The sequence below is a fragment of the Tannerella serpentiformis genome, from assembly GCF_003033925.1.
GTDB classification, from domain to species: domain Bacteria; phylum Bacteroidota; class Bacteroidia; order Bacteroidales; family Tannerellaceae; genus Tannerella; species Tannerella serpentiformis.
This window is the reverse complement of the sequence record NZ_CP028365.1, coordinates 2,537,543-2,595,213: the sequence shown is the minus strand read 5'-3', so window position 1 is coordinate 2,595,213 and position 57,671 is coordinate 2,537,543. Positions and strand designations below refer to the sequence as shown.

Sequence of the window (57,671 nt, the reverse complement as noted above, 5' to 3'; positions counted from 1 at the left end):
GACCACCGTCCCGCCTTCTATCACATGCAGGTCGTTCATCTCGCGCCCTCGCTTACCCGCGAAGCCGCTGCATGTCACCACCTGCGATGCGTTCTTAATAATCAGGTTCTTCATTTGATCTTCTTGAATGTATGTACTGTTTGTCCCTCCACGAAGGGCACGAAGGCTCCGATCCGAAACGACCGCCCGTCGGCGCTCAGCTTGAAAGCATAGGTTTCGGCCATCGCGCTCGACAACCACCAATGCACTTGGATACTGTCGCCTTTGACCTCATACCAATAGGGGCCAGCCTTTGGACTTCCCGGTTTCCGCTTCAACTCAAACGCGTTTTTATCGGAGCGTGCATGCGCGTCGAAATCGATCGTGTCGGTTCCAGTCGTTTCGTGCACCCAGACGCCGGTCAGTCGGCCGTCCGAAGGCAGCGGGTCCGTCTTTCCGCAAGCGGATGCCATCAGTATCAGTGGGAGGACCATCCCCGTCATAAACTGCTTCATATCTATCAAGTTTTAAGTGTGAAATCTATCGGTGAAAAGCCCGGAGAGGCAGAGCTCCGACGGTCGTCGAAGAGGTAGACCCTCAGGGTTCAGGGCTCCGACAGTCGTCGAAGGGGTAAACCCTCAGGGTTCAGAGCTCCGACGGTCGTCGAAGGGGTAAACCCTCAGGGTTCAGGGCTCCGACGGTCGTCGAAGGGGTAAACCCTCAGGGTTCAGAGCTCCGACGGTCGTCGAAGGGGTAAACCCTCAGGGTTCAGAGCTCCGACGGTCGTCGAAGGGGTAAACCCTCAGGGTTCAGAGCTCCGACGGTCGTCGGAGACTTGCCCTTGATACGGTTGTACCCTTCAAAACAGCCGCTTCAGGGAGGGACAATGATTTACTCCATGATGCGCGACTCGAGCACCTGATCCATCGAGAAGTTTTCGATGCCGAGGTAATACTCCGCACAGTCGATGAGCGCCTTCATGGGCACGAGGCCGATCACCTCGGCGCCGACCACGCTCACGCCGTAGCGCTGGGCCTCCATGCGCACCATCTCGTGGGCACGGTAGACGGCTGTCCGCGTGAAGTCGGTCAGGTTCATCGACACCTGCACGATGCCACGGTCTTTCAGCTCCACGCCCATGGCCTTACAGAAGCGCAGACCGCCGCCGAGGAAGCGCACCTTCTTGGCGATAGCGTCGGCGATGGAGAGGTTGGCCGTGTTGAGGTTCACGTTGTAAGCCACGAGCGGCATACGTGCGCCGATGGCCACGGTGCCGGCCGTCGGGTGACGCTCAGCGGGGCCGAAGTCGGGCTTCCACTCGGGCTGCTTGATCTTCTCGGCCATGCCTTCGAACTCGCCTTTGCGGATGGCAGCGAGGTTCTCGCGGTGCGGTGCGGTGGCCGACTTCTCATACAGGAAGACGGGCACTCCGTAGCGCTCAGCCACCTGTGCGGCCACTTCTTTGGAGAGGGCGACGGCCTCTTCGGTCGTCGCGTTCTTGATCGGAATGAACGGCACCACGTCGACAGCGCCCATGCGCGGGTGCTGCCCCGAGTGCTTGTTCAGGTCGATCAGCTGGACGGCCTTGCCGATAGCCTCGAGCACCGCGTCACGTAGCGGCTTCGGCTCTCCGACCACGGTCACGACGAGGCGGTTATGATCCTCATCATTGCTGTAGTCCAGCAGTTTCACATTGTCCTTACCGCGGAAGCAATCCACGATTTTCTCGATTTTCTCTTTGTCGCGTCCCTCGCTAAAGTTGGGGACGCACTCCATGATTTTGTTCATTTCAAATGGGTGTAAATAAGTAGTTATGGGTAGTTTAAGTAGTTAGAGGTAGTCACATATAGGGGCTGGTGGCATGTACCCGGCCAAGTTGGCCGGCGCCCCTGGCGCCTTGATCTTCTTTTGGTTCCTTTTCTTCCCTTGATGGAAGAAAAGGAAGTCGAGGTTCAAGGGTAACGCCCCCTGCGTTGTATTGGTTGAGGAAGTTCATGTGGGAGGAGCTTCAGACTTTGCTCGTTTTGATGTGCAACTTGATCTTCTTCATCGCCCAATCGTAGTGGCTCGAAGTGGCCGAAATACAATAGGCGCCGAGTGTAGACGAGCCCGTCCAATCGAACGTGCCCTTTGCAAAGAGTTCGTCGTTGGTGAAAGCCTCGATCAGCGTCATGACCTCCCGATGGCTTTCTTTCAACCATGCCTTTGCATCCGCCAGCGGTGTCTGCTGGTGCATCTTCCAAAACTCCACATTCATCGCCGGGTACGTCTTCCAGTTGTACGGCGCGGGTAGGAACGATCGACGTTCGCCGCTACGGTTCGCGTTGATCCAATCGACCAACAATCGATGCCATTCATAAAGATGAACGAGCACGTCGCGCAGATTCTTATCCCTGCCCCAATGAGCCTCCTTGCCTGCCGTAGCCATTTCGTCAGCAAACGTGGCCTGCTGTTGGTCGTCGCTCATCCTGTCGATGAGTTTCCACATCTTCTCAAACTGTCCGTTGGCAGCAAGGATTAAATCTGTTTTTGTTGTTGGCCGTGCCATGATGCGGTGGTTTATACATGAAACTTCCTCCGATGCAGCGAGGCACCGGAGGAAATCTCTTCGAAGATTTACGCCTTCATCGCCTGTTCTATGATCTGATCATCGGCCACGAAGGGCTCGGTGATTTGGTAGCCATCGGCGTGGGCGTGGTTGAACTCGCGGACGGTGCTCATCGCGTTCGGATTGCGGGACCACGAACGACGTGCTACGCCGCCCATCACGTCCCACAACATGGCCGAACGCAAGATGCGATCAACGCGCTCGCTGCCGTCGCAGACCATGCCGAAGCCACCATTGATAGCCTTACCGATGCCCACGCCGCCGCCGTTATGCAGCGCCACGAGGCTCATGCCGCGGGCACAGTTGCCGGCGAAGCATTGCACGGCCATGTCGGCCATCACGTTGCTGCCGTCCTTGATGTTCGAAGTCTCGCGGAAGGGCGAGTCCGTGCCACTAACGTCGTGGTGGTCGCGGCCGAGCATGATCGGGCCGACCTCGCCGTTGCGCACCATCTCGTTGAATCGGAGCGCGATGTTCATCCGGCCTTCGGCGTCTTGATAGAGGATGCGCGCTTGGGTACCGACCACGAGCTGGTTCTTCTCTGCGTCTCGGATCCAGTTGTAGTTGTCCATGTCCTGCCCGCGGCGGGTCGGGTCGATGCATTCCATCGCCGCGTGATCCGTCTTGATCAGATCCTCGTGTTTGCCGCTCAGGCAGACCCAACGGAAGGGTCCGTAACCATAGTCGAACAGCTCGGGGCCCATGATGTCCTCCACGTAGCTGGGCCAGATGAAGCCATCTTTTTCGTCCACCCCATTACGCGAAATCTCCTTCACGCCGGCATCGTAGATGGCCTTCATGAAGGAGTTTCCGTAATCGAAGAAGTAGGAGCCGCGAGCCACGAGCTTACGGATCACCTCGAAATGTCGGCGCAGCGACTTATCGACAAGTTCGCGGAAGGCTTCCGGCTCTTCGCGCAGCATGCGGGTACGCTCCTCGAAGCTGATACCAACGGGGCAGTAGCCGCCCTCGTAAACGGCATGGCAGGAGGTCTGGTCGGAGAGCAACTCGATAAGGATGTTCTCACGCTCGGCATACTCGAGTAGGTCGACCACATTGCCGTGATAGGCGATCGAGCAGGGCTCCCGCCGATCCATCGCCTCGCGGGCCATACGGAAGGCTTCGGCGACGCTCTCGGCCACGTGCCCCACCCAACCCTGACTGTGGCGCGTCTCAATACGTGAGGCGTCTACCTCGGCGATGATGGCCGTAGCACCGGCTATCTCGGCTGCCTTGGGCTGTGCGCCACTCATACCGCCGAGGCCGGAGGAGACGAAGAGATGGCCGCGTAGGTCGCCGTCTTGCGGCACACCGAGTTTCATACGGCCGGCGTTGAGGAGCGTGTTGAACGTGCCGTGCACGATGCCCTGCGGCCCGATGTACATCCATCCGCCGGCCGTCATCTGTCCGTAGTTAGCCACGCCCATTTGCATGGCGATGTGCCAGTCGTGCAGGTTGTCAAACTGCCCAATCATCATGGCGTTGGTGATGATCACGCGCGGTGCTTCGGGGTGCGAACGAAAGAGGCCGAGCGGGTGGCCAGACTCGATGACGAGCGTCTGATCTTGGGTCAGCTCTTCTAAGTAGCGCTTGATGAGGTTATACTGCATCCAGTTCTGGCACACCTGCCCCGTCTCGCCGTACGTCACTAATTCATACGGGTAGAGCGCGATGTCAAAGCAGAGGTTGTTGTCGATCATCACCTGGAAGGCTTTCCCCTCGATGCATTTGCCCTTGTAGGCGTCGATGGGCTTGGCCTTCAGGTCGCCCGCCGGACGGAAACGATAGCCATAGATGCGTCCGCGCGTGCGGAGTTCTTCCATGAATTCGGGGGCCAGCTGGGCGTGAAATTCGGTGGGGATGTAGCGCAAGGCGTTCTTCAGCGCGGTGGCTGTTTGCGCCGGGGTAAGCGTGTACCCGCGGTCTGGAGCGCGGCGGATTCCCTCCACGAAGGCGGGGTAATCCGGCAGCGTGTTTCCAAGGAAAGTGTTCATAAATCGTTCGTGTTATGATGTATATATTCTGTTTGGGGGCGCAAGGTAGGGCAAAAAAGCACGGCCCAACGGGGCGCCCATGTCCGTCCACGCGCCGTCGTCCTCATCGACAACGCATCGGCGCGCCTCGAAGCCCCACCGTCTCGGCCGACACCTCATCGACCGACCGCAAAGCCCCCACTTTTTCATCGGTGGCCCATCGACCCGCGTCGGAGCCCTCATTTTTTCACTGAGTCCGCATCGCCTCGATTATAGCTTTAGATGCTGCATGTCGCCCTGCTTATACGATATGTATGATCCTACACTCCGATAGATAGATCGCTTATACATGCTGTATGACTATAAAATCCATCGGATAAATGGCTTATACACTATGTAGTCCCATTCTTTCCGTCGTAAACGAGACTGATACACACTGTCTATGTATAAAATCCTATGGATTTACTTTATATACACCATGTATAAGTATACATTCCGCTGTCGTTTTAACTCATACACTATGTATAAGTCAGAATGACGATAGAAAGAATCGCCTTACAGCATGTATAAATCCCATTTCTTGCAGCTATTTCAGCCCTACATGCGGCCTATATCTATAAGCCCTCCGAAAGAAGGTGCAAGCACTATGCGGATGTCATCCAGCCAATAGCACGTAAATTCATACTCCAGTGGATGTCATCTCAGGGGAAATGAGAGAGCCTCGACGCGAAGCAATGTCTTTTCAGTGGAGAAAATGAGACCCCGACCCGTACGGATGGCTCATCAAGGGACAGGACGAGACCTCGACGCACACGGATGCCCCATTAAGGGACAGGACGAGACCTCGACGCACACGGATGACTCATCAAGGGACAGGACGAGACCTCAACACACTCGGATGACTCGCCGGGGAACGGGATGAGAACTAAATCGAAGGGGGAGATAAAAAGAACGCTCCGAATGATCCGGCTCGAGGGGGACTCAAGCGATGTGGATCATCTGGAGACGTTCGCCTCGGATGGGGGGAGGGAGGGATCCGAGGTTCTCACTCCAAAAAGGAAGTGAGGGGAGTTATTGTTGTCTCAAGAGGATTCGAACCTCTACAAACAGAACCAAAACCTGTTGTGCTACCATTACACCATGAGACAAGCGCCGTGGTCATTTTTTTGACGCCGCAAAAGTATACACGCGGCGCATTTTTGCAAGTCCTCGGGCTGCTATTTTGCAATCAGGAGGTAGTAATTCTTCTTACCGCGCTGCACAAGGAGGTATTTTCCGGCGACTAAGGCGTCGGTCTGGACTACGCTTTCGGGGTCGGTGAGCTTCTCTTTGTTGAGGCTCACACCACCGTTCTGGACCAGCTTGCGCATCTCGCCTTTGGAGGCGAAAACGGCGGCGTGCGACGTGCAGAGGTCGACGGCTTTGATGCCGCCCGAGAGGGCGTCGCGGGCGATCTCGAACTGCGGAACGCCTTCGAAGACGGCCAGCAGCATGGCCTCGTCGAGGCGGCGGAGGGCGTCGGAGGTGGCGCCGCCGAAGAGGATGTTGGAGGCCTCGACGGCCGTCTCGTATTCGGCAGCGGAGTGCACCATCGTGGTGATCTCGCGGGCCAGGCGCTTCTGAAGCGGGCGCAGGTGGGGGGCGTCGGCCTGCTCGCGCTCGAGGGCGTCGATCTCGTCGCGGGTGAGGGAGGTGAAGATTTTGATGTACTTGGCGGCGTCGGCGTCGCTGACGTTGAGCCAGAACTGGTAGAAGGCGTAGGGCGAGGTATAGCGCGGGTCGAGCCAGACGTTGCCGGACTCGGTCTTACCGAACTTACCGCCGTCGGCCTTGGTGATCAGGGGACAAGTCAAGGCGTAGGCCTCGCCGCCGAGTTCGCGTCGGATCAGCTCTGTGCCGGTGGTGATGTTGCCCCACTGATCGCTGCCACCCATCTGCAGGCGGCAGTTTTCGTGCTGATAGAGGAACATGAAGTCGTAACCCTGGAGCAGCTGGTAGGAGAACTCGGTGAACGACATGCCTACGTTCGAATCGGCGCTGAGGCGCTTCTTGACGGAGTCTTTGGCCATCATATAGTTCACGGTGATGTGCTTGCCGATGTCGCGGATGAAGTTGAGGAAGGTGTAATCCTTCATCCAGTCGTAGTTATTGACCAGCTTGGCGGCGTTGGGTGCATCGGAGTCGAAGTCAAGGAACTTGGCCAGCTGACGCTTGATGCACTCTTGGTTGTGTCGGAGGGTGGGTTCGTCGAGGAGGTTGCGCTCGGCGGACTTCATCGAGGGGTCGCCGATCATACCGGTGGCACCGCCGACAAGGGCGATGGGCCGATGTCCAGCGCGTTGGAAGTGACGGAGCATCATCACGCCGACCAGGTGTCCGATATGCAGCGAGTCGGCTGTGGGATCAATGCCGACGTAGGCCGAGGTCATGCCTTGTTGCAAACATTCTTCCGTTCCGGGCATCATGTCGTGGATCATGCCCCTCCATCTCAGTTCTTCTATAAAGTTCATCGTGTATGGTTTATGTGTTATGATTCAAAACGGCGCCAAAAGTAGAGATTAGAGGGTAGAGGGTAGAGGGTAGAGCGTCCCCTATACCTTTTTATATATAGCGCTCAGCAGGGCGTGGTTTTCATTCCGAGATACCCCGTCCAATCCATGTCCTCCTTACGCAGGATCTGCACGCGATGTCGTACAGGATCTCTTTCATGGCTCAGCGCTTCTTCATCACGCTGTTGACCACGCGGACGGAGGAGACGAGCTTGTCGGTAGAGGTGTAGATGTTCACGTCCCAGACGTGCGACGAGCGACCTTGATGAATCACCGTGGCCACGGCGCGCACCGTATCGCCCTCGTGTGCCGAGGAGACGTGATTGCCGCTCACCTGCATGCCGACCATCATCTCGTCCGGCTGACAGAGGATCATCGACCCGAGGCCGGCCACCGTCTCGGCGAGTGCCAAGGAGGCGCCGCCGTGCAGGATGCCGAACGGTTGCCGTGTGCGCTCATCGACGGGCATAGTGGCTTCCACGCGACCCTTTGCGGCGTAGGTGTATTGGATGCCGAGGTTGCCCATCAGCGCATGCCGACCCGATTCGTTGAGCTTATCGAGTGGGATGGCCGTATCGCGGATCTCGGCCAGGATGGCCTTTTCGAGCGCCACCGCCACACCGTCCTCGGCGTTCGTCAGCGTCACCACGTCGGCGCAGGCCTTGACTGAATCCTGCGCGTTGCCCATCGCCACGCCCAGGCCCGCCAGCTGGAGCATCGGCACGTCACGGACACCGTCGCCGATGGCCACCACGTCCGTCGGGTCGATCCCCTCCTTCTCCAGCAGCACCGTGAGCGTGTTCGACTTGTCGACCGACTCGGACACCACCTCCAGGTAATAATCCTCCGACCGCAACACGTCCAGCACGCCCGCCAGCCGTCGCCGCCAATGCTCCTCGAGGCCCACGAGCGCCGCCTCATCATCGCTAACCAGCATCACCTTACACGGCGAAAAGTCCACCGCCTCGGCCCAGTTCGCCGCCTCTTCCACACGCATCCCACTCAGCCTGGCCTCATGCTGCACATGCGCGTTCCCAGCGTTGCTCGTCACGATCCGATCCTCGCGATAAGTGAAGATGGTGAAGCCACGCTTCCGCGCTCCACGCTCCAAGTAGGCCATGAATTGCGGATCGATCCGCCGTTCGAACACGCGCTCGCCGGTCGGCACATGAATGATCTGCGCGCCATTGTACGACAGCACAAAACCGCCGTTTTTATCCAGTTCTAACGCCCTCGCCAACGGCATCACGCCGTGCGTTGGCCGCCCCGAGGCCAGCACCACGCGCACGCCCATCTGTTGCACCTTGAGCAGCGTGGCGCGGGTGCGTGCGCTGATCGTTTGTTCATCCGTAAGCAGTGTGCCGTCCACATCGAGCACAATCATCTTATACTTCATTGTCGTCTGAGTTTTATATGTGTATGCCGTATTCCCTTTTCACCTCGTCCATCACGAAAATGCTGTGGATCGAACCGATATAATCGATCGTCCCAAGCACGTTCAGGAGGAACGTCTGATAGTACTTCATGTCCGGAGCATGGATCTTGAGCAGATAGTCATAGTCGCCGGCGATGTTGTAGCACTCGGTCACCTCGGGGATGGCCCGGATCCTGCGCGTAAAATCGGACGCAATCTCCCGATTGATGCGGCTCATCTTCACGGTGCAAAAGACACGGAAGCCCTGATTGAGCTTCTCAGCGTCAAGCACGGCCACATACTTTTTGATGTATCCCTTCTTCTCGAGGCGTTTGAGTCGCTCAAAAACGGGCGTGGAGGAGAGGTTGACGCATTGGGCCAGCTCTTTGGTGGTCCGTTGCGAATTTTCCTGCAGAGCACGCAGGATCTGCAGGTCTGTACTGTCTAACGTATCCATAAAATGAAAATATTCTACCGGTGAAGCCTTTCGACCGCCATCGCAGCCCATTTTTTCCATAAGGGCATGCGAAAATAGTAGGATTTTCTTTGTTGCTCTCCTATTTCATGCAATACGTAGGCGAAAAATGCTTTTGCTGGAATGGATATGGCGCCAAGGATATGCCCCCAAGGCTTGCAAGCGCCCTGTATGCTCCCGCCGACTTCCTCGTGGCCCTCTCTCCTTCCTTCTAAGCGTATAAGGGGTATTTTTCCACCCATTCGGGAGTTTCCGAGAAGATACCCAAGTATGTATCAATTGTTCGGGAATTCCCGAGAGTATGGTCAAGTATGTATCACTCGATCGGAAATCCCCGAGAGTATATTCAAGTATGTATCAATAGTTCGGAATCTCCCGAGAAGTCTATTCTATTTATAAATAGTCTTCGGAAAGTTCCGAAACGCTTATTCTGACTTTATAATCCCTTCGGGAATATCCAAATGATTTAATTTGATATGTATATCTATTTCGGGTACATCCGAAACGATTTATATGATAGGTATCTACTTTTCGGAAATATCCGAGAGCTTTATTCAAGTTGTATAGTACTTTCGGAAGTTCCCGAGCTAATGTATCAAACTGTATATATCTATCGGGGACTTCCGATCAGATTATACATCTTATATAGTATATTCGGGAATCCCCGAATAAATGAAACGTAAAGAAAATCACTCCCGGGAAGTTCCGAAGCTAATAAACACAAACAAATAGTCCCTGATCGACGCTTTTCTGGGTCCAAACTCATGTCCGTAAGGTCTTCGCAAGGCTTAGCAAGGGCCGAACGGAGGTCCGCAGACGGATATCCTGCCCGAAAAGGCATGAAAAGGGGACGTTTCATCATTTAACGAGCTTGAAAAAGGCCCATACGAGCCTCGTTGAAGGATCCAATGGGCAGAAATAGGGCCCGAATCACTCCGAAACTCGAAAGGGGAAATGAGGAAGATCCGCCTAAGCGACTCCTTCAAACAATCACTCAATAAATTCCAAGCGGCTTCTGAAGTTTTCACCCGCGGCCTCTACCTTTGGCAACTCAAAAAAGGGCCTCCCAGTCCCTCCGATTTGCGAGGGGGGCGGAAGGCCATTGCTTTGTGATCTTCTATGGATAGTTTATTAGAAACATATACGAATGGGCACGCCTTTCTGAAGATGCTACACGCCTCGGATGAGCAGGTGGCGCTCTTTGACGAACTGGCCGCGGCTGTGCCTCCACACCCGGATGCGGACTTTATGCCGATGCTGAATGCCAGCTCTGTCTCGTGGATCTTCCCCTTCATGAAGGCGCTGGACAATGCCTGCGAGACCTATCAGGGTGGCTGGGATCGGGCTATTTTGGGGCTTGGGCTGTATATACGCATCGAGGAGTTCCTGTTGGAGGATTTGCGCTTCCTGACCTATTTCCCCGAAAGCCGACACGCCCTTATCCGGTCGCGCGCGGAGCAGAAGCTACGCCGGGCACAGGTGCGACGCGAGGCACTGCGAATGCTCCGATCCGGCCTGGCGGAGGCCTTCACGACCGACTTGGCTGAGAAGGTCGAAACGCCCGGCATCCTGCTTTATCAGCCGGAGGAGAAGGCGGATCTGACTACGGCCCTCTTGCTGCATGACCCGGAGGCGTTGACCGTGGGCATCACAAATTACCTGCGCCTCATCCGCTATTTCGTGGAGCAGGAGACCGGGCTTTGCCCACCCGAATACTGGATCGAGACGTGCGAGGCCCTGATCGCTCGGGAGTGTGAGGCGATGGATGAGACGCTGCTCACGGGGCTAATCACGCCTGAAGTCCGGCAACGCGCCGAGGGGCTGGTGCGTACGGCGGGCGCACTCTTCCTGCTCTGCAAGGCGGCCGATCGGGAGATCGACATGGTGCGCCGACTGATGTTCTACCGCTACCTCTGTGTGCTGGACGAGCGCCATCTGCCGCCGCTGAAAAACCTTATGCTAAGCACCTTCCTCAAGCATAACTGCCGCCCGCCGGAGTACACGTGGGAGGAGCTGATTGGCTTCTCGCTGCCGTCGTTCGTGGGGAAGATTGCCTACTTCACGGAGAACATCCCCGAAGACCGTCGGCCGTACACGCTGGAGGGCAAAGGCCTCTTCACGCTGGCCGAACGACGCATCACGCTGGCCCCATTCGACAATCCGCTGGCGGGCCGTCGCATGCACAAGCTGCTCACGCTCTGGGACGGCAGTCTGCGCATCAACTCCTTTCAAAAGCCGACCGCGGACCTATCGGCCGTGGCGGCAGACAATGAGCTACCGGCCAAGATATGGGCGGACGCTGCGGCGGACTTTAAGCGAAAGAAGACCGTCTTCGAACGCCACGAGACGAAGGAGCTGCCCCCCGTCAATGCGTTGCTAAAGATCCGCATCACGGCCCTCCACCCGGCCTATCCCTCGCTGGCCTTCGCCACCGTCGAGGACGACATGTACGAGGGCAACGGGGCCATACACCTCAGCCAAGTCACACGCATCAAGCAACTCACCTCGCTAAGCGGCATCTTCGCTGTCGGCGATCTGGTCACGGCGCGCGTGATCGAGGTGAGCGAAAACAAACGCCTGAGATTCTCCATCCTCGACGAGATCAGTAAATCCATCGCCACGCGTTTCCATCCGGGCGAGTACACCTACGCCCGACTCATCTCCAAAAACGAGAACTCCTATCGCTGGATATCGGAAAAGGGCTATCCGCTCTATACCGTGCCCTCGCCCCTCGACGAAGTGGAGCCGGAGCTGGATGACCTCTATATGCTCCGCCTGACCCACGTCAATCGCACGGGTTACGTCCGTGCCGAGATCGAAGAAATGGCTCCGGAAGACATGGAGATCGACCCCCAGAAGGCCATCGCCGATCTGGTGGGCTATTACGTGGACGAGCGCCTGGCCGACTACACCGAGGAGGGGGTGGCGGACGAGCTGCACGAGTCGCACGCCGAAGCGCCGGGCAGACTCAGCCCGGACTACGTACGCCAGCTGATCTATTTGATCGATCTCTACACCGAATCGACCGACGACCACGTCCTGCGCTTCAATCTCTGCCAAACGGCCCGCCTGCTGGCCGACATGATTGAGGAGGCGAACATCGTGGCCTACTACGACCGACGCATTCTCTACCTCACCGAGCTGCATCACTTCATCAACCGGCAGGCGGTGACAGTCTCCGTGATCGACGCCGAGGCTATCCAGCGCTTTCCGCGATTGGCCCACGCCCGGACGGTCCTCTCCTTGTTGGCGCTGGATAAGGACGACCCCACGGCTATCGATACCCTGCGCCAAGGCATGCAGTCGGAGCGGAAGCTCACGGCCGACTTGGCGCGGCTGCTACTCATCCGGCTGCTGGCTGGCCAGACTTACCCCGATCTCTATGCCGAGGCCGACGCCGAAGTGCGCTCCCTCCTGGCCGTCGAAGAGGAGGAGGACCCGGATGGCGAAGCCGAAGAGATTGACTTTGGCCGCGAGACGAACACCCGAGAATTTAAGTCCACCATCGTGTTCCCCCCCAACAGCAATGGCATGGCCGACATTGATCGGCAGATGGAGCGCATCCTCTGGGCCATCTGCGGCTTTCTCAACGCAGAGGGCGGCGTGCTCTTCATCGGCGTGAACGATATTGGCTATCCCAAAGGCATCGAGCCCGATCTCAGCTATCTGCATGCCAATGTGGACAAGTATCAGCTCATCATCCGTAACTATATCGTCAAAGAGCTGGGCAAGGACATCAACGGACTCATCCGGTTTGACTTTCACGTCTTCAGCGGCAAGACCGTCTGCGCCATTTCTGTCCCGGCCTACCACGAGGTGGTTTTCTTCCGCGACGTGGTTTGGCAGCGCCAGGGCAACTCCACTCGTCCGCTCGACCTGCCCGACATTCGTCTGCTCAAGGAGCGTCGGAAAAACCTCCGGCCTGCCCTGCGCATCACCACACCGGCCTTTGGCGAGGCCAAGGAGGAGGCAGAGCGCGAGGTGGAGAAAGTCTTCCCCGTCAGCATCCCGACCTATACGCCCACTGCGGTCGCCAAGCCGCGGCCGACGGCTAAGCCGGAGCGACCCGCATCCCCCGCCGACGACGAGCCGGACCGCATCGCCACCTCCGCCCTCGCGCCTCGACGCGAGCAGGAGCCCACGGCCTATTTCTCCATCCTCCGCAGCGGCCATTTCGTGATCACCCACGAGGAGCCTCACCGCAGTGACGCGCGTCTGACCCTACCCATCTACGACGACGATAGCGACGGCTATCTCATCTATGTCTACGAGAACGGCTATGCCAACCGCGTCGCCGTTTCGACACTCCTCTCCAAGAAGCCCGACTACGAATACGCGAACGCCATGTTCGGCCAGTCGTCCCTCCTTTTCGCCGCCCTGGCGCGCCCGGACGACACGCTCTACCTCAAAGTCTCCTCCAAGAGCGGCGAGTACCTCCGCACCCTCTCCCTGAAAACGATCAAGCTCAACACAGACCTCTCCCTCCGCGGTACCGCCCTTTACACCGTGCCCTTTGGCCGCATCGTGCAGATCGACCTCCTCAACAAGGAGCAGGCGCGCGAGGTGGAGAACATTCGCAGCGAAACGCCGACCACACTCGGCATCCCCGCGCAATCCTTCTCCGTGATCCGTACCGCGATGTACCTGAGCGAACTCTTGAACGGCGAACGATGAAAAGCATGCTCCCCGCCACCATCCTTGTCGTCGACGACAATCGCGGCATACTCTCGGCCGCCGAGCTTCTCCTCCGCGCCCATTTTCGCCGAGTCGTGACCACCCACAATCCCGAACGCATCCGCGCGCTCATTCGTGACGAGTCGCCGGATGTCGTCCTCCTCGATATGAACTTTCACGCCGGCATCAACAGTGGAAACGAGGGTCTGTTTTGGTTGGCTGAGATCCGGAAGCTACGCCCCGCACCCACGGTGGTGCTGTTCACCGCCTACGCGGATATCGACCTCGCCGTGCGTGGCATAAAGGAGGGCGCGGCGGATTTCATCGTCAAGCCGTGGGACAATGAGCGCCTCGTCCACACCCTCACCGAGGCCTATCGCGCCCATGTCGCCGCCTCCAAGCAGGGCGCCCCACCCGCGCCCGCCATGCAGGACGCCATCTGCTGGGGCACATCGCCCGCCATGCAGCAGCTCCGCGCCCTCGTCGAGCGTGTCGCCCCCACGGATGCCAATGTGCTCATCACGGGCGAGAACGGCACCGGCAAGGGCATGCTGGCCCGCGAGCTGCACCGCCTCTCCGCACGCAGCAGGCGGCCGCTCGTGACGGTCGACATGGGCGCCGTCGTCGAGACGCTCTTTGAGAGCGAGCTCTTCGGTCACGTCCGCGGCGCGTTCACCGATGCGCGCACCGATCGCCCAGGCAAATTTGAAGCCGCCGACGGGGGCACGCTCTTCCTCGACGAGATCGGCAACCTGCCGCCCTATCTCCAGGCCAAGCTCTTAGCCGCCCTGCAAAGTCGCACCGTGACCCGCCTCGGCAGCAATCGCGCCCTCCCCGTGGATATCCGACTCCTGACCGCCACCAATCGCCCCCTCGACGAGATGGTGGCTCGCGGCGACTTCCGCCAAGACCTCCTCTACCGGATCAACACCATCCGCCTCTCCCTCCCCCCTTTACGCGAACGGCCGGACGATATCCTCCCCCTCGCCCAACGTTTCCTCCGTCGGTGGGCCGATGCCGCCGGTCGACCCATCCCCACCCTCACCGAGGCGGCCCTGCGTAAGCTCCGCGCCTACTCCTGGCCCGGCAATGTTCGCGAGCTGGAGCACGCGCTCGAGAAAGCCACCATCCTGAGTGACAGTCCCGAGATCTCCCCGGATGCTTTCGACTTCACGTCCGCCATAGTCCGCCCCACCCCCACTCCACCGACCACCCTCGAAGAGATGGAGGCCGACCTGATCCGTCGCACCATCGACAGTCACGCCGGCAATCTCTCCCACGCCGCCACCGCCTTGGGCATCTCTCGGCAGACCCTCTACAACAAGATCAAACGCTACGGCATTTGACCCATCGCCGTCCCCACACGCTATTCAATCCGGACGATTTTCTGTGTACCGGTGTAGGGGCGTATGGCATACGCCCCACAAATGCCCATGACAATGGGCAAATAATTCGTCCGCTGGATACGTATCTATTAAATACGTATTGATTGAATCCTATACCCGATAAAAATTTGATTCACCGTCTCTCATTGAATCCTATTCCCGTCAAGGATTGGATTCACCTTCTCTCATCGAATCCTATACCCGGAAAGAATTGGCTTCCCCATTAAAACGACCTACCCATAACGACCCATTTTTCGGTGTACCGGTGTAGGGGCGTATTGCATACGCCCCACAAACGGCCCAGTCAGAGGACGAATGAATCTATTTGCCATCCATTTTTTGAATACACGTAATCCATTGAACCAAAAACCCGGTACATTCTGGGGCGTATGCAATACGCCCTTACCCTAACGGATCAAAAATTCGATTTCCTTTTATCTATTGAATCACCCGCCCGGTACGTTCTGGGGCGTATGCCATATGACCCTACCCTAACGGATCAAAAAATCGATTCTCTTTTATCCATTGAATCGTCCGCCCGATACGTACTAGGGCATATGCAATACGCCCCTACCCTGACGGATCAAAAAATCAATTCTCTTTTATCTATTGAATCACCCGCCCGATACGTGCTAGGGCGTATGCAATACATCCCTACCCATACGGATCAAAAATTGGATTCTCCTTTATCCATCGAATCGAAAACCCGGTACGTTTGGGGTTGCATACCTTTACGGTCTATCCATTCCCGGCGAGAAATCATTAAAATTTGTATGAACGCGTCCAAAACCCGCCGAGGATTCGATGAATATGGCCATATTCATGCAAAACCCGTCGAGGATCGGACGAATATGGCCATATTCACACAAAACTCGTCGAGGATTGGACAGATATGGCCATTTTCACGTAAAACCCGCCGAGGATCGGATAAATATGGCCATATTCACGCAAAACTCGCCGAGGATTGGACAGATATGGCCATATTCACGCAAAACCCGCCGGGGATGGGATGAATATGGCCATATTCACGCAAAACTCGCCGAGGATCGGACGAATATGGTCATATCTATGCGAAACCCGCCGAGGATGGGATGAATATGGCCACAGCTATCGGATCCTCGCCGGGGTTAGGATAAAGTACGTATCGAGCTTTGTCATCTTTGGCGAGGATGAGAATGTCTGCGTGATGGTCTTTCTTAAACTGGGTAAGAAAAGGAAAGTGGGCGGGGAGATCTACCCTATTCGTGGCAAGAAAAAGAAGGTATGAGCGTGGATTTTTCTCCTCCTCGGCAAAAAAAGCGAGCCACGTGTATGGTGGTTAGAAAAAACGACGTATGTTTGCAGGCGTATATAAAACACATCTATGAAAAAGACGGTTATTATCAGAAAGCCCGGAATGAAGAAGTTAGACAACTCCTTGCATTCGAAGTTCCACAGCTCCGCGTACGACCTCGTTACCGCGGCAGACATTACAAAGCTCGGCATCCCCTCTGAACTGATGACGGAATGGGATGGCAACAACGCGCTCGAGACGGACATTACCAAGGTGTCGCAAGCCAGCGACGAGACGCGCCTGATGAAGGAAAAGAATAAGGAACGCGACCGGCTGGTGACTTACATCATGGGCACAATTCGCAATGCACAGTTCCTCCCGGATCAAGACATGATCGAGGCGTCCATGCGTCTGACGGCAGTGGTCAAGCCCTACGTGGGTGTACAAAACGAGTCGTTCGACCGCGAGACAGCCGACATCAAGGGACTATTGGCCGACCTGAGGAAGATGGAAAACTCGGCCGACGTCACGAAGCTGGGGCTATCGCCTATCCTCACCAAGTTAGAATCGGCTAATAAGGCCTTCGATGCCTTGTTTACCAAGCGAATGACGGCTAATACCGGCACTAAGCTACCGCCCGCCAGCAAGGTGCGACTGGAATCGGACGCTATCTACGATCGCGTGATCTTGATGCTCCAGTGGAACTACCTCTTTGGCGCAACCCCGATCGATCCGAAGGTCATCGAGACACTGGCAGAGAATCTTTGCCGGCTGGCCGACCGCATTGACAAGGGCTATAACCAAAGCGTCGCGCAAAGGAGGGCCGCGGCCGAGAAGAAGAAAAAGCCGACCGATCCTAAGGATCCCCATGTGCCCAAGGATCCCAAACCGGGTGAGCCGAAGGATCCCGAGACGCCCAAGGATCCCAAACCGAAGAAGCCGAAGGATGACGGGAAGCCCGACATTCATCTTCCCGAAGAGGATCCGTCGAAGCAGCCCGGAGGCAACGGTGGCTCGGGCAAGCAACCCGAAGGCGGTGGTGGCAAGCAGCCTGAAGGTGGCGGCGGCGCGGGTAGCGGTGACACGGGTGGTTCGGGTAATCCCGACATTCACCTGCCGACAGAGTAAGACAAGCGAACTAAAAGCAAGGTCCCCAGAGGCCGTTTGTGGGCGTATGGCATACGTCCCACGAACGGTTCCGTCAGGGGTCGAACGAATTCTGTCCCAACCCATTTTTAGGATATTGGTGTGGAGGCGTATTGCATACGCCCCACGAATTCCTATGACAATGGGCAAATGATTCGTCCGCCCGGTACATTTTGGGGCGTATTCAATACGCCCCTACCATGATGGATCAAAAATTGGATTCTTCTCTATTCATTGAATCAAAAACCCGGTACGTGCGGGGGCGTATTCAATACGCCCCTACCCTTACGGATCAAAAATTGGATTCTTCTCTATTCATTGAATCAAAAACCCGGTACGTGCGGAGGCGTATTCAATACGCCCCAACCCTTACGGTTCAAAAAATCGATTCCTCTTTATCCATTGATTCGCCCGCCCGGTACGCGCGGGTACATATATAATAGGTACATACCCTTACGGATCAAAAATTGGATTCCTCTTTATCCATTGATTCGCCCGCCAGATACGTGCAGGGGCGTATGCTGTTGCGCCCTACCCATACGGGCAAAAAATTGGATGGCCTCTTGGCTGATGATTCACAAACCCGGTACGTGCGAGGGCGTATGCAATACGCCCCTACACATACAGATCAAAAATTGGGTGGTTCCTCGGCTGATAATTCGCAAACCCGGTACGTGCAGGGGCGTATGCTATTGCGCCCTACCCATACGGATCAAAAATTGGATGCCTCTTTATCCATTGATTTGCCCGCCCGGTACGCGTGGGGGCGTATGCTGTTGCGCCCTACCCTGACGGACAAAAAAATCGATTCCTTTTTGTCCATTGAATCGCCTGCCGGGTACGTGCGAGGGCGTATGCAATACGCCCCTACACATACGGATCAAAAATTGGATTCCTTTTTATCCATTGAATTACCCACCCGGTACGTGCGGGGGCGTATTTAATAGGTACATACCGAAACGCGATACGTATCTATGGGATACGTATTTATCGATTCCTATTCTTGGCGAGGATAGGGTAGCCCGAAAACCATCGAATCGCCCGCCCGGTACGCGCTGGGGCGTATTCAATACGCCCCTACCCTTACGGATCAAAAATTCAATTCCCTTCTATTCATCGAATCATCCGCCCGATACGCGCGAGGGCGTATGCAATACGCCCCTACACATACGGGCAAAAAATTGGACGGCCTCTTGGCTAATGATTCACAAACCCGGTACGTGCGGGGGCGTATTTAATAGGTACATACCGGAAATGACCTGGATCGGGTAGGCGGGGTGCTTCGTTTTTCTTTTTTCGTTTTTCGATTCCACGCTCCGCTTGGAGTGCATTGCAAAATCACTACATGTAGTGATTGCCGCGGAGGGGAGGTTTGCCGTCCTTTGCGGCTACGAAAAGGAACGAATGGCGGGCTATGCGTCTCACGCCGTGCTTACGCTGCATTTACTCATGACGAAGAAAATTCACCGATTGGCGCTCATGCTATGCGCCCTCTGCCTAACCGAAATGGGCTGGGCAAGCGATGGCCGCCCCCAAACGGATGGTGACACGATCAAGACGTACGATATCGACGAGATCGTGATCACTTCCTCGCGCAAAGAAACGAATCGCACCGAGCAATTGCCCGGCGCGCTGACCGTCCTTTCGCCGCGGCAGGCCGACCTCCGACAGATCGGCTCCGTGAAGCGCCTGAGCGCCTTCATCCCGAATCTCTACATCCCCGATTATGGGTCGCGCGGCACCTCGGCCATCTATATCCGTGGCGTGGGAGCCAGAAGCAGCGGCCAGACGGTAGGCCTTTACGTCGATGATGTGCCGTACCCCGACAAGGGCTCTTTCGATTTTGAACTGCCTGACATTCGCCGCATCGAGGTCTTACGCGGACCGCAAGGGACGCTCTATGGCCGTAATGCGATGGGTGGTATCATTCACGTGCATACCTTCTCCCCCCTCGAGCACCAAGGCACACGCGTCGGGGTGACGTATGGCAACTACGGCAACCTCGGCCTCCGCGCCTCGCACGCCATGCGTCTCGGCGACCGCACCGGCCTACAGGTTGGGGGATACTATCGGCGGCACACGGGCTTCTTCGAAAACGTCTTTGATGGCACAAGGGCCGACGGCGAGCAGACCATCGGCGGCAATGTGAAGGTGGTGCGCCGCTTCTCGAATGCCTTCACCGCCACGTTGGCCATAGTCGGGAGCTACACGAATCAAGGCGCCTTCCCGTACGGCCTGCGCAACGACAGCACGGGTCACATCGATCCCGTGAATCTGAATGACCCCTCGTCGTACCGCCGCACCACGACCAATAGCAGCCTAACGCTCAAGTACGTGACTCCGCAATTTGTCGCCACATACACCACCGGATGGCAGTTCCTACACGACCGCATGGAGATGGATCAGGACTTTATGCCCCTCTCTCTCTTTACGCTCGATCAGCGCCGTCGCCACCACGCCTTCAATCAAGAACTTTCCGTCACGGGCACAGTCGGGCGCTACCGCTGGACCGTCGGCGCCTGTGGTTTCTATGACCATCTGCGGACGAATGCCAACGTGACCTTCAAAGAGGAAGGCATCCGCGCTGCCATGCAAAAAGCCTTCGACGGAATGCGGGCCAAGAACCCGCGCATGCCTCGCCTGCGTGTGACGGACAATCGTCTGGAGCTGCCCTCTGCCTTCGACGAATCGTCGCTCGGAATGGCCATCTACCACCAGTCTACACTCGACAATTTTCTCCTGCCCGGCCTCTCGCTCACCGCCGGACTGCGTATGGATATCGAGCGCCGGCGGCTGTACTACGAAGCCAGTGGCAAGATGAACCTGGCTATCCTCATGCCTCCCGTATACCCGAAGGAGACGGATATCAGCGCGCTCTACCCCGCCTCATCCTTCGATGAACATCTCTCGTCAGACGAGTGGCAAGTGCTTCCCCGACTGGCTTTGCGATACGCCTGGACGCCGCGCACGAGCCTATATGCGGCTGTGGCTAAGGGCTACAAGACGGGTGGCTATAACGTGCAGATGTCGGCAGACCTGATGCAGTCACGTATGCAAAACGACATCATGGACGCATTCCGCCACATCGTGCCTACGCTCCCCCACTTCGATAAGATACAGCCCAAGGAGGCCCTCGCCTATCGCCCGGAAAACGCCTGGTGCTATGAGGCGGGGATCAAGTCCGAGCCGATAAAAAACCGATTGCACACCGAGCTTACTGTCTTCTACATGGACATTCGCGACTTGCAGCTGACGCATTTTACCGCCAGCGGCACAGGACGCATGCTCAGCAACGCCGGCCGTGCCGTCAGCTGCGGCATCGAGGTGTCCCTCAGCGCACGCATTGCCTCCGGGCTCACGGCCGATGTGAACTGGGGCTACACGCATGCCACCTTTCGCAACTATAACGATGGCCGCACGGACTACCGCGGAAAATTTATCCCTTATGCCCCGCGCCATACCGTCAGCCTCAGTATCCATTACGAGCGACGGCTGCACAGCCGCCTGATCGACCGTATTTTTGCCGCGGCGCAGTATAACGGCGTCGGCCCGATTCACTGGACCGAGGCGAATGACATTCGCCAGCCCTTCTACCACACCCTCGACGCCCGCGCCGGCATAGGTCGCGGCCCCCTCACATGCTCCCTCGGCGGCCAAAACTTGACCGGGACGGACTATGCTGCTTTTTATTTCCGTTCTTTCGGTCGCAGCTTCATCCAGAAGGGTCGACCCGCCCAGGTGGCCATTCGCATCGAATACGCTTTCTAAAAACCCATACAAGCAACAATAATCACAATGGAATTCCTTACTACTTACAACCTTTGGGGCCTAGTCATAGGCGTGGCCACTTTCCTCATTATCGGGCTTTTCCATCCCCTCGTCGTCAAGGCTGAATATTATTTCGGCGCAGGCATTTGGTGGGCCTTCCTCTTAGCCGGACTCGTCTTCATGGGCCTGTCCGTGATGGTGCACCACCTCATTCTGTCCACGATTTTCGGAGTCATCGCCTTCTCCTCTTTCTGGTCGATCCTGGAAGTGAGAGACCAAGAGAAGCGCGTAGAAAAAGGCTGGTTTCCGGCCAATCCCAAGCGCGCAGCCAAGAAAAAACAGAAGTGATCGCCCATTCGCCATCGGTCGAGCTGTCATTTCCTCGGTAAGAATCTGATGCACCGTCACCCCGACCTCCCCATCCTTCGTCCGTCAGGGTAGGGGCGTATCGCATACATTCCCGCACGTACCGGATTTTTGATTCAATAGATAGAATGGATTCGAATTTTTGATCCGTCAGGGTAGGGGCATATCGAATACGCCCTCCAAACGACCACGTAGTGGGCGAACAACCCCACCGGCCAGGTACACGCTGAGGCGTATGCTTTTGCGCCCTACCCTAACGGTCGAAAATTTATCGAGGAGAGGCAGACCGATTCAAGGATGAATCCCATCCTTGCCAAGCATAGGATTCAATAAATACGTATTTAAGAGGTACTTATCGGGGATCAGATAGTCCGGCAGGAGGCAACTGTCATCCTTGGCAATAAGACCTATGTCACCCATGTGACAATTCGTAGACTGGTCAAGGATTACATTTGCAGCGTCATCATTAATCGTTTCACAGTAATAATTTTCCTTCTTATGAGCACATTTGAGAAAGCAACCGTTATTGCCCTCGAGCCGTCGATTGACTATGCTCCTGGATCAGTCATTAGCAAGCAAGTCACCATCAACCGCGCTGGAAACGTCACCCTTTTCTCCTTTGACAAAGGCCAAGGCCTGACCGAACACACCGCGAATTTCGATGCCCTTGTGCAGGTCCTCGATGGCGAGGCCGAGATCCGTATTGACGGAACGCCGCACCGCCTGAAAGCTGGCGACTGCATCATCATGCCCGCCAATCACCCCCACGCCTTGCAAGCTGTTGAGCGCTTCAAGATGCTGCTTACGATGATCAAAGGCGGCGAATGATTCGCCTGCCACTCTGTTCTGTATAAACCGAGCCGCCCCTCGAAGTCCCTGAGAAGGACTTACCGAGGGGCGGCTCATTTTGTTTGGTCGGGCACGCGTCGTTACCCAAACGCGAGGCGTCGGATCTCGTCCGGCGAGTCGACTATGTGTCGCGCACCACATTCCTCAAGCTCCGTACGCGGACGAAAGCCCCACGTGACGCCGATCGAAACGAGTCCGCCGTTGGCTGCCGTTTGCATGTCGACGCCGGAATCGCCCACGTAGAGCGTCTCCTCCGCCGTGCAACCGGTGATCTGCAACACGTCTCTGACTACGGTCGGATCGGGCTTTGTGGGTATGCCCTCGCGCTGCCCAAAGACAGCCGCGAAACGAATGTCTGGGAAGTACTGTCGGACTAACTTCTCCGTGGCGCGTTGATACTTGTTCGAGGCCACGGCCAGCGCCATCCCGTCGGCTTGCAGTTGGCTGAGTAGCTCGGGAATGCCGGGATAGGGAGCGGTGTAATCCGCGTTGTGGGCGTCATAGTACGTCAAGAAAGCGCTGCGAATGCGGGCGATATTCTCCTGCGTACGCTCGCCCTCGGGCAGAGCACGTTCGAAGAGCTTATTGATACCATTGCCAACGAAATACTTGTACGCCTCGATGGCATGCGTCGGAAAGCCAGATTTTTCCAGCGCGTAGTTCGTGCTATGGGCGAGATCGGCAATGGTGTTGAGCAACGTCCCGTCCAGATCGAAAATAAGGGAGTGAATAGGATTCATAATACGTAATGAATATCGATATAGGGGCAGGCGTTCGATGTCTGCCCGTCATTGTATGCCAAAATGAAGGGGCAAAGTTATGCACGGGGAGGTGCCAGCATTCATCTTGATCAGTGTGGCCTTCGCCTTTACTCGCCTCTCCCTTTTCTTCCCTTGATAGAAGAAAAGGAAGCAAAAGAAGATCAAGGCACCGAGGGTGCCGCCATGCTTGCCGGATAGACGGATCGTTTCCATGCCTCTTCTTTGGATCCCCTCTGTATGAGGAACCCTTCACGCAGCATCGGGCTCGATGTGCTCCACCTCGGTCAGGCAACGCACGGCGGCGGCAACGCTCGCCACGTTACGGATTAGGATGCTCCGCTTGGCGTTTTGCTCGCGTAGGACGCAGCTTTTCGGATGTCGACCGATGTAACCGAGCAGACGGCCAAAGGCTATGCTTTGATAGTAGGGGCTGTCGCTGTCGGAGGGTAGGTAAAGGGCCATCGCGCCACGTTTGAGGACAACTTTCTCGATGCCTAACCGACGTGCCATGCGTCTGAGATTCACAACACGAATCAGTTCCTCGCCCTCGGTCGGGATACGTCCGAAACGGTCTTGGAGCGACGCAACAAAGCGCGATAAAGCCTCGTCGGTCTCGATCGTATCCAGTTCGCGATAGATGCCGACGCGCTCCGAGTCGTTGGGAATGTACGTCGGGGGGAACATTAGCTCCAGATCGCTCTCGACAAACGTTTCGCGGACGTAGTTGTCACCCGTGTTGGGTGTGCCCTCGTCGTCCCCGGCGTAGAGATCGGCGAACTCGTCTGTTTTTAGCTCATCCACGGCTTCTTCGAGGATCTTTTGGTACGTCTCATAGCCGAGATCGGCGATGAAACCGCTCTGCTCGGCTCCGAGCATGTTGCCCGCGCCACGGATGTCGAGGTCCTGCATGGCGATATGCATGCCACTGCCCAGTTCGGCAAAGCTCTCGATGGCCTGAAGCCGACGACGGGCTTCCGCCGTTAGCGTGGAGAGCGGTGGCGCCAACAAGTAGCAGAATGCCTTGCGATTGCTCCGGCCGACCCGTCCGCGCAGCTGGTGCAGCTCCGAAAGGCCGAACTGATGGGCGTTGTTGACGATGATCGTATTTGCGTTCGATACGTCGATGCCATTCTCGACGATGGTGGTAGCCACAAGCACGTCGTATTCGTAATTCACGAAATCTAAGATGATCCGTTCCAGTTTGTCCGGCTCCATCTGGCCGTGTCCGACGGCCACGCGCACTCCGGGCACCTCACGTCGAATCAGGTTCTCGATCTCGTAAATGTTCTGAATGCGATTGTTGATAAAAAAGACTTGCCCGTTGCGACTCATCTCAAATTCGATGGCCTCGCGGATAATGTCGGCGTTGAAGCGCTCCAATTCCGTCTGCACCGGGTATCGGTTGGGCGGCGGCGTAGTGATGTTGCTCAGGTCGCGGGCTCCCATGAGTGAAAACTGAAGCGTGCGCGGGATGGGTGTGGCGGTCAGGGTGAGCGTGTCTACGTTCGTCCGGAGCTGGCGGAGCTTCTCTTTGACCGAGACACCGAATTTCTGCTCTTCGTCGATGATCAGCAAGCCTAAGTCATTGAATTTGACGTCGCGGCCGACGATGCGATGCGTTCCGATGAGGATATTCAGCTCGCCCGAGGCTAAGCGTTTGAGGATGTCTTTCACTTCCGCGGTCGATCGGGCGCGACTGATGTAATCGATGGTGCAAGGAAAGCCCTTGAGACGCTCCCGAAACGTCTGGTAATGCTGAAACGCGAGCACGGTGGTGGGCACAAGCACTGCGACCTGCTTATTATCGGCCACTGCCTTGAAAGCCGCCCGCATAGCCACCTCCGTCTTGCCAAATCCAACATCGCCACAGACCAGGCGATCCATCGGCCGCTCACGTTCCATATCCGCCTTCACTTCCGCAGTGGCGCGCATTTGGTCGGGGGTATCCTCATAGATAAAGCTGGCCTCTAACTCGTCCTGCATGAAGCTATCCGGACTGAAGGCATAGCCTTTCTCGCCGCGGCGGGTGGCATAAAGGCGGATCAGATCGCGCGCTATGTCCTTGACTTTCTTCTTCGTGCGGTCCTTCATCCGTTCCCAAGTGCCGCTGCCGAGCTTGTTCAGTGCGGGCGGTTCGCCGCCGTCCTTGCCCTTGTACTTCGAGAGTTTATGCAGCGCGTGAATGCTGACGAAGAGGATGTCGTTGTTGCGATAAATCAGTTTCACGGCCTCTTGCACCTTGCCGTTCACTTCGGTACGCACCAAGCCGCCAAATTGTCCCACGCCGTGGTCGATGTGTACGATAAAATCGCCGGGGGTGAACTGGTTTAGCTCCTTGAGCGTCAGGGCCATCTTTCCGCTGCGTGTGCGGTCGCTCTTGAGATTATATTTGTGGAAGCGACCGAATAGCTGGTGATCCGTGAAAAAACAACTGCGCAGCGTATGGTCTGTAAAGCCCTCGTGCAGAGTCCGACTGACGGCCGTAAAGGGTATCGCCTCGCCCCGGTCTTTGAAAATGTCCCGAATGCGAGCTGCCTGTTTCTCGCTGTCAGTCAATAAATAAAGGGTATAGCCATCCGTCAGATATTGGCGAAAGGTTTGACTGACGAGGTCGAAGTTCTTTTGGAAGAGCGGCTGCGGCGACGTGTCGAATCGGAAGACGGCCGACGTGTCGCCATCGCGCGCCATGAGGTGGATCGAGATAAAACGTGCTGCGGCTACCGAAAAGGCCTCCGCGCCGATCAGCTTACGGCGCATGGCCTCCCGATCCGCGAAACCCTCGTCGTCCTTATTCACCGGTTCCTCGTCCCAGAGGGAGGCGATCCGCTCGCGGCACCACGTCGCATCGTGCGTCACGACGAGGGCGTCCTTCGGCAGCAGGTCGAGCAGCGAACTATCGGCATCGTCGTAGCGACTGATCTCCGGGACAATCCGGATCGCGTCCAGTTTTTCCTGCGATAGCTGCGTCTCTACGTCAAACGTGCGGATGGACTCGATCTCGTTGCCAAAAAAGTCCACGCGATAGGGCCGTTCGTGGGAAAAAGAGAAGATGTCTAAGATACTCCCGCGGACGGCGTACTGCCCCGGCTCATAGACATAGTCAGTCTGCTCAAAGTGGTAATTATCAAGTACATCGGAAACAAAAATCGGGTCCACTTTTTCGCTTACGTGAAGCTCCAGCGTGTTCTCCTTGAGCACATTTTTCGATAGCACACGCTCAGCGATGGCGTCCGGATAGGAGACGATGATCACGTCCGGCTTGTCTGATTGCAGCGTGGCCAACGTCTCCGTTCGCAGCACCTCATTGGCCGCGTCCGTGTGGCCATATTTGATATGTCGGTGGTAGGCGGAGGGGAAAAAGCTGACGCTGGCCTCGCCCACCAGTTGCACTAAGTCATTATAGAAATATCCGGCCTCCTCGAGGTCGTTCATCAAGCAAAGCAGACACCCGCCACGCTTGCGAAAGAGTGCCGCTAAGCACACCGCAGCGCTTGACCCCTGCAACCCTGCCCAATGCATGCTGTGCACATCGCCTCGATCGATCAGCGACGTCAGGGCAACCATTTGCGGGTGCGCCGCGTAAATATTTTGTAAGTCTTTAATGTCCATGAGACCGTTAATCAGTAAGTCAGGAGGAGAAGGAAAGGGAGAATCGGAGAAAGGGGAGATCGCAACGATCCCCCCATACAAAGGGCCGCAAAAGTGTACCCAATTCGCGAAAAACCGAACATCATCCTCGATTTATTTTCAATCACGCCCCACATCCCCAAGCCCTCGTATGCCTTTCCGTACAATATCTATAGATAAAAGAAGCCCACACCCGCCAAGCCACCCCTTCCCCAACCGAAGGCGAACAACGAAAACGCCCCCCTTTCATCCGTCAGGGTAGGGGCGTATGGCATACGCCCCCATAGTTCCATCAGAAAACAGCGAGCGAACATATCAATCTGCCCGTTCCTCGTCACGTAAAAATATCTGCACCCAAACACCTCCAATTTTCATCTTCCCAACGATTCAGAGAAGCCCGCCCCCGCCAAGACACTCCTTCCCCGACCGACGGCGGACAAAAAACACGCCCCCTTTTCGTCCGTCAGGGTAGTGGCGTATTGCATACGCCCCCATAGTTCCATCAAAAAATAGCAGGCGGACATATTGATCCGCCCGTCCCCTGTCACGTAAAAATATCTGCACCCAAACACCTCCAATTTTCATCCTCCCAACAAATAAAAGAAGCCCATCCCCGCCAGAAGACCCCTTCCTCAACCGACAACGAACAAAAAACACGCCCCCTTTTCGTCCGTCAGGGTAGGGGCGTATCGCATACGCCCCCATAGTTTATTTGAGAAATAGCGAGCGGACATATTGATCCGCCCGTTCCCTGTCACGTAAAAATATCTGTACCCAAACATCTCCAATTTTCATCTTCCCAACAAATAAAAGAAGTCCATTCCCGCCAAGCCACCCCTTCCCCGACCAACAACGGACAAAGAAAATGCCCCCTGCGGGGGCTTGACTTTCTTTTGTCTCCTTTCCCCCAGTCAAGACAAGAAAAGGAGAAAGAGGCGCAAGAAAAACACCTCCAATCTTCATCTTCCCAACAAATAAAAGAAGCCCGCCCCCGCCAAGACACCCCTTCCCCGACCAACGGCGGACAAAAAACACGCCCCCTTTTTGTCCGTCAGGGTAGGGGCGTATGGCATACGCCCCCATAGTTCCATCAAAAAATAGCGGGGGACATATTGATCCGCCCGTCCCCTGTTACGTAAAAATATCTGCACCCAAAAACCTCCAATCTTCCTAATCCCAAAGAATTAGAGAATCCCATCCCCGCCAAGCCACCCCTTCCCCGACCGACAACGGACAAAAAACACGCCCCCTGCGGGGGCTTGACTTTCTTTTGTCTCCTTTTCTTGTGTCAAGACAAGAAAAGGAGGAAGAGGTGTAAGAAAAACACCTCCAATCTTCATCTTCCCAACAAATAAAAGAAGCCCGTCCCCGCCAAGCCATCCCTTCCCCGACCGACAGCGAACAAAAAACACGCCCCCTTTTCGTGCGTCAGGATAGGGGCGTATCGCATACGCCCCCATAGTTCCATCAAAAAGTAGCGGGGGAACATATTGATCCGCCCGTCCCTCGTTATATGAAAATATCTACACCTAAACATCTACAATTTTCATCTTCCCAACAAATAAAAGAAGTCCATTCCCGCCAAAACACACCTTCCCCGACCAACAACGAACAAAAAACACGCCCCCTGCGGGGGCGTGACTTTCTTTTGCCTCCTTTTCTTGTGTCAAGACAAGAAAAGGAGAAAGAGACATAAGGAAAACGCTCTCAACTTCACTATATCCAACGATTCAGAGAAGCCCGCCCCCGCCAAGCCACCCCTTCCCCGACCGACGGCGAACAAAAAACACGCCCCCTTTTCGTCCGTCAGAGTAGGGGCGTATTGCATACGCCCCCATAGTTCCATCAGAAAACAGCGAGCGAACATATCGATCAGCCTGTTCCTCGTTATATGAAAATATCTATACCTAAACATCTACAATTTTCATCTTCCCAACAAATAAAAGAAGACCACTCCCGCCAAGACATCCCTTCCCCGAGCGACGGCGAACAAAGAAAACGTCATAATTTCGATTCATTCGGCCTCCAATATGTTCATTCGTGGGGCGTATGCAATACGCCCCTACCCTGACGGACGAAAAATCGCCACGATTTTGATTCGTTCGGCCTCTGATATGTTTATTCGTAGGGCGTATGCAATACACCCCTACTCTGGCGGACGAAAAGACGTCACGATTTCGATTCATTCAGCCTCTAATATGTTCATTCGTAGGGCGTATGCCATACGCCCCTATCCTGACGGACGAAAAATCGTCACGATTTTGATTCATTCAGCCTCTGATATGTTCATTCGTAGGGCGTATGCCATACGCCCCTACCCTGACGGACGAAAAATCGCCACGATTTCGATTCACCGACAAAAAATGATCCCTAAACCCATCGGGGCAAGCTATCCCTGGGCAATTAGGAAGATAAATCCCGACGCATATACGTTTCTTCTCGTATAAAAGAAGAGATTATGCGCTGCACAAAGCAATCTCCCGCAATAAAATAAGTAGATATGCAACGCATATTGAATCATTCGAATATGAAAGAAGAGCATATGTATTGCAGATTAAATATTCACGGAACAAAAGAAGATGACATGCAACGCATATATGATCTTCACGAATCAGGGAGATTCTATCTGCATTGCAGATTATATACCATCATACCGATAGCTATCGATATGCAATGCGTCGGCTATGCTCCTACTGCAATAGAACCGTATATGCACGGCATGTAGTATCTTTTTTACCCGTAGGAAAAGAATATGCAGCGCAGATTATATCTTCCCGGAATAAAAGCAGACTATATGCAACGCATAAGATCTTCTTTTGAGCCATGAGTATAGATTTTGCAATGCGGATATGCTTCTATTGGGTCGAGAAGATTACATTTGCAATGCGGATGAGATTCTTTCCTATCGGGAGATATAGATCTGCAACGCAGATTGTGATCTTTCATAGTGGGAGATCATGATTTGCGTCGGGTTTTTACCTTTGTGGGGCTCGGGGATTGGAAATCTTGTCGGGTATGATCTACGCGGAGGCGTTTGGATTGAAAAACCGACCTAAAATGGGTATCCCGGATGGTCGGGGATTGGAATATTTGATAAGAATAGCCTGCGATGAGACACGGGGAAGGGTAATCTTGATAAGGATTGGCTTCTCTGAATCGTTGGGAAGATGAAAATTGGGAACGTTTTTCTTCTGTCTCTTTCTCCTTTTCTTGTCTTGACACAAGAAAAGGAGACAAAAGAAAGTCAAGCCCCCACAGGGGGCATTTTCTTTGTTCGTCGGTGGGCGGAGAAGGGTAGACTTGGCGGGGATGGGCTTCTCTAAATCGTTGGGAAGATGAAAGTTGGGAACGTTTTTCTTCTGTCTCTTTCTCCTTTTCTTGTCTTGACACAAGAAAAGGAGACAAAAGAAAGTCAAGCCCCCGCTGGGGGCGTTTTCTTTGTCCGTCGTCGGTCGGGGAATGGGTGTCTAGGCGAGAATAGGGTTCTTTTATTTGTTGAGAAGATGAAAATTGAAGATGTTTAGGCATAGATATTTTTACACGATGAGGAGCGGGTGGGTTGATATGTCCACTCGCTATTTCTCAAGGAAACTATGGGGGCGTATGCGATACGCCCCTACCCTGACGGACGAAAAGGGGGCAGTTTCTTTGCTCGCCGTCGGGCGGGGAAGGGTAGACTTGGCGGGGATGTGTTTTATGTATTTTATGGTGATGTTTTTTGTGATGATGATCGAATGAAACGTGTGATTGAAATTGAGAAACTGGGGCAGTATCGGCTGGATAATTCGCTGCATACTTGGTTCCATGATAAGGTGTGCGAGCGTATCGGCGCGGCTGATGGAGAGAAGATCGGTGTGCCGCAGACGATGGTCGAGGAGTATCGGGCGTGTGTCGATGAGGAGTTTGAGATGCTGAAGGAGGTGTCTGGCGAGGAGAATGAAACGAAAGCGATCCTGAAAAAGGATGCGGAATGTGACCGTCTGCTGTCTTTCATTTTGGGCGTGATACGTATTATGCGCCTTTCGCCGCGTCAGGAGGTGGCCGAGGATGCGCAGCATTTGTACGTTTTGACTCACGACAAAAAACGGATACAGTCGGAAGGCATCGGACGCAAACCGGCGCGTATCGATTCACTGCTGAATGACCTCAAAAAGCCTGAACCGGAGGCCATGATTACGCGGCTCGGCCTCGACGAGGCTGTGGGGCTGCTGAAGCAGGCTAACGAGGACGCGAGTCGGCTACAGCGTGAGCGGAGCAACCTGCGCGTAAGGCGAAAACGGCCTTCGATGACGCAAATCCGACCTAAAACGGACGAGGTTTACCATGAGGTGATCCTCCAATTACAATATGCTTACAAAAATAATGTTCCGCCGATCGACCGTGAAGCCATCGCCGAACTGGTCCGCCATCTGAACGAGCACACGGCGCACGCCCGCATGACTTACAAGAAGAGCTTGGCCCAACGGCGGGCCAGACGTAGACAAAAATCGGTGCCCACGGATGCGGACAATCCTGTATAATCCACGGCTCCGCTTCATTTTATTTATCTTTGTTGCGCTGAAGGGACAAACGACCTCCACCCTCGATCGATGAACGCAAAATACCTCCTTTTCCTGCTCTGCACACTGGCCGCCATCGCCTGCCAGCCCAGCGGCGGGGACGACACGCCCGCCGTGGCTTTCTATTACTGGCGGACGACGTTCGACCTGACGCCTACGGAGCGGCGCGTGCTGGAGGATTGCGATGTGAAACACCTGTATATCCGCTATTTCGACGTCAAAATAGATCCCGCCAGCGGTGCGATCGTGCCCGAGGCCCCGGTTCGTTTTCGCAGCCTGCCGCCGAAGGGCATCCGTGTCACGCCCGTGGTCTTCATCACCAACCGCGTCATGCTCCGCCGCGAGACAAACGTCGACACACTGGCTGCGAACATCGCTGCCTACATCCGACGGATCAACCGGGCGGTGGGTCTGCCCGAACCCGACGAGGTGCAGATCGATTGCGACTGGTCGACCGGCAGCCGCGACCGGTTTATGCTATTCATCGACACCTTGAAGCGGCACGGCGGCTTTCGCAACCTTTCGGCCACGATCCGTCTGCACCAAGCTAAGCATCACACCATTACGCGCATCCCTGGGGTCGATCGCGGCGTTCTGATGTACTATAACATGGGCTCCGTGGAGACGGATACGGTCAATTCGATCTATGACCGCAAGATTGCCAAGCGCTACCTCGGCAGCCTCAAGGTTTACCCCCTGCCGATGGACGTCGCACTGCCCATTTATGCCTGGGGCGTACACCTCAGCGAGGGTCGCGTGACCGAGTTGATCAATCGTATCCACCGCGCTGATTTTGAGCAAGACACGAATTTTCTTGTCTCACGCGGTTCGAACCTCATCACGGTCAAACATTCCCTGATCAAAGGCGGACGTTACTACCGCACGGGCGATGAAGTGAGGATAGAGGAAGTGACATCGAAAGACTTATTAGAAATGGCGCGCGATCTGAGTCGGCATATGTCGGCACGGCCTCGCGAGGTTATCTTTTTTGACTTGGATGAGCATCATTTCAATAAATACATAACGAACTATGAAAGCGAAACGAATTTCTTTAAGGACGTGGTGCGCTGTTTTTAGCGCTATACTCATCTCGACGGGTCTGGCTTGGGCATGCTTTTACATGGACTTCGACCCGCCGTCGAACTTCAGCCCGGAGCTGATGATGAGGGATGCGGCGGCCTATCGGCCCCTCTTTTATGACCCCAACACGACGTTTTACAACGGACACGATGACCAGCATCCCCGCCGATTCAACGAGGAGGTAACTAACGATTGGTATGACTTTTTGGATGGGAAACTCACTCGGGAACAGATTGCAGCCTTCATGCTCGAGGGCAAAAAGGTCGCGGCCATCGCTAACTCCTCGAATCCGAAGGTGAAAGCCTTCGAGCGCTTCGTACGCTTAGCCCACCAGGTAGACGACTATGCCTGTACACCGATCGATCCGTGGTCGTTTTACAGCAACAATAAGCCAGAAGCGCCCCGGAAGGTGCCCGCTGATCTGACACAGGAAGTCATTCAGGGCTACAAAACGCAGACGGATGCCTTCCTCAAGAATCGCTATGCTTTCCAGGCACTTAAGGCGCTCTTTTACGCTGGGAATCGGGATGCATTTGAACGTTTTTTCGGCGAAGTTGAGCCGAATATGCCGCGCAATACGCTTTATTATCGTGCCCTTGGCTATCGCGCGGGCTTCTACATCGAGGTGAAGGACTTTTGCAACGCGAATTTGCTTTACGCAGAGGTATTTAACCACGTACCAGCCATGCGACCGGTCGCTGCCACGTCGCTTACGCTGCAAGACGAAAAACAATGGGAGCAATGCCTCCGCGCAGCCTCGCCCGAGCAAAAAACGGCTCTCTGGGCCCTGCTGGCATTCCGGACAGGCGATAACGACCGGGCCATCCGATCCATCTATCAGATCCGCCCTAAGGATCCGCTGCTTAGCCTGCTCGTGATCCGCTTCATCAACGAGAATGAGGATTGCCGAGGGTCGCTGATCGGCCCACCGACGGAAGATGCCGATCCGAAGGCCAACCGCATGAAGGAAATACCGCGGGAAACGTTCGATTTGATCCGGCGAATCGCAACGGAGGAGAAGACGGAAAACCCGTTCCTCTGGTATGCGGCGGCGGGCTACATCACGTCTTGGTCGGGCGACTACGATGGCGCTAATTCGCTCTACGATAAGGCCGCAGGACAAATGAAGGCCGGCAACAAAGAAGCGGCCGATCAGCTGCGCTTACTGCGCCTCGTCAACGCCCTGAGTCGGATCACGGAGGTGAAAGGCGACAACGTAGAGCGCCTCACGGAGGAGCTCCGATGGCTTTACAAGCAGAACAGCTATCCGGAATATGGGGAAGGTGGCATGCGTTATAAGACGGCCATCACACAAAGCGCCACCTATCTGTCCACGCTCTACGCCAAGGCCGGTCGGCCCGAGCTGGCAGAGATGCTGGATCATAGCAGCGAGAAGATTGCTCAGCCCGGCGTGGTGGACAAGCTGATCGCCGTGCTCGAAAACCCGCGCACACCGATGGAGAAGCTCATCGTCGACATGTATCCGTATACGGCGGAGGAGTTTTACTTCTACAAGGCCCTTCAAGCCCTTCACGCCGATCAATTGATCGAGGCCGAGGCGCTGATGAAGAAAGCGGGCAAGCAGGGGATGACGGAAATCTACACGAATCCCTTTAACGACTACATCCTCGATCCCTTAGACGCCCATACCCGCAAGCATATTAAGGAAGCGAAGGTGAAATACACGCCGATCACGCTTATCCAAAAGATGCGGGAGGGCGAAGCCAAGATTGCGCGCGGTGAGGAGGTGTATAACAACAGCTTACTGGTCGGGAATGCCTTCTACAACATGTCGTTTTACGGCACAAGCGACATTTGGCGCGTCCCGTTGCTGAACGCTTCCATCTTCGAGCTCGTCCCCTGCTATGCCCAAGAGATGGTCATGACCAGCCCCGCCGCGAAAAAGTATTACCGCATGGCGTTGAAGGCCGCCACGACCGATGAACAGCGCGCGAAAGCCGTTTTTCTGTCCATCAAATGCGATCGCAACGACTGCTACTTGGGGCCGATCCGAGGACGCGCCCTCTGTGACAATCAGAGGTATATGAATCAGAGCAACTCTCCCAATTGGCTCGATCGTGACGGCTTTGGCGAGCTGATGCGTTACGCGAACACGCAGTACTACCGGGATGTGATCCGCGAATGCGGCTACTTCCAGCTCTACGTGGCCAAACACAAGCGATGACCGATGGAGGAGCTGCTTCATTTGGAGTCTCGGAAGCGGAGACACGTCGATTTTTCGGATCATTCGGTTGCTGATAAGGCGATTCGTGGGGCGTATGCCATACGTCCCCACACGAATGGCCGGAAATTTGTCGAGGATGATCTTCGTTTTTGGTCACGGAAGCGGAAACTCGCCGGGCGTGAGCTTCGAACGTATTCAGCTTATCTATATGTAATCCATAGTATTCACCACTTTTCAACAGAGAACAATGAATGAACGAATGAAAGCCTTCAGCAAGAGGGCTATGTACGGCGCACTGGCCGGACTGCTCTGGATAGCCACTCCGGCAGCCCGAGCGCAAGACAACATCACCTTGACAGACTCTGCGCAAACGGTGGCACTCGTGGCCGCCGCTAACGATACCTCCGCCTTAGCGCCCATCACAGCGACAAGCGATAGCGTCTTCCTCAAGGATTCGTCGGCCGTGCTGCCCATCAAAGAGGCCATACAGGACGGTGACTTTCGCACCAAGGCCCAGCTGCGCAAAGTGGTCGAGCAATGGAACGCTGCCCTGACTCCGGCCACCGTCGACCGCCTGAAGCAGCTCTATCACGACACCGAGGTGCTCTATTACGGCGGCCGCACCACACCCGACGAGTGCATCAATGACAAACGGGCCTACATGGAGAGTCATCCCGGATACGCCCAAACGTTAGTCGGCGAGATCGTCTACGACTCCATTAATCAGGTCACCTATCGCTGCTCCTTCATCAAACGCGTCAAGCAAAACGATGGCTTTTTCGAATATCCCTCCTACCTCGTCATGATGCGCAAGCCCAACGGCTGGCGGATCACGGCCGAGGGCGACGGCGCCACCGACTACAATCGCAAGAAGAGCGAAACGGGCAGCGCACGCGGTAGCGGCATGAACGAGGGCGACTTCAACGGCACGGGTACGAAAGGCTACGTCTGGCTCGAGCCGCCTGTGTTCGCGAAAACGGATGACGAGGACGCCGGCTGCCTCGGCGGCTGCGACGGCACGATCCGCTTCCTCAACCCCTTCATCCCCCCCATCAAGGTTCGCCATTGCATCGACGGCACGCCCGATAACCTCGGCGATCTGAACGGTGACGGCGCCGACGAGGTCGGTCTACTGCCCATTTGGTTCAATGGCTGCTGGGCCGACTATCACGTCTGGACGCTGCAAAACGGTCGCTGGATCGAGGCGGTAGAGAGCTTCCCCACCCATTGCGACCAGTGGAAGACGGGGCTGAAGCCCGTCGAAGTCGATCCCAAACGCCCGGGCTACGTCATCATCCGTTACAGCGAGAATGGCAAGAACGGAGGCATCGAGGTCAAGAGCAAGTCCGTGCCCATCCGCGGCGGAAAGGGTGCGGCGACCGATCCCGTCACGTTTCCGAAACTATGAGCACCGAGCGCCCCCTCTCCTCCCCCACGCCACCGTCCGCTGTCGCTTCCGTGAGTCCGCTGAAGGCTTGGATCACGGCGGCAAGGCCCCACACTCTGGCAGCCTCGGCCTGCCCCGTGGTCGCTGCGTCGGCGCTGGCCTGGCGTGCGGACACATTTCGGTTCGTGCCCGCTGCGCTCTGTCTGCTCGTAGCCGTGCTGGCGCAGGTGGCCGCCAACCTCTCCAACGACTACTTCGATTATAAGAAGGGAGCCGACACCGATCGGCGTGTGGGGCATCAGCGCGCTGTCGCCTCGGGGTGGATAGCCCCGCAGACGATGCTCCGCGCTTCGCTCGTCACACTTGGGCTGGCCCTGATCTGCGGACTCTTCCTCCTGGCCTACGGCAACCCCGTCCTGCTCCTCGGTGCGGGTGTAGCCATCGCGCTCTGCGTGCCCGCCTATACCGCCGGCCCCTACCCCTTGGCTTATCGCGGCTGGGGCGACGTCTGCGTGCTGCTCTTCTACGGTGTGATCCCGGTCTGCCTCACGTATTACGTCCAAGCGGGCACCGTGACTGCCACCACTGCGTGGATCTCCGTTGCCCTGGGACTACTCTCCGTCAACATCCTCCTCGTCAATAACGTCCGCGACCAAGAGCAGGACGCCGCCGCTGGCAAACGCACCACCGTCGTGCGTTTCGGCCGCCGCTTTGGCACGACGCTCTACCTCGTCTGCGCCGTGCTGGCCGTCGCCTGCTCATGGCCCGCCTATTTCTATCGCGGCGCCTACACCTGGTTGCTGTTCCTCATCTTCCTCGCCTTCGAACTGGTGACGTGGCACGATCTGCGTCGCCTCAGCGGCTCCGATCTGAACCGTGTGCTCGGACTCACCGCCCGTAATATCTGGATCTATACCCTGCTGCTCGTTTCGTTGCTGGTCTTCTGAAAGATGCCGAGGCCGTTGCACGGTCCACCAATCCGTCAGAATCAGATTCTGAGCCTTTGCAACGGTCTGCAATCCTTCAGAATCAGATTCTGAGCCTTTGCAACGTTCTGCAATCCGTCAGAATCAGATTCTGGGCCATTGCAAGGGTCTGCAATCCTTCAGAATTGGATTCTGAGCCTTTGCAAGGGTCTGCAATCCTTCAGAATCAGATTCTGGGCCTTTGCAAGGGTCTGCAAAGCGTCAGAATCAGATTCTGGGCCATTGCAACGGTCTGCAATCCTTCAGAATCAGATTCTAGGCCATTGCAACAGTCTGCAAAGCGTCAGAATCAGATTCTGGGCCATTGCAACAGTCTGCAATCCGTCAGAATCAGATTCTGGGCCATTGCAACAGTCTGCAATCCGTCAGAATCAGATTCTGAAGAGCCTCCCGGGCGTGAATCACCCTGTAAACCCTCTTCTTTCCCCTCTTTTCATTGTGTAATTCGTCTCCTTGCCCTCCCTTGAAATGGGGATTGCCGGGCGACGCGCACGCCTTCATCTTTGCCGCGCTAAAAAATCAAAACAACCATTCATATACAATGAAAAGAATAGCTACGCTTCTCTGCTTCATGATCTGCTGTGCCATGGCCATTTATGCCACTGACGCAAACGTGACCAGACGAACTTACACGGTGAGGGGCACCGTGAAGGATCGCACGAATGCCCCCGTTCCCTATGCCACGGTGATGGTGATCGGCACCAACATCGGGATCGCCGCCGATGCCGACGGCGGTTTTCGCCTCCAATTAGACAAAGGCACCTACCGCCTGCGCTTCTCCTGCACCGGTTACGAGCAGAAGACCGTCGACGTGTTGGCCGAAGAGCAGCCCGACCTCGAGGTGACACTCGACGAGGCCAAGAACGGCCTCACGGAGGTGGTCGTCACCGGCACACGAACGGAGCGCATGCTCAAGGATGAGCCCGTCGTCACGCGCGTCATCACGGCCGAGGAGATCAAGAAGCTCGACCCGCAGGACTTCAAAGGGCTGTTAGAATACGAGCTGCCTGGCCTGCAATTCAACGGTGCAGCACACGGCTCCGGACTGCCCGACATCTCGTTCCAGGGCATGGACTCCCGCTACCTGCTCTTCCTCATCGACGGCGAACGCATGGCCGGCGAGGGCGCCTTGGACAACATCGACTTCAGCCGCTTAGACGTGGACAACATCGAGCGCATCGAGGTGATCAAGGGCAGCATGTCCACCCTCTACGGCTCGAACGCCCTGGGCGGCGTGGTGAACATCATCACCAAGAAGGCCAACCGCCCGTTCGTGGGCAATGTCTCCGCTCGCACCACCAGCCGCGGCGATCAGAAATACGCGCTCTCCGTGGGCACACGTCAGGAGAAGTTCTCATCGCTCACCTCAGCCTCCTTCAGCCGTCGCAACCCGTACACCATCCGTGACACCAAGCCGATGACGAGCACCTTCAAGCGCCCCGACGGCACCGACTCTACAGCCGTGGATACCACCCGACGCAGCTTCAACATCAAGGGCTACGAGACCTTCTCCATCGCCCAAAAGTTCGGCTACGACTTCACCGACCGACTCAGCGCTGAGGTCACCGGCAGCTTCTACCAGAACCGACTGCTCTACACCGAAGAGATGAAGCTCCACGAGCGCTTCCGCGACTTCACCTTCGGCGGTAAGCTCGGCTACATCCTCAACGAAAACAGTCGGCTGGACCTCTCCTACCACTACGACCACTACTATAAGAACGACATCTTCCCCCAGGCTGGCGACCTCACCACGGTGAAGTATCGCGACGTCACCCACAACATCCGACTCAACTACAGCCTCCTCCTGGCCGACCGTCACGCCCTCACCGCCGGCACCGAATACAACACCGAGCGGATGAAGAGCAACTGGTTTCGCGACACCACCTCCTCCCGTTTCTCCAACTGCGTGATCTACGTCCAGGACGACTATCGCGTCACCGACCGCCTGAGCCTCGTCGGCGGCCTGCGCATGGACTACCACTCGGAATACAAGGCGCACGTCAGCCCGAAACTCTCCGCCATGTATCGCCTCGGGCACGTCACGCTGCGCGGTGGATATGCGGCCGGCTTCCGCTCCCCGTCGCTCCGCGAGCTGTACGCCGAGTTCGACCACCGCGGCATGTTCAAGATCTACGGCAACACCGACCTCAAGCCCGAAACGAGCCACCACGCCTCCATCTCAGCCGAGTGGGTCGCGGGCATCTTCAACGCCTCCGCCACCGGCTACTATAACTGGTTCAACAACCGCATCGTCCGGACGGTGCGCATCGAGGATGGCCCCGCCAAACAGTATCCCGACTACACCTATCAGAACGCCGAAAAGTCCAAGACCTACGGCTTCGACGTCAACGCCCAAGTGCGCCTGCCCTTCGACCTCACCCTGCGCGGCACCTATTCCTACGTCAACGACGACGAGAAGGTGCAGGGCAAACGCAGCTCCTACATCCGTCCCCACACAGCCGTCATGCAAGCCGACTACACGCGCCGCTTCGGCCGTTGCCGCGCCTACATCGGCCTAAATGGGCGCTGGATGGCCGCCACGGACTACTGGTCGTACAGCAGCAGCCAGAAGAGCATGTACAAGATGGAGCTCGAGAGCCGCATGCTTTGGAAGCTGAACGCCGGGTGCTACTTCCCACGCGGCATCGCCCTCAACATCGGCGTGGACAACCTCTTCAACGCAAGGGATAAGAACATCGGTTATGACGTCTACTCCGCCACCCTCACCCGCGGCACGGAGTTTATCGCCAACCTCTCCGTCAATATCGCAGAGCTGATCGGCAAATGACGGGACGGGCACTTGGCACTTTTTTGGGGCACGACACTTCTTGAGGGAGGCGTCGTGTTCCTCTTTTTTTGGCCCCAAGCCCGACAGGTCCGAGCTACCCCAGAAAAAAAGAAGGACTAAACCCTCAGGGTTCAGCGTCGCCCAGAAAAAAAGAAGAGCCAAACCCTGAGGGTTCAGCGTCACTTAAAAAAAAGAAGGCCCAAACCCTCAGGGTTCAGCGCTTCTTGGAAAAAAGTAGGGCCAGACCCTGAGGGTTCAGCATCACTTGAAAAAAAGAAGGCCCAAACCCTCAGGGTTCAGCGCTACTTGAAAAAAAGAAGGACTAAACCCTCAGGGTTCAGCGTCGCTTGAAAAAAAGAAGAGCCAAACCCTCAGGGTTCAGCGTCACCCAGAAAAAAAGAAGGGCCAAACCCTGAGGGTTCGGGGCTACCTCGAAAAAAACTACTCCTAACTACCGCGCCGCAGGCGCATAACTACCCCTAACTACTCCTAACTACCGGGGCGAAGCCCCATAACTACCGCGCCACAGGCGCATAACTACGCATAGAATGAAAAGAAAGATTTATCTGTGGATTGGGATCGTCGCAGTCGTCTTGGCCGCGGCGTTTTTTGCCTATTCCAAATGGATGGCACCCACACGCGTGGCCTTCGTGAACTATCAGGCCATCTCGCTTGGCAGCATCTACAAAGCCAACGACAACTCGCACATCAAACTCGTGGAAGTCTCCACCGACGAGCTCGACAAGCTCAAAGGCTTCGACATGGTCTTCGTCAACGGCATGGGCCTGCGCATCGTCGAGGAGCAACGCCAACAGCTGCAACGCCTGGCCGACAAGGGAGTGCCCATCTACACCTCGATGGCCACAAACCCCGACAACAACATCTGCAACCTCGACTCCGTGGTGCGCGACTCCATCAAGACCTACCTCGACGGCGGCAGCAAGAAGAACTATCGCAGCCTGCTCAACTACGTCCGCAAGGTGGTCGACGGCAAACGCTTCTTCGTCAACGAGCCTGAGCCGGCCGTGGAGCGCGCCGAAGACATCATCTATCACCCCAACCCCAGCGGCAACGACCGCGACGACGACCTCGAGTTCCACTCCGTGGCCGAGTATGAGGCCTGGCTCAAGAAGCAAAACCTCTGGCACGAGGGCGCCCATAAAATCGTCGTCACCGGACAGATGGCCGACCCCACCGGCCTGATCGATGCGCTGCAAAAGGCGGGCATGAACGTCTATCCTATCTACGCCCGCGAGAAATGGTTCGACTACCTCAACGCCATCAACCCCGCCATGGTGATCAACATGGCGCACGGCCGCATGGGCGACGAGATGGTCGATTGGCTCCGGGAGCACAACGTGACGATGCTCGCACCGCTCACCGTCAATCGCCTCGTGGAGGATTGGGAGAACGACCCGATGGGCATGTCCGGCGGCTTCATGTCGCAGAGCGTCACCATGCCCGAGATCGACGGCGCCATACGCACCACAGCACTCTTTGCCCAGTATGAAGACAAGGACGGCTACCGCCACTCTTTCGCCGTGCCCGAACGCCTCGAGACGTTCGTCGAAACCGTGAAGCGCTTCCTTGACCTCCGCACCAAGCCCAACAGCGAGAAGCGCGTGGCCATTTATTACCTCAAGGGGCAGGGCCAAGGCGCAACCATGACGGCCGGCGGCATGGAGGTCGCTCCGTCGCTCTACAACTTCCTCAAGCGACTCAAAGCCGAGGGTTACAAGGTGGACAACCTGCCCGCTAACCACCGCGAGTTGGAGAAGATGATCATGCAGCAGGGCGCCGTCCTCGGGGTCTATGCCGAGGGTGCGATCGCTGAGTTTATGAAGACCGGCAACCCGGAGCTGATCAAGAAGGAAGACTATGAAGCCTGGGTGAAACAGGCGCTCCGCCCGGAGAAATACAAGGAAGTGGTGGCCGCCAATGGCGACTTCCCCGGTCAATACATGGCCACGGCAGACGGCCGACTGGGCGTGGCCCGACTGCAATTCGGCAACGTCGTCGTAATGCCGCAGAACGCCGCCGGATCGGGCACAAATGCCTTCAAGATCCTCCACGGAACAGACGCCGCGCCGCCGCATCCTTACATCGCCTCCTACCTCTGGATGCGCTTCGGGTTTAAGGCCGACGCGCTGATCCATTTCGGTACACACGGCAGCCTCGAGTTCACGCCCCGCAAGCAGGTGGCGCTCTCCAGCAACGACTGGCCCGACCGACTCGTGGGCCCGCTGCCACACTTCTACGTCTACACCATCGGCAACGTCGGCGAGGGCATCATCGCCAAACGCCGCTCCTACGCCACGCTCACGTCATACCTCACGCCGCCCTTCATGGAGAGTAGCGTGCGCGGCATGTACCGCGAGCTGACCGAGGCGCTGAAGATCTACGACCACCTCGCCGAGGACATCAACGAACGCCGCGAGCAGGGCAAGGCTCCGGACGCTCGCATGGAGGACGAACTGAAGCGTGCCGCGATCAACGTGAAGGCGGCCACCGTGAAGCTCGGCATCCATCGCGACCTGGAGCTGGATAGCATCGCCGGTAAGCCCTATTCGGAGGACGACATCCGCCGCGTGGAGAACTTCGCCGAGGAGCTGGCTACGGAGAAGATCACCGGACAGCTCTACACGATGGGCGTACCCTACGAGCCCGCTCGCATCACATCGTCCGTCTTGGCTATGGCCACCGACCCGATCGCTTACGGCCTCTGGGCGCTCGACAAGCTGAAGGGACGCACCCACCTCGACGCCGATCGCGACCGCGTGAAGTTCACACAGGTCTACTTAGATCCGGCAAAGGAGCTCGTGAACCGTCTGCTCACCCAACCGACGATGGCCACGGACGAGTTAGTCTGCCGCACAGCCAAGATCACCCCCGAGGAGCTGGCTAAGGCACGCGAGATCATCGCCGACCGCAACGCCCCGCGGGGTATGGCGGCCATGATGATGATGACGGGCAACAAGAAGAAAGGCGGTATGCCGGGAATGCCTCCTACGGGCATGTCGGGCGGTAAGCCTGCCGGACATCCCGGCGGTATGCCGGGTGGTAAAGCCGACGCCAAGCCGGCCGGACATCCCGGTGGTATGCCGGGTGGTAAAGCCGACGCCAAGCCGGCCGGACATCCCGGTGGTATGCCAGGCGGTAAAGCTGACGCCAAACCCGCCGGACATCCCGGAGGTATGCCGGGCGGTAAAGCCGACGCCAAACCTGCCGGACATCCCGGAGGTATGCCGGGCGGTAAAGCTGACGCCAAACCCGCCGGACATCCCGGAGGTATGCCAGGCGGTAAAGCCGACGCCAAGCCTGCCGGACATCCCGGAGGTATGCCGGGCGGTATGCCGCCGAAAGGCATGGGTGGCATGATGGGTGGCATGATGGGCGGCAAGAAGAAGACGTACACGAAGGACGAAGTGCACCTGGCTGACGCCATCATGGAAGTGGAGCGCACAATCCTGAACGTGAACAAATACAAGACGTACCTCATGGAGAGCCCTGAGAGCGAACTGCGCAGCAACATGAACGCACTGAAGGGTGGCTACGTGGCTCCCTCGCCGGGCGGCGATCCGATTGCCAACCCGAACACACTGCCCACGGGCCGCAACCTTTACTCGATCAATGCCGAGGCGACACCCTCAGAGGCAGCTTGGGAGAAGGGTAAGCGACTGGCCAACGCCACGATCGACCTCTACCGCAAACGCCACAACAACGAGTATCCGCGCAAGGTGAGCTACACGCTCTGGTCGGGCGAGTTCATCGAGACGGAAGGTGCCACCATCGCACAGATCCTCTACATGCTCGGCGTGGAGCCGGTGCGCGACGCCTTCGGTCGTGTCTCCGACCTGCGCCTGATCCCCTCTTCCGAGCTGGGTCGCCCGCGCATCGATGTGGTGGTGCAGACCTCCGGCCAGTTGCGCGACTTAGCCGCCTCGCGACTCTTCCTCATCAATCGCGCCGTGGAGATGGCAGCTGCGGCGAAGGATGACAAGTTCGACAACCAAGTGTCCGAGGGGGTCACCGAAGCACAGCGCACACTGCTGGCCAAGGGTCTCTCGCCACGCGAAGCGCAGGAGATGGCTACTTATCGCGTCTTTGGCGGTGTCAATGGCAACTATGGCACGGGCATCCAAGGCATGGTGGAGAGTGGCGACCGCTGGGAGAAGGAGTCCGAGATCGCTGAGACGTATATCCATAACATGGGCGCCTTCTACGGCAGCGAAAAGCAGTGGGAGCTGTTCCGCCAATACGCTTTCGAGGCCGCGCTGACCCGCACCGACGTCGTCGTACAGCCACGCCAGAGCAACACCTGGGGCGCCCTCAGCCTCGATCACGTCTACGAGTTCATGGGCGGTATGAACCTGTCCGTCCGCCACGTCACCGGCAAGGATCCCGACGCCTACCTCAGCGACTACCGCAACCGCAGCAATGTGCGCATGCAGGAGGTTAAGGAGGCCATCGGTGTGGAGGCGCGCACGACGATCCTCAACCCGACGTATATCAAGGAGAAGATGAAGGGTGAAGCCTCGTCGGCCGGCGTCTTTGCCGAGACCGTCCGCAACACCTACGCTTGGAACGTGATGAAGCCGTCCGCCATCGACGACGAGCTGTGGGACGAGATCTTCGACGTCTACGTCAAGGATAAGTACGACCTCAAGGTCGACGAGTTCTTCCGCGAGCAAAGCCCCGCCACGCTCGAGGAGATCACAGCCGTGATGATGGAGACGATCCGCAAGGGCATGTGGAAAGCCACGCCGGAGCAGATCGCCGAGTTGGCCCGCGTGCACACCGAGACGGTGAACAAATACGGCGCGGCATGCTCTGGCTTCGTCTGCGACAACGCCAAGCTGAAGGACTTCATCGCCTCGAAGGCCGACGCCTCGGCCGCCGCCCAGTACAAGCAGAAGATCGCCGAGGCGCGCGAAGCCAACCTCTCCGACAAGGACGCCAAGAGCGTCGTCTTAGAGAAGGACAAGCAGAACGCCATCGACGAGACGGCCGACACCTCGGGCCGTCGCATGATCCTCATCGCAGCCATCGCGCTCGTCGTGGCCATCGCCGCATTCCTCATCATCCGCAGAAGGAGGAAGAACTAAAAACGAAAAGCCAAAAACGAAAAGTCCTGCCGGCAGGAGGAGGGGGGCGCACGCGAGTTCCCCCCCTCTCTCCCGTACCCGGCTTAGCTTTTCACTTTTAGCTTTTCCCTTTTCGATTATGGACAACATCTTCCTCCTGCTCGCCTTCTTCGCTGTGGTGAAGAGCCTCTTCATGACCACCCTGCTGCCCGACCGGCGCTATCGCATCGCGTTCAGCGTGCTACTCGGCGTGTTCGTGGTGCTCTCCCACTCGTACGTCGTCGAGCTGAACAAGCTGCAGGTGCAGCGCATGCTGTCGGAGCGTTCGGCCCTCTTCGACATCTCCCTCGTGGTGATGGTCGACAGCCTGCTGACCGTCTACTTCTGCCTAGCCCGCCTGCGCGACCGCGAGCCCGAGCAGCGCTTCGCGTGGTACACCACCCTGGTGCGCCATATGCCCTCGCTGCTCATCTTCCCCGCGCTTTTCTACCTCCACATCAACCTGCTCTTCTCCCTGCCCGGCGTCGCCTTCACGACCGTCACGTGGGGACTGGCCGCAGGAGTGGTTGTCGTGTTCGTGGCCGCGTCGCTCTTTGCTCGCAGCCTCATCGGCGGCAAGGATCTGCTGATCGAGCTGATCATGCTGCTCACCCTGTTGCTCTTCCTGCTGACCGTCTGCAGCGCCGTCTTCCACCCCTCCAACACCGTCATCTCGCACAGCGCCCCCGTCGACTGGCTCGGTTGCCTCGGCACCCTCGGGCTGCTCCTTGGGCTCACGCTCGTCGGATGGTTGCTCACTGCGGTGCGGCGGAGGCTTCAGAAGAAATCATAGCCTTCGGATGGATAGTCGGGGCAAGGCTCCCACGAGGGGCGCCTCTACCTCCACCGGTGTAACTATGGCCATGCAAGGCCTGCGTGACGGCGGCAAAGTGTGTGAAATGACCGTGCAAGGCCTGCATGACGATTTCACAGTGTGTAAAACGACCATGCAAGACCTGCGTGACGATTTCACAGTGTGTAAAACGACCATGCAAGACCTGCGGATGGCGGCACAGTGTGTGAAACGACTGTGCAAGGCCTGCATGACGGCGGCACAGTGTGTGAAACGACCATGCAAGGCCTGCATGACGATTTCACAGTGTGTAAAACGACCATGCAAGACCTGCACAGTGGTTTTACAGTGTGTGAAGCGACCGTGCAAGACCTGCACAGTGGTGTCACAGTGTGTAAAAAGGCCATGCAAGACCTGCACAGTGGTTTTACAGTGTGTGAAGCGACCGTGCAAGACCTGCACAGTGGTGTCACAGTGTGTGAAGCGACCATGCAAGGCCTGCACAGTGGTTTTGTCGTTATAACTACCCAAGGGCGTATGCAATACGCCCCTACTACCCGCGCCGCAAGGCGCATAACTACCCAAGGGCGTATGCAATACGCCCCTACTACCCGGCCGCAAGGCGCATAACTACCCAAGGGCGTATGCAATACGCCCCTACATTAAACAACAATGGAATACGTATCAAACATCCTCTTTTGGATCTCCAACGGGCTGCTGGTCCCCGTCATCGTCGGCCTGCTCTACTTCTTTATCCGCAGCATACTCATGCTCGGCGGTTTCTTCAACCAATACCTGCGTCGCACCAAACAAGCGGGCCAGCTCAAGAAGCAGCTCGACACGTGGGACGGCGCGCGCCTCGACGCCCTCCTGCCCACCATCGAAGCCTCGGCCGAACGCGACTTCACCGAGGCCGTGCGCCGCATCGCTGCCACGCCCGACTCGACCCACGTCGACCGCATCCTGGCCGAGTACGAAGTGCGCGCCGACGCCGACCTGAGTCGCTGCCGCATGCTCACCAAGTTCGGCCCCATCCTCGGACTCATGGGCACACTCATCCCCATGGGCCCCGCACTGGCCGGTCTGGCCACGGGCGACGTCGCCTCGATGGCTTACAACATGCAAATCGCCTTCGCCACGACCGTCGTCGGACTCTTCGCCGGCGCCGTGGGCTACGTCATCCTGCAAGCCCGCCAGCGCTGGTTCGTCTCCGACCTCGCCTCCTTAGAGTTCATTGCCGGCATGACCGCCAAGGCCTCCTCTGTCGAACCCACTAACGCCCCACAGCCATGAGTCGCCGCCGCAGACTGCTCTCGGCTTCGGCCGAAGACAACGACCCCGTGGCCATGCTCACGAACCTCTTCGACGTGGCGATGGTCTTCGCTGTCGCCCTGATGGTGGCCATGGTGGTGAAGTTCAACATGACCGAGATCTTCTCCAAAGAGGATTACACCATGGTTAAGAACCCCGGCAAGGACAACATGGAGATCATCACCAAGGAAGGCCAAACAATCACCCGCTATAAGCCCTCCGAGAATCAGAACGCCACCGGGAAGAAAGGCCGCAAGGTCGGCGTAGCCTACGAGCTGGAGAACGGCGAAGTGATCTACGTGCCGGAATAGCCGCGACCCTCGTTGGGGCTACTATACACCAAGGGCTGCATCATCGATTGCGTATGATGCAGCCCTTGTTCTTGTTTATGGCCGTCAGGCTGTAGGGCCTATCCCATACGGGCGTCTGCGGACGCCGGCGAATATGGCCGAGTACATGATCGTACCGCTTGGGGACGAATTTGAATGGCAATTAAACCTGTGTGGATCCGTAGACGCCCAGCTCGGCAAAGTCATCGATCAGGAAGTCGGCGCCGGCGGCTTGCAGCTGGTCGCGCGTGGCATTGCCGTACGTGACGCCGCAAGTCTGGACACCGGCGTTACGCCCCATGAGGATATCCACAGGCATGTCGCCCACCACCAGCGTGTGCGCCGCGTCGATGCCCGTCTCGCAGAGCGTCCGGAGCACGGGCTCGGGGTGGGGCTTGGTATGCTCCACACTGTCGGCACCAAGCACGTACGAGATGCAGTCCCTCAGCCCCATTGCGTCGATAAAGGCGTGCAGCGACCCCGTGCCCCGCGACGAGGCAATGGTCAGCACCACACCCCGCTGCCGGAGCTGCCGGAGTGTCGAGAGGACGTGGGGGAAGGGGGCCGGCACGAGCGACTCCTTGTTGCGGAAGAAGATCTCGCGGTACGTCTCCACGAAGCGGTCGGGGAGGTCGGCCGGGCCGTCGGGATAGAGATGCCGACAGGCGTCATCGAGCTTTAAGCCGATGGTGCTGGCGCAGGCCGCCTCGTCGGCTACGGGCAAATCGAGCTGATGCATGGAGGCTTGCAGGGTGCGGACGATGTTGTCACGCGTGTCGGCCAGTGTGCCGTCAAAATCGAGGATGATCAGTTGGATGGGCATAGGTCATATCGCATCGTTGAACTCTACACGGTTGAGGATGGAGCGGCCGAGCGTCACCTCGTCGGCGTACTCCAATTCGTCGCCGATGGAGACGCCGCGCGCGATGACCGTCACACGGACGGGATAGGCCGAGAGCTTGCGGTAGATGAAGAAGTTCGTCGTGTCGCCCTCCATCGTCGTGCTGAGCGCCAGCACCACCTCGCGCACCTCACCCTCCGCCACACGCTTCACCAAACTGTCGATCTCCAGATCGGCCGGGCCGATACCGTCGATGGGCGAGATGATGCCGCCGAGAACGTGGTAGAGACCGCGAAACTGCGCCGTGTTCTCGACCGTCATCACGTCCTTCACGTTCTCCACCACGCAGACCGTCGAGCGGTCGCGCGACGTATCGGCGCAGATGTCGCAGAGGTCCGTGTCGCAGATGTTGTGACACGTCCGGCAATACTTCACGTCGCGACGCAAGGCCTGAAGCGCCGTGCCGAGTCGCTCGGCGTACTCCGGCTCGCGACGGAGCAGGTAAAGCGAGAGCCGCAGCGCCGTCTTTCGACCGACGCCGGGCAGCGCCGACAGCTCGTCGACGGCATTCTCAAGGAGCGTGGAGGGATAGGCGCGATTCATGACTTCAGTTCGCGGCCGGCATACATGCGTTCGTAATACCCCACGTAATCGCCGCTGATGACTTCACGGATCCAGTCTTGGTGCTCGAGGTTCCAGCGCACCGTCTTGACGATGCCCGTCTCGAAGTCCGTCTCCGGCTGCCAACCCAGCTCGGTGGAGATCTTCGTCGGATCGATGGCGTAGCGCTGATCGTGGCCGAGTCGGTCGGTGACGAAGGTGATCAGGCTGTCGTCGATCCAGTCGACGGTGGGCAGTCCGTCCGGGCCGGCGATGCGTTTGCGGAGAGCGTCGCGGTAAGCGGGTTGCTCGGTCATCAGTTGGCGGACGGTGTGGATGATCGTGCGCACGATGTCGATGTTCTTGCGCTCGTTGTGTCCGCCCACATTGTAGACCTCACCCGCGCGACCGCGGTGGACGACGGCGTCGATGGCCTTGCAATGATCCTCGACGTAGAGCCAGTCACGAACGTTCGACCCGTCGCCGTAGACGGGCAGCTGCTTACCCTCGAGGATGTTGTTTATGATGAGCGGGATCAGCTTTTCGGGGAAGTGATACGGCCCGTAGTTGTTCGAGCAGCGGGTGATGCTGACGGGCATGCGGTAGGTGTCGTGGTAAGCCATCGCCACTAGGTCGGCGCTTGTCTTGGAGGCGCTGTAAGGGCTGTGCGGGGCCAGCGGAGTCGTCTCGGTGAAGAAGCCGTCGGGGCCGAGGCTCCCGTAGACCTCGTCGGTAGAGACTTGATGGAAGCGTACGCCGGGGCGCCACGTCGGGTAACCCGTCGCATCGCGTCCGGTGGTCCACGCCTTGCGGGCGGCGTTGAGGAGGTTCTGTGTGCCGAGGATGTTGGTCATGAGGAAGAGTTGCGGGTCTTCGATGCTACGGTCGACGTGGCTCTCGGCGGCGAAGTTGACAACGCAGTCGATGGGGTACTTCTCAAAGAGGCTTTCCACAAGCGCGCGATCGCCGATGTCGCCTTTGACGAAATGGCAACGCACTCCGTCGATATCGCTTTCGATCGTGTGCACGTTGCCGGCATAGGTGAGTAGGTCGAGGACGATCAGCTGTGCGTCCGCGTGGGTGACCAACATATGCTTCACGAAGTTGGCGCCAATGAATCCGGCTCCGCCGGTGATTAAATAGGTATGCATAATAGTTAGAGGGTAGAAGGTAGAGGGTAGAGGGTAGAGGGTAGAGGGTAGAGGGTGAAAGGCAGCGGACTTCTATCTTCTTTTCTTGCCTTAATGCAAGAAAAAAAGAAGCAAAAGAAAATCAAGGCCTCTGCCGAGGCCGGGGAAGTTGGCCGGGTACATCTCTGGGGGGAGTTATAGCTCTGCGTCGCGGAGCTGGGGCAGCACGCGGTCTTTCTCGGACGTGAGGATGGATGTCGCCTCGTCGATGCACCAATCAATGCCCACGTCGGGGTCGTCGAAGCGGAAGCCGCGCTCATGGCTGGGCATGTAGGGGCTGTCGACTTTATAGGTGAAGATGGCTGTCTCGCTCTTGACGTAGAAGCCATGCGCAAAGCCGCGCGGGATGTAGAACTGGCGATGGTTGTCGGCCGATAACTCGACCATCACGTATTGCCCGAACGTGGGTGATCCGCGGCGGATATCTACGGCCACGTCCACCACCGTGCCGACGATCACGCGCACCAGCTTAGCCTGTGTGTAGGGTGCCAATTGATAGTGCATGCCGCGCAGTACGCCGCGCGAGGAGCACGATTCGTTGTCCTGAATGAAGCGTGTCGGCCCGATGTGAGCCTCAAAATCCGGCTGCTTGTATGCTTCCATAAAATACCCTCGCGCGTCGTGAAACACCTTCGGCTCCAGGATCCACACACCGGGGATATGCGTCTCGATATAGTCCATTGATTCGATAAGATTCGATGATTTGGGGGGCAAAGAAAGCGGGGTTCACCGGATCAGCTGAATGGGGCGCTGGGCAATGAACGGTATGACCACGTCACGCATCTCCTGCGTCAGGCACGCCAGGGCCTGCCGAGCGATGGCGTCGGGGATGCCGTAGAAGGCCTCGGCCAGGCTGCCCGTCATGGCCGCGATCGTGTCGCTGTCGCCGCCGATGGAGATGGCCAGGCGCACGGCCTGCTCGAAATCGGTGCTCTCCAAGAAGCAAACGATGGACTGCGGCACAGTGACCTGACATGTCACGTCGAAACGATTCGTCCGGCGGATCTCGTCGCACGTCTCGCTGACATCGTAGCCGTAGCGCGTGGTGGCGACAGCGCGCACCGCCTCACGTCCGCCACCGTCGCGCAAGGTGCGGATGCACTCGGCAATGCACTGAGCACCCTTGATCCCCTCCGGGTGGTTGTGGGTGCAGGCCGCCGACTGCCGGGCCGCCTCCAGCATATCGTCCATCGGCCCATCGATCCACCCGCACGGAGAAACACGCATGCCCGCACCGTTGCCGAAACTGAAGTACGGCTGCGGATCGTCCGAGGCTATCCACTGCCGGAAGCGTCCGCCGTAGCCGCCCGTGGGATACGGGTAGCGGCGACACCAGCTGTGGAGCGTCGGCCCGAAATCCACGCCGCGTAGCAACGCGTCGGCCACGGCCACCGTGCAGACCGTGTCGTCCGTAAATCCACACTCGGGCGCGAACAGCTCAAAGTCCGTCCGGTGCGTGTTATTAAACTCAAATCGCGACCCCACAATGTCGCCTACGATAGCTCCTAACATGATTCGTTTTCCTTTCTGTTTTGATGGAGGAGATGGACTCCCGTTTTGCCCCGCAAAAGTATCCGAATGAAGCGGGGGGCACACCTCGCAAGAGGAATGGCCGAAGGTCAACGGGGCGGTTCGCCTATACCTTTATATATAGTGGCGCGGCAGTTGACGCGGGGGCACTCCGTCTTTCGATCGCTGGCGACTCACTTACTGGACTCGCTGGATCAAAAGTGCTCCTCAAAATGTCGCATGACGGAGCCGCTGGCACGCAGGCGCCTCAAAATGTCGCATGACGGCGCCGCTGGCACACAGGCGCCCCAAAATGTCGCATGACGGTGCCGCTGGCACGCAGGCTCCCCAAAATGTCGCATGACGGCGTCGCTGGCACGCAGGCGCCTCAAAATGTCGTATGACGGAGCCACTGGCACGCAGGCGCCTCAAAATGTCGCATGACGGGCTCGCTGGCACCCAGCGACGCCAAAATGTCGCATGACGGAGCCGCTGGCACGCAGCGACACCAAAAAGTCGCTTGACGGACTCGCTGGCACATAGCGACGCCAAAAAGTCGCTTGACGGCGCCGCTGGCACGCAGCGACGCCAAAAAGTCGCTTGACGGACTCGCTGGCACCCAGCGACGCCAAAAAGTCGCTTGACGGGGCCGCTGGCACGCAGCGACGCCAAAAAGTCGCTTGACGGAGCCGCTGGCACGCAGCGACGCCAAAAAGTCGCTTGACGGACTCGCTGGCACGCAGCGACGCCAAAAAGTCGCTTGACGGGCCCGCTGGCACGCAGCGACGCTAAAAAGTCGCTTGACGGGCCCGCTGGCACGCAGCGACGCTAAAAAGTCGCTTGACGAAATACTTTAGCAGAAAAAAAGAGCCGAATGCTTTCATATCTCATCCGGGACGTTACATTTGCGCGTAGTTATTTTCCAAACATTAATACAACACATCAAAAACAAGACGCAACCATGAAAGAAATCAATTGGTCTGAGATTCCGTTTGGTTACATGAAGACGGATTACAATGTGAGATGTTATTACCGCGATGGCGCATGGGGTGAACTCGAGGTTTCCTCTTCGGAAAACATCGACATTCACATGGCTTCCACCTGCTTGCACTATGGCCAGGAGGCCTTCGAGGGCCTGAAGGCCTTTATGGGCAAGGACGGACGCATCCGTGTCTTTCGCATGGACGAGAACGCTAAGCGCCTCCAGGCCTCCAGCCGCGCCATTATGATGGCCGAGCTGCCGGTGGAGAAGTTTGAAGAGGCCGTGCGCCGCGTCGTATTGCTTAACAAGCGCTTCGTGCCGCCTTATGGCAGCGGATCGTCGCTTTACATCCGCCCGCTGCTCATCGGTACCGGTGCGCAGGTAGGCGTCAAACCCGCTACGGAGTACCTCTTCGTCATCTTCGTTACGCCCGTGGGACCGTATTTCAAGACCGGTTTCCGCCCCTCGAAGGTCTGCATCATGCGAGGCTACGATCGCGCCGCACCTCATGGCACTGGTATGGTGAAGGTCGGCGGTAACTATGCAGCCAGCCTCGCAGCCGGTTCCAAAGCACGCGAAGCAGGCTACGCCGCCGTGCTCTACCTCGACCCGAAAGAGAAGAAGTACATCGACGAATGCGGCCCAGCCAACTTCTTTGGCATACGCGGCAACTCGTACATCACGCCCGCGTCAAACTCCATCCTGCCCTCGATCACAAACAAGAGCCTCATGCATTTGGCCGAGCACATGGGTATGACCGTGGAGCGTAGACCGGTGCCTTTCGAGGAGATCGCCACCTTCGACGAAGCGGCCGAGTGCGGCACAGCAGCCGTCATCGCCCCCATCTCTGCGATCGACGACTTGGACGAAAACAAGTCGTACGTCATCGCCAAGGATGGCAACGTGGGCCCAGTCTGCGAGAAGCTCTATCATAAGCTGCGCGCCATCCAGTGCGGCGACGAGCCGGACGAGTTCGGCTGGGTGTCGATCATCGAGTAAGAAACGCCCAAGACATGCAGCGTCTGCCCCGCGCCAAACATCCGTAAGAGCAGAAACAATCAATCCGAAACAAAATATGAAAGCGAAAATGTTTTTGGTCTACAGCATGGCGACGATGACACTGCTGATGGGTCTGGGTGGCTGTAGCGAGAGTGAAGCGGGTAGTGAAAGTCCTTCGGCCACTTTGAAGGCCTATCACTTCACCAACTCGGGCTGCCTCTCCAACCTCCGATCGGACGGCACGGACGACACGACCTCCATCGTCGGTCGGCACGAGGTACTCCGCCTCAAGGCGCTTGGCAACGGTCGGCTGCAGATCCACCACGACAGTGTGGTCTACCAGTGCGCCGCGAAAATCGAGCTGCATGTTACCCGCAACGGGCAGTTGATCCACATCGAGGAGCGCGATGTGGCTTCGGCGCAAGCCAATTGCACCTGCCCCTACAACCTGAAGTATGAGTTCCCGTTGGAATACGGCGACTACCGGATCCGAATCAACGACGGCAATACGTTCCCGTTTACCTACACCTCGGCTACGGATATGACGCTCATCCTGGGAGATTACAAGGGGTTGTACTGATTAGAGTAAGGTTTTTTTCTCTCATTTTTATTGATCGAGAAGGAGGCCGTCGGAGCAATTTCGGCGACCTCCTTCTTTCTTTTCGGGCAGGGACGCTACAGTCGGTCGATCTCTCCCACACCTGCGCCCGTACCCTTGTATTTGCTTTTGGCGGCATTGAACCGGTAGCGCAGGGTCAGCTCAAGCTCACGCGTGTCGTAACGGTTGCTCTGATAGAGCTCCATCCGTGGGAAGCGCAACAGATTGCCGTCCTTCCGTCCACGGAAGATGTCCCAACCCTTCAGCTCCACGCGCAGCCGGTCGTTGAAGAATGACCGTGTGAGGCCCGCATTGACGCTGAACGACTTTTCGGTCAGATGCACATTCTCATAATCACCCGTGCCCTGATAGCGCAAGTCAACCGTCAGGAGCAATCCGGCCGGTAGGCGGAGCGAATTGCTGAGCGAGGCTTGGAGCATTGGGTCGTTATATCGGATCGTTTCGTTGTCTACGTCCACGTCGGCCCATTGCTTCACGAGGCCCACGCTCAGTTGCGGCGTCCACAGCCCAATGGTCGGCGTGACCGTGGCAAAGACCGTCAGCGCAGACTGGCGATCGAGGTTACGGAAGGTGATCAGGGAGACTTTCGGGTCATACTTGCTGCGCTCCGTCCAGTAGACCACCGCGTCACGATTCATCTTATAGCTTGCCATCAGTTGCACGATGCGCCACGAGGCCGTAAGGCTCACGTCGTGCGTCACGGTGGGCTTCAACAGCGGGTTGCCCGTTTGCAAAGAGAGGCGATTGGCGTAATACACGTTGCTGCTCAGCTGGCGATAAGTCGGGCGCTGCGTCTTGGCCGTGTAAGCCAATTGCAGGTCGACGCCCTTCGCCCGCGTGCCGAACGAGACACTCGGGAACCACTGGTTATAGCTGCGGTTCTGCCCCGCGAGCGGTCGGCCGTCGCTGAGGTAATCTGAGCGGACATGCTCGTAACGCAGCCCAGCGCCCAACTGCCCGATGGGCGTTGTCCGTGCATATTCCGCGAAGAGACTGCCGTTCCACTCGTCTACAGTCATGTCCGACGACGGGACGATACGCTCGGGATTGCTGTACGTGTCTGTGCGGTGCGTGCGGACATATTCGCCACCGAGGGAGAACTCGCCACCCAAGACGGGGTAAGACAGAATCAGCTTCGAAGCCACAAGGCGATTCTGTACGCGATTTTCTGAGTTCACAACGCGATCTTCCTGCATGCGGCTCGATTCCTCCACGTGTGCCCGCGACGTGCTACCACTCGTGTAGTAGTCCGCATTGAAGTCGATTCCCATGCGGCCCACCGTCCCGTTGTAATACGCATTGAGGCGGTGCGATGGGTCGGACGTCTCGCGCCTATCCTCACGGTTCTTCCATTCGTCGTAAAAAGCCCCGTTGGCGTACACCATACTGTTGAAGGTCGGGTGTCCTGTCTCGGAAAGCATGCCGGGCGAAAGCGTGTAGCGAAGGCCGACGTAATGCTTGGGCGAGATCTCCCAGTTGGTGCCGGCCGTGATGCGCACCCACTGATCTACGCCCGTGCCGTAAAGCTGGTTCTCCTGCCGCCAAAGCGTATCCAGGCGCGTCAACTGCGTGATGCGGCTATCCTGTATGTACTCGCCGCGACCGTAAAGGACGGTGCCAAAGACATCCCAGCCACTCTTGCGCCAATTCACATTCACCTGCTCGCGGAGGTCGGTCGTCTCGCCTTGATACCAACTGGATCGTGCGTCGAACCCGAAGCCATCGCCTGCGCGCCGCACCGTGTTGATACGGATCACGGCCTTCACCGAGGCGTCGTAGCGTGCACCAGGATTGCGAATGATCTCCACGTCGCGGATGTCGGCCGAGTTCAGCTGATCCAGCTCCGAGAGGTCGCGCACCTCACGGCGGTTGATGTAGATCTTGGCCTCACCCTTTCCAAAGACGGAGAAAACGCCCTTGTTATCGGTCGTCAGCGAGGGCAACCGACGAAGCACATCATTCGCCGTACCCGCCTGACTCAACACCGAGCCCTGCACCGACGCCACGAGCGCATCGCTCTTCAGTCGGATAGCAGGTCGCTGAGCCCGTACCGTCACCTCGCCCAACTGCGTGGATTCGGGATTCAGCGTGACGGTCACGCCTGACTGTGGCGCCTCGACCGTACGCGTCTCGTAGCCCACAAAGGAGACCTTGAGGAACGTGCGCTTGGCCGCGCCACCTTCTAATGCGAACGCCCCGCGAGCATCGGTGATTGTCCCTGTCACAAGCGATGAGTCGGGCAACGCATACAGTGCCACGTTGGCAAACTCAATAGGTTGGTTTTGCGCGTCTACCACGCGCCCGGTCAATGTTTGTTGTGCGTAAGTAGCACATGCTGCGGCCAGTATGCCGATCAATAGGAGATAGATTCGTCTCATGTCCGTGTCTATTTAGGTTTTCTACAGACATGACGCAGGAAGGAGCCGTGCGTTACACTTCCTCCACAGCTCAGAGCAAGCCAGAGGGCAAAAAAAGAGAGGCGACTCGTTGAAAAGTCACCTCTCTCTCGTATGAAAGCCGCACTGTGGAATTGAACAAACTCCGAATGACAAGATTTGAGTGCCATTGACATCGTTGTAATCTGCTGTGCCTCGAGAGGCAAACCCGAAGGTTGCAGCCCGCCATTGGTGCCAAGAGCGTGTCTCGGAATTCTGATATTTATGATGAGTTTCCCAATCGAACAAGTGCGGCTTAACTCGGTGTTATGATCGCTCTCTTGCGTTATCGTGTCGCAAATATAAAACGAGAATGAAGACCGGCAAGGATCTGTGAAGAAAAAACGCACCGTGACGTTTTGCGCCTATCACTTAACGCAGGGTCGATAAGACAAAAAAGAGAGGTCGGTGCTTTTGTATGTCAAACCTACGTCTATCTTTGCGGCGTCTTTTTGAAACAAGAGGCGAGATAGCTCAGCTGGTTAGAGCGCATGATTCATAATCATGAGGTCCCCGGTTCAATCCCGGGTCTCGCTACCGACAAAAGATGAGAAATGGCCGCAAGGCCATTTTTTTTGCCTGACTCCCCCACTTGTATTGCCGCACTGTGGTGGTATTTCAGTGCGAGGAATCGGATTTTCTCGAAAAGGAGTGATCTCGACTGTCTTTGTATTCAATTCGTTTCCGTCGAAGCCCTGTCGCACTGCGCGACGGGGCTTCGTTTTTTGTCAAAGAGGGCATCATGTGATGTGTCAACACTTCGCCTTTCGTCGAAAGGGCAGTGCGCCTTATGAGGGAACTTTTTCGCCCAACAACTAATCATCATAGGCTATAAAAGTTCTTCTACAAGCGAAATATGATTTTCATAGTCTATGAGAGCTACTCATCAAGTAAAAAATGATCCTCATCGGCTATGAAAGTTCTTCTACAATTAGAATACGATTTTCATAGGCTATAAGCACTACTACTCAAATAAAAAACGATCCGCATAAGCTATGAAAGTTTTTCTATAAGTAGAATACGATTTTCATAGGCTATAAGAGCTACTTCTCAAATGAAAAATGATCCTCATAGGCTATGAAAGTTATTCCACAAGTGAAAAATGACC

Annotated in this window: 34 protein-coding genes and 2 tRNA genes (1 of these 36 cut by a window edge); 19 read left to right on the top strand and 17 right to left on the bottom strand. The window is 57.0% G+C overall.

Annotated elements, in window-relative coordinates; all coding sequences use genetic code 11:
• The 9 genes from hutI to C7123_RS10910 all read right to left on the bottom strand — a co-directional run.
• Positions 1-114 carry the beginning of an imidazolonepropionase gene (hutI, locus tag C7123_RS10950; RefSeq protein WP_069175053.1) on the bottom strand. Its footprint begins 1,146 nt before the window's first position, so only the first 114 of its 1,260 coding nucleotides appear in the window; the start codon lies at positions 112-114; the stop codon falls past the left edge of the window.
• Complete coding sequence (locus C7123_RS10945; protein ID WP_069175052.1) at positions 111-494, bottom strand: hypothetical protein; 384 nt, start codon at positions 492-494, stop codon at positions 111-113. Before C7123_RS10945 ends, hutI begins: the two co-directional genes overlap by 4 nt.
• A gap of 376 nt (positions 495-870) precedes the next feature.
• Positions 871-1,767 carry a glutamate formimidoyltransferase gene (ftcD, locus tag C7123_RS10940; protein WP_069175051.1) on the bottom strand — a complete coding sequence of 299 codons (897 nt, stop codon included), beginning with the start codon at positions 1,765-1,767 and terminating at the stop codon, positions 871-873.
• 220 nt (positions 1,768-1,987) lie between these two features.
• Complete coding sequence (locus C7123_RS10935; protein ID WP_069175050.1) at positions 1,988-2,527, bottom strand: ClbS/DfsB family four-helix bundle protein; 540 nt, start codon at positions 2,525-2,527, stop codon at positions 1,988-1,990.
• 68 nt (positions 2,528-2,595) lie between these two features.
• Positions 2,596-4,581 carry a urocanate hydratase gene (locus tag C7123_RS10930; RefSeq protein WP_069175049.1) on the bottom strand — a complete coding sequence of 662 codons (1,986 nt, stop codon included), beginning with the start codon at positions 4,579-4,581 and terminating at the stop codon, positions 2,596-2,598.
• 1,056 nt (positions 4,582-5,637) lie between these two features.
• Positions 5,638-5,708, bottom strand: a tRNA-Gln gene (locus C7123_RS10925).
• Between the two features lie 69 nt (positions 5,709-5,777).
• Positions 5,778-7,070: a tyrosine--tRNA ligase gene (gene tyrS / locus C7123_RS10920; RefSeq protein ID WP_069175048.1), complete on the bottom strand. Its 1,293-nt coding sequence runs from the start codon at positions 7,068-7,070 to the stop codon at positions 5,778-5,780.
• Positions 7,071-7,272: 202 nt separating this feature from the next.
• Positions 7,273-8,505, bottom strand: coding sequence for a Cof-type HAD-IIB family hydrolase (locus C7123_RS10915; protein ID WP_069175047.1), 1,233 nt, complete (start codon positions 8,503-8,505; stop codon positions 7,273-7,275).
• Positions 8,506-8,518: 13 nt separating this feature from the next.
• Positions 8,519-8,980, bottom strand: a complete 462-nt coding sequence (locus C7123_RS10910) for an Lrp/AsnC family transcriptional regulator (RefSeq protein WP_037979519.1) — start codon at positions 8,978-8,980, stop codon at positions 8,519-8,521.
• Between the two features lie 1,137 nt (positions 8,981-10,117).
• On the opposite strand from C7123_RS10910, the gene C7123_RS10900 reads away from it, so the two are divergent.
• From C7123_RS10900 to C7123_RS10860, 6 genes are all read left to right on the top strand, one after another.
• Positions 10,118-13,672 (top strand): ATP-binding protein, encoded by a 3,555-nt coding sequence (locus tag C7123_RS10900; protein WP_083206844.1) that lies wholly within the window; start codon positions 10,118-10,120, stop codon positions 13,670-13,672.
• A gap of 5 nt (positions 13,673-13,677) precedes the next feature.
• A complete protein-coding gene (locus C7123_RS10895) occupies positions 13,678-15,018 on the top strand; it encodes a sigma-54-dependent transcriptional regulator (protein WP_394365942.1) in 1,341 nt (446 codons plus the stop codon).
• A gap of 1,435 nt (positions 15,019-16,453) precedes the next feature.
• Complete coding sequence (locus C7123_RS13485) at positions 16,454-17,458, top strand: DUF6261 family protein (protein WP_069175042.1); 1,005 nt, start codon at positions 16,454-16,456, stop codon at positions 17,456-17,458.
• A gap of 1,467 nt (positions 17,459-18,925) precedes the next feature.
• Complete coding sequence (locus tag C7123_RS10870; protein ID WP_159049909.1) at positions 18,926-21,244, top strand: TonB-dependent receptor; 2,319 nt, start codon at positions 18,926-18,928, stop codon at positions 21,242-21,244.
• Positions 21,245-21,271: 27 nt separating this feature from the next.
• Positions 21,272-21,592: a DUF4491 family protein gene (locus tag C7123_RS10865; protein WP_037979466.1), complete on the top strand. Its 321-nt coding sequence runs from the start codon at positions 21,272-21,274 to the stop codon at positions 21,590-21,592.
• Positions 21,593-22,108: 516 nt separating this feature from the next.
• Entirely contained in the window at positions 22,109-22,438 is a 330-nt protein-coding gene (locus tag C7123_RS10860) for a cupin domain-containing protein (RefSeq protein WP_037994674.1), read from the top strand.
• 101 nt (positions 22,439-22,539) lie between these two features.
• Here the strand turns inward: C7123_RS10860 and C7123_RS10855 are convergent, their stop codons facing one another.
• Together C7123_RS10855 and mfd are read right to left on the bottom strand one after the other, a co-directional pair.
• Positions 22,540-23,199, bottom strand: a complete 660-nt coding sequence (locus C7123_RS10855; protein WP_069175040.1) for an HAD family hydrolase — start codon at positions 23,197-23,199, stop codon at positions 22,540-22,542.
• Between the two features lie 270 nt (positions 23,200-23,469).
• Entirely contained in the window at positions 23,470-26,829 is a 3,360-nt protein-coding gene (gene mfd / locus C7123_RS10845) for a transcription-repair coupling factor (protein ID WP_069175038.1), read from the bottom strand.
• Positions 26,830-30,590: 3,761 nt separating this feature from the next.
• Between mfd and C7123_RS10805 the strand changes: the two genes are divergently transcribed.
• From C7123_RS10805 to C7123_RS10755, 10 genes are all read left to right on the top strand, one after another.
• A complete protein-coding gene (locus tag C7123_RS10805; RefSeq protein WP_159049908.1) occupies positions 30,591-31,367 on the top strand; it encodes a DUF6261 family protein in 777 nt (258 codons plus the stop codon).
• Positions 31,368-31,436: 69 nt separating this feature from the next.
• Positions 31,437-32,483: a hypothetical protein gene (locus C7123_RS10800; RefSeq protein ID WP_069175031.1), complete on the top strand. Its 1,047-nt coding sequence runs from the start codon at positions 31,437-31,439 to the stop codon at positions 32,481-32,483.
• Positions 32,437-34,671 carry a hypothetical protein gene (locus C7123_RS13010; protein WP_159049907.1) on the top strand — a complete coding sequence of 745 codons (2,235 nt, stop codon included), beginning with the start codon at positions 32,437-32,439 and terminating at the stop codon, positions 34,669-34,671. Before C7123_RS10800 ends, C7123_RS13010 begins: the two co-directional genes overlap by 47 nt.
• A gap of 247 nt (positions 34,672-34,918) precedes the next feature.
• Positions 34,919-36,079 (top strand): hypothetical protein, encoded by a 1,161-nt coding sequence (locus C7123_RS10790; protein WP_159049906.1) that lies wholly within the window; start codon positions 34,919-34,921, stop codon positions 36,077-36,079.
• On the top strand, positions 36,076-37,005 hold the full coding sequence (menA, locus tag C7123_RS10785) for a 1,4-dihydroxy-2-naphthoate octaprenyltransferase (RefSeq protein ID WP_069175028.1): 930 nt from the start codon (positions 36,076-36,078) through the stop codon (positions 37,003-37,005). Before C7123_RS10790 ends, menA begins: the two co-directional genes overlap by 4 nt.
• Before the next feature lie 580 nt (positions 37,006-37,585).
• Entirely contained in the window at positions 37,586-39,832 is a 2,247-nt protein-coding gene (locus C7123_RS10780; protein WP_069175027.1) for a TonB-dependent receptor, read from the top strand.
• Between the two features lie 548 nt (positions 39,833-40,380).
• Positions 40,381-44,937, top strand: a complete 4,557-nt coding sequence (locus tag C7123_RS10775; protein ID WP_069175026.1) for a cobaltochelatase subunit CobN — start codon at positions 40,381-40,383, stop codon at positions 44,935-44,937.
• Positions 44,938-45,055: 118 nt separating this feature from the next.
• Positions 45,056-45,748 carry a hypothetical protein gene (locus tag C7123_RS10770; protein WP_069175025.1) on the top strand — a complete coding sequence of 231 codons (693 nt, stop codon included), beginning with the start codon at positions 45,056-45,058 and terminating at the stop codon, positions 45,746-45,748.
• 672 nt (positions 45,749-46,420) lie between these two features.
• Positions 46,421-47,041, top strand: a complete 621-nt coding sequence (locus tag C7123_RS10760; RefSeq protein ID WP_069175023.1) for a MotA/TolQ/ExbB proton channel family protein — start codon at positions 46,421-46,423, stop codon at positions 47,039-47,041.
• 53 nt (positions 47,042-47,094) lie between these two features.
• Positions 47,095-47,370: a DUF2149 domain-containing protein gene (locus C7123_RS10755; protein WP_237269333.1), complete on the top strand. Its 276-nt coding sequence runs from the start codon at positions 47,095-47,097 to the stop codon at positions 47,368-47,370.
• A gap of 181 nt (positions 47,371-47,551) precedes the next feature.
• Here the strand turns inward: C7123_RS10755 and C7123_RS10750 are convergent, their stop codons facing one another.
• From C7123_RS10750 to C7123_RS10730, 5 genes are all read right to left on the bottom strand, one after another.
• Complete coding sequence (locus tag C7123_RS10750) at positions 47,552-48,211, bottom strand: HAD family hydrolase (RefSeq protein ID WP_069175022.1); 660 nt, start codon at positions 48,209-48,211, stop codon at positions 47,552-47,554.
• A 3-nt stretch (positions 48,212-48,214) separates the two neighbouring features.
• Positions 48,215-48,832, bottom strand: coding sequence for a recombination mediator RecR (gene recR / locus C7123_RS10745; RefSeq protein ID WP_069175021.1), 618 nt, complete (start codon positions 48,830-48,832; stop codon positions 48,215-48,217).
• Entirely contained in the window at positions 48,829-49,980 is a 1,152-nt protein-coding gene (rfbB, locus tag C7123_RS10740; protein ID WP_069175020.1) for a dTDP-glucose 4,6-dehydratase, read from the bottom strand. Before rfbB ends, recR begins: the two co-directional genes overlap by 4 nt.
• Positions 49,981-50,154: 174 nt before the next feature.
• Complete coding sequence (rfbC, locus tag C7123_RS10735) at positions 50,155-50,700, bottom strand: dTDP-4-dehydrorhamnose 3,5-epimerase (protein ID WP_069175019.1); 546 nt, start codon at positions 50,698-50,700, stop codon at positions 50,155-50,157.
• A 45-nt stretch (positions 50,701-50,745) separates the two neighbouring features.
• Positions 50,746-51,531 carry an ADP-ribosylglycohydrolase family protein gene (locus C7123_RS10730; protein ID WP_069175018.1) on the bottom strand — a complete coding sequence of 262 codons (786 nt, stop codon included), beginning with the start codon at positions 51,529-51,531 and terminating at the stop codon, positions 50,746-50,748.
• An 871-nt stretch (positions 51,532-52,402) separates the two neighbouring features.
• Here C7123_RS10730 and C7123_RS10720 point away from each other — a divergent pair.
• Together C7123_RS10720 and C7123_RS10715 are read left to right on the top strand one after the other, a co-directional pair.
• Positions 52,403-53,509, top strand: coding sequence for a branched-chain amino acid aminotransferase (locus C7123_RS10720; protein ID WP_083206841.1), 1,107 nt, complete (start codon positions 52,403-52,405; stop codon positions 53,507-53,509).
• A 76-nt stretch (positions 53,510-53,585) separates the two neighbouring features.
• On the top strand, positions 53,586-54,089 hold the full coding sequence (locus C7123_RS10715) for a hypothetical protein (protein ID WP_159049905.1): 504 nt from the start codon (positions 53,586-53,588) through the stop codon (positions 54,087-54,089).
• A 95-nt stretch (positions 54,090-54,184) separates the two neighbouring features.
• Here C7123_RS10715 and C7123_RS10710 read toward each other — a convergent pair whose 3' ends face one another.
• Positions 54,185-56,506: an outer membrane beta-barrel protein gene (locus C7123_RS10710; RefSeq protein WP_069175015.1), complete on the bottom strand. Its 2,322-nt coding sequence runs from the start codon at positions 56,504-56,506 to the stop codon at positions 54,185-54,187.
• 520 nt (positions 56,507-57,026) lie between these two features.
• On the opposite strand from C7123_RS10710, the gene C7123_RS10705 reads away from it, so the two are divergent.
• Positions 57,027-57,100 (top strand) — tRNA-Met (locus C7123_RS10705).
• Positions 57,101-57,671: the final 571 nt, after the last annotated feature.

Bases quoted from the DNA above. Each gene is read 5' to 3' on its own strand.
- C7123_RS10900 (WP_083206844.1), top strand. From the start codon at position 10,118: ATGGATAGTTTATTAGAAACATATACGAATGGGCACGCCTTTCTGAAG.
- C7123_RS10720 (WP_083206841.1), top strand. From the start codon at position 52,403: ATGCTTTCATATCTCATCCGGGACGTTACATTTGCGCGTAGTTATTTT.
- rfbC (WP_069175019.1), bottom strand. From the start codon at position 50,700: ATGGACTATATCGAGACGCATATCCCCGGTGTGTGGATCCTGGAGCCG.
- C7123_RS10855 (WP_069175040.1), bottom strand. From the start codon at position 23,199: ATGAATCCTATTCACTCCCTTATTTTCGATCTGGACGGGACGTTGCTC.
- C7123_RS10930 (WP_069175049.1), bottom strand. From the start codon at position 4,581: ATGAACACTTTCCTTGGAAACACGCTGCCGGATTACCCCGCCTTCGTG.
- C7123_RS13010 (WP_159049907.1), top strand. From the start codon at position 32,437: ATGAAAGCGAAACGAATTTCTTTAAGGACGTGGTGCGCTGTTTTTAGC.
- mfd (WP_069175038.1), bottom strand. From the start codon at position 26,829: ATGGACATTAAAGACTTACAAAATATTTACGCGGCGCACCCGCAAATG.
- C7123_RS10945 (WP_069175052.1), bottom strand. From the start codon at position 494: ATGAAGCAGTTTATGACGGGGATGGTCCTCCCACTGATACTGATGGCA.
- C7123_RS10860 (WP_037994674.1), top strand. From the start codon at position 22,109: ATGAGCACATTTGAGAAAGCAACCGTTATTGCCCTCGAGCCGTCGATT.
- C7123_RS10800 (WP_069175031.1), top strand. From the start codon at position 31,437: ATGAACGCAAAATACCTCCTTTTCCTGCTCTGCACACTGGCCGCCATC.
- C7123_RS10760 (WP_069175023.1), top strand. From the start codon at position 46,421: ATGGAATACGTATCAAACATCCTCTTTTGGATCTCCAACGGGCTGCTG.
- C7123_RS10750 (WP_069175022.1), bottom strand. From the start codon at position 48,211: ATGCCCATCCAACTGATCATCCTCGATTTTGACGGCACACTGGCCGAC.
- C7123_RS10775 (WP_069175026.1), top strand. From the start codon at position 40,381: ATGAAAAGAAAGATTTATCTGTGGATTGGGATCGTCGCAGTCGTCTTG.
- rfbB (WP_069175020.1), bottom strand. From the start codon at position 49,980: ATGCATACCTATTTAATCACCGGCGGAGCCGGATTCATTGGCGCCAAC.
- C7123_RS13485 (WP_069175042.1), top strand. From the start codon at position 16,454: ATGAAGAAGTTAGACAACTCCTTGCATTCGAAGTTCCACAGCTCCGCG.
- C7123_RS10790 (WP_159049906.1), top strand. From the start codon at position 34,919: ATGAATGAACGAATGAAAGCCTTCAGCAAGAGGGCTATGTACGGCGCA.
- ftcD (WP_069175051.1), bottom strand. From the start codon at position 1,767: ATGAACAAAATCATGGAGTGCGTCCCCAACTTTAGCGAGGGACGCGAC.
- C7123_RS10710 (WP_069175015.1), bottom strand. From the start codon at position 56,506: ATGAGACGAATCTATCTCCTATTGATCGGCATACTGGCCGCAGCATGT.
- C7123_RS10865 (WP_037979466.1), top strand. From the start codon at position 21,272: ATGGAATTCCTTACTACTTACAACCTTTGGGGCCTAGTCATAGGCGTG.
- C7123_RS10715 (WP_159049905.1), top strand. From the start codon at position 53,586: ATGAAAGCGAAAATGTTTTTGGTCTACAGCATGGCGACGATGACACTG.
- C7123_RS10755 (WP_237269333.1), top strand. From the start codon at position 47,095: ATGCTCACGAACCTCTTCGACGTGGCGATGGTCTTCGCTGTCGCCCTG.
- C7123_RS10910 (WP_037979519.1), bottom strand. From the start codon at position 8,980: ATGGATACGTTAGACAGTACAGACCTGCAGATCCTGCGTGCTCTGCAG.
- C7123_RS10870 (WP_159049909.1), top strand. From the start codon at position 18,926: ATGACGAAGAAAATTCACCGATTGGCGCTCATGCTATGCGCCCTCTGC.
- tyrS (WP_069175048.1), bottom strand. From the start codon at position 7,070: ATGAACTTTATAGAAGAACTGAGATGGAGGGGCATGATCCACGACATG.
- C7123_RS10935 (WP_069175050.1), bottom strand. From the start codon at position 2,527: ATGGCACGGCCAACAACAAAAACAGATTTAATCCTTGCTGCCAACGGA.
- C7123_RS10895 (WP_394365942.1), top strand. From the start codon at position 13,678: ATGCTCCCCGCCACCATCCTTGTCGTCGACGACAATCGCGGCATACTC.
- C7123_RS10780 (WP_069175027.1), top strand. From the start codon at position 37,586: ATGAAAAGAATAGCTACGCTTCTCTGCTTCATGATCTGCTGTGCCATG.
- C7123_RS10915 (WP_069175047.1), bottom strand. From the start codon at position 8,505: ATGAAGTATAAGATGATTGTGCTCGATGTGGACGGCACACTGCTTACG.
- C7123_RS10730 (WP_069175018.1), bottom strand. From the start codon at position 51,531: ATGTTAGGAGCTATCGTAGGCGACATTGTGGGGTCGCGATTTGAGTTT.
- menA (WP_069175028.1), top strand. From the start codon at position 36,076: ATGAGCACCGAGCGCCCCCTCTCCTCCCCCACGCCACCGTCCGCTGTC.
- C7123_RS10770 (WP_069175025.1), top strand. From the start codon at position 45,056: ATGGACAACATCTTCCTCCTGCTCGCCTTCTTCGCTGTGGTGAAGAGC.
- recR (WP_069175021.1), bottom strand. From the start codon at position 48,832: ATGAATCGCGCCTATCCCTCCACGCTCCTTGAGAATGCCGTCGACGAG.